49 protein-coding genes (1 of these 49 running past the window's edge) are annotated in these 56,950 nt (G+C 68.8%); 24 read left to right on the top strand and 25 right to left on the bottom strand.

From position 1 onward, the window contains the following. Window positions 1-60: 60 nt before the first annotated feature. Window positions 61-978 carry a glutamine-hydrolyzing GMP synthase gene (gene guaA, locus G9C85_RS07295; protein ID WP_166038384.1) on the bottom strand — a complete coding sequence of 306 codons (918 nt, stop codon included), beginning with the start codon at window positions 976-978 and terminating at the stop codon, window positions 61-63. Next, window positions 978-2,687: a CTP synthase gene (locus G9C85_RS07290; protein ID WP_166038382.1), complete on the bottom strand. Its 1,710-nt coding sequence runs from the start codon at window positions 2,685-2,687 to the stop codon at window positions 978-980. Before G9C85_RS07290 ends, guaA begins: the two co-directional genes overlap by 1 nt. 108 nt (window positions 2,688-2,795) lie before the next feature. Here G9C85_RS07290 and G9C85_RS07285 point away from each other — a divergent pair, with 108 nt between their 5' ends. Further along, window positions 2,796-3,368, top strand: coding sequence for an N-acetyltransferase (locus G9C85_RS07285; RefSeq protein WP_166038380.1), 573 nt, complete (start codon window positions 2,796-2,798; stop codon window positions 3,366-3,368). 45 nt (window positions 3,369-3,413) lie between these two features. Here G9C85_RS07285 and G9C85_RS07280 read toward each other — a convergent pair whose 3' ends face one another. The 5 genes from G9C85_RS07280 to G9C85_RS07260 form a co-directional block, all read right to left on the bottom strand. Then, window positions 3,414-4,487, bottom strand: a complete 1,074-nt coding sequence (locus G9C85_RS07280) for an ABC transporter ATP-binding protein (RefSeq protein ID WP_166038378.1) — start codon at window positions 4,485-4,487, stop codon at window positions 3,414-3,416. After that, window positions 4,480-5,751 carry an ABC transporter ATP-binding protein gene (locus G9C85_RS07275; protein WP_166038376.1) on the bottom strand — a complete coding sequence of 424 codons (1,272 nt, stop codon included), beginning with the start codon at window positions 5,749-5,751 and terminating at the stop codon, window positions 4,480-4,482. The genes G9C85_RS07280 and G9C85_RS07275 overlap by 8 nt, the downstream gene beginning before the upstream one ends. Beyond that, complete coding sequence (locus G9C85_RS07270) at window positions 5,748-6,815, bottom strand: ABC transporter permease (RefSeq protein WP_166038976.1); 1,068 nt, start codon at window positions 6,813-6,815, stop codon at window positions 5,748-5,750. The genes G9C85_RS07275 and G9C85_RS07270 overlap by 4 nt, the downstream gene beginning before the upstream one ends. Before the next feature lie 63 nt (window positions 6,816-6,878). After that, window positions 6,879-7,877 (bottom strand): ABC transporter permease, encoded by a 999-nt coding sequence (locus tag G9C85_RS07265; protein ID WP_166038373.1) that lies wholly within the window; start codon window positions 7,875-7,877, stop codon window positions 6,879-6,881. A 6-nt stretch (window positions 7,878-7,883) separates the two neighbouring features. Then, window positions 7,884-9,527: an ABC transporter substrate-binding protein gene (locus G9C85_RS07260; protein WP_166038371.1), complete on the bottom strand. Its 1,644-nt coding sequence runs from the start codon at window positions 9,525-9,527 to the stop codon at window positions 7,884-7,886. Between the two features lie 160 nt (window positions 9,528-9,687). Here G9C85_RS07260 and G9C85_RS07255 point away from each other — a divergent pair, with 160 nt between their 5' ends. Next, window positions 9,688-10,509, top strand: coding sequence for a succinylglutamate desuccinylase/aspartoacylase family protein (locus G9C85_RS07255; RefSeq protein WP_166038369.1), 822 nt, complete (start codon window positions 9,688-9,690; stop codon window positions 10,507-10,509). Window positions 10,510-10,561: 52 nt separating this feature from the next. On the opposite strand, the gene G9C85_RS07250 is transcribed toward G9C85_RS07255, so the two are convergent. Both G9C85_RS07250 and G9C85_RS07245 read right to left on the bottom strand, forming a co-directional pair. Next, window positions 10,562-10,792, bottom strand: coding sequence for a hypothetical protein (locus G9C85_RS07250; protein ID WP_166038367.1), 231 nt, complete (start codon window positions 10,790-10,792; stop codon window positions 10,562-10,564). Window positions 10,793-10,849: 57 nt separating this feature from the next. Next, window positions 10,850-11,491, bottom strand: coding sequence for a dienelactone hydrolase family protein (locus G9C85_RS07245; RefSeq protein WP_166038365.1), 642 nt, complete (start codon window positions 11,489-11,491; stop codon window positions 10,850-10,852). A 179-nt stretch (window positions 11,492-11,670) separates the two neighbouring features. On the opposite strand from G9C85_RS07245, the gene G9C85_RS07240 reads away from it, so the two are divergent. The 3 genes from G9C85_RS07240 to G9C85_RS07230 all read left to right on the top strand — a co-directional run bounded on the left by G9C85_RS07240 (window position 11,671) and on the right by G9C85_RS07230 (window position 15,971). Further along, the gene (locus G9C85_RS07240; RefSeq protein ID WP_166038363.1) at window positions 11,671-12,513 is read left to right on the top strand and encodes a PspA/IM30 family protein; all 843 of its coding nucleotides are present in this window, start codon (window positions 11,671-11,673) and stop codon (window positions 12,511-12,513) included. Between the two features lie 153 nt (window positions 12,514-12,666). Then, window positions 12,667-13,734 carry a hypothetical protein gene (locus tag G9C85_RS07235; RefSeq protein WP_166038361.1) on the top strand — a complete coding sequence of 356 codons (1,068 nt, stop codon included), beginning with the start codon at window positions 12,667-12,669 and terminating at the stop codon, window positions 13,732-13,734. Window positions 13,735-13,781: 47 nt separating this feature from the next. Continuing rightward, window positions 13,782-15,971 carry a threonyl-tRNA synthetase editing domain-containing protein gene (locus G9C85_RS07230; RefSeq protein WP_166038359.1) on the top strand — a complete coding sequence of 730 codons (2,190 nt, stop codon included), beginning with the start codon at window positions 13,782-13,784 and terminating at the stop codon, window positions 15,969-15,971. A 9-nt stretch (window positions 15,972-15,980) separates the two neighbouring features. On the opposite strand, the gene G9C85_RS07225 is transcribed toward G9C85_RS07230, so the two are convergent. Both G9C85_RS07225 and G9C85_RS07220 read right to left on the bottom strand, forming a co-directional pair. Further along, window positions 15,981-17,084, bottom strand: coding sequence for a dipeptide epimerase (locus tag G9C85_RS07225; protein WP_166038357.1), 1,104 nt, complete (start codon window positions 17,082-17,084; stop codon window positions 15,981-15,983). Next, window positions 17,081-18,100, bottom strand: a complete 1,020-nt coding sequence (locus G9C85_RS07220) for a DUF1611 domain-containing protein (RefSeq protein ID WP_166038355.1) — start codon at window positions 18,098-18,100, stop codon at window positions 17,081-17,083. Before G9C85_RS07220 ends, G9C85_RS07225 begins: the two co-directional genes overlap by 4 nt. Before the next feature lie 198 nt (window positions 18,101-18,298). Here G9C85_RS07220 and G9C85_RS07215 point away from each other — a divergent pair, with 198 nt between their 5' ends. Further along, window positions 18,299-20,074 (top strand): histidine kinase N-terminal 7TM domain-containing protein, encoded by a 1,776-nt coding sequence (locus G9C85_RS07215; RefSeq protein WP_166038353.1) that lies wholly within the window; start codon window positions 18,299-18,301, stop codon window positions 20,072-20,074. 25 nt (window positions 20,075-20,099) lie between these two features. On the opposite strand, the gene G9C85_RS07210 is transcribed toward G9C85_RS07215, so the two are convergent. Together G9C85_RS07210 and G9C85_RS07205 are read right to left on the bottom strand one after the other, a co-directional pair. After that, complete coding sequence (locus G9C85_RS07210) at window positions 20,100-20,996, bottom strand: Vms1/Ankzf1 family peptidyl-tRNA hydrolase (protein ID WP_166038351.1); 897 nt, start codon at window positions 20,994-20,996, stop codon at window positions 20,100-20,102. 105 nt (window positions 20,997-21,101) lie between these two features. Next, window positions 21,102-21,527: a DUF5802 family protein gene (locus G9C85_RS07205; RefSeq protein WP_166038349.1), complete on the bottom strand. Its 426-nt coding sequence runs from the start codon at window positions 21,525-21,527 to the stop codon at window positions 21,102-21,104. 289 nt (window positions 21,528-21,816) lie between these two features. Here G9C85_RS07205 and G9C85_RS07200 point away from each other — a divergent pair, with 289 nt between their 5' ends. After that, on the top strand, window positions 21,817-22,755 hold the full coding sequence (locus tag G9C85_RS07200; protein WP_166038347.1) for a hypothetical protein: 939 nt from the start codon (window positions 21,817-21,819) through the stop codon (window positions 22,753-22,755). 60 nt (window positions 22,756-22,815) lie between these two features. Then, the gene (locus G9C85_RS07195; RefSeq protein WP_166038345.1) at window positions 22,816-23,478 is read left to right on the top strand and encodes an ArsR family transcriptional regulator; all 663 of its coding nucleotides are present in this window, start codon (window positions 22,816-22,818) and stop codon (window positions 23,476-23,478) included. 83 nt (window positions 23,479-23,561) lie between these two features. Here G9C85_RS07195 and G9C85_RS07190 read toward each other — a convergent pair whose 3' ends face one another. Then, window positions 23,562-24,227: a hypothetical protein gene (locus G9C85_RS07190; RefSeq protein WP_166038343.1), complete on the bottom strand. Its 666-nt coding sequence runs from the start codon at window positions 24,225-24,227 to the stop codon at window positions 23,562-23,564. A gap of 689 nt (window positions 24,228-24,916) precedes the next feature. Between G9C85_RS07190 and gatD the strand changes: the two genes are divergently transcribed. The 4 genes from gatD to deoC all read left to right on the top strand — a co-directional run bounded on the left by gatD (window position 24,917) and on the right by deoC (window position 28,733). Next, window positions 24,917-26,182, top strand: coding sequence for a Glu-tRNA(Gln) amidotransferase subunit GatD (gene gatD / locus G9C85_RS07185; RefSeq protein WP_166038341.1), 1,266 nt, complete (start codon window positions 24,917-24,919; stop codon window positions 26,180-26,182). Between the two features lie 2 nt (window positions 26,183-26,184). After that, a complete protein-coding gene (locus tag G9C85_RS07180) occupies window positions 26,185-27,225 on the top strand; it encodes a GNAT family N-acetyltransferase (protein ID WP_166038340.1) in 1,041 nt (346 codons plus the stop codon). 93 nt (window positions 27,226-27,318) lie between these two features. Next, a complete protein-coding gene (locus tag G9C85_RS07175) occupies window positions 27,319-28,023 on the top strand; it encodes a rhomboid family intramembrane serine protease (RefSeq protein WP_166038338.1) in 705 nt (234 codons plus the stop codon). 68 nt (window positions 28,024-28,091) lie between these two features. Continuing rightward, the gene (gene deoC / locus G9C85_RS07170) at window positions 28,092-28,733 is read left to right on the top strand and encodes a deoxyribose-phosphate aldolase (protein ID WP_166038335.1); all 642 of its coding nucleotides are present in this window, start codon (window positions 28,092-28,094) and stop codon (window positions 28,731-28,733) included. Between the two features lie 122 nt (window positions 28,734-28,855). Here deoC and G9C85_RS07165 read toward each other — a convergent pair whose 3' ends face one another. Then, window positions 28,856-30,928, bottom strand: a complete 2,073-nt coding sequence (locus G9C85_RS07165) for a hypothetical protein (RefSeq protein ID WP_166038334.1) — start codon at window positions 30,926-30,928, stop codon at window positions 28,856-28,858. A gap of 331 nt (window positions 30,929-31,259) precedes the next feature. Between G9C85_RS07165 and G9C85_RS07160 the strand changes: the two genes are divergently transcribed. Together G9C85_RS07160 and G9C85_RS07155 are read left to right on the top strand one after the other, a co-directional pair. Beyond that, entirely contained in the window at window positions 31,260-32,537 is a 1,278-nt protein-coding gene (locus G9C85_RS07160) for a tRNA (N(6)-L-threonylcarbamoyladenosine(37)-C(2))-methylthiotransferase (RefSeq protein WP_166038332.1), read from the top strand. A 100-nt stretch (window positions 32,538-32,637) separates the two neighbouring features. Next, window positions 32,638-33,348 (top strand): helix-turn-helix domain-containing protein, encoded by a 711-nt coding sequence (locus G9C85_RS07155; protein ID WP_166038330.1) that lies wholly within the window; start codon window positions 32,638-32,640, stop codon window positions 33,346-33,348. Between the two features lie 153 nt (window positions 33,349-33,501). On the opposite strand, the gene hmgB is transcribed toward G9C85_RS07155, so the two are convergent. From hmgB to G9C85_RS07135, 4 genes are all read right to left on the bottom strand, one after another. After that, window positions 33,502-34,839 (bottom strand): hydroxymethylglutaryl-CoA synthase, encoded by a 1,338-nt coding sequence (gene hmgB / locus G9C85_RS07150; RefSeq protein ID WP_166038328.1) that lies wholly within the window; start codon window positions 34,837-34,839, stop codon window positions 33,502-33,504. Between the two features lie 155 nt (window positions 34,840-34,994). Beyond that, on the bottom strand, window positions 34,995-37,307 hold the full coding sequence (locus tag G9C85_RS19215) for a CARDB domain-containing protein (RefSeq protein WP_166038326.1): 2,313 nt from the start codon (window positions 37,305-37,307) through the stop codon (window positions 34,995-34,997). 1,050 nt (window positions 37,308-38,357) lie between these two features. Continuing rightward, the gene (locus tag G9C85_RS07140) at window positions 38,358-38,945 is read right to left on the bottom strand and encodes a DUF2150 family protein (protein WP_166038324.1); all 588 of its coding nucleotides are present in this window, start codon (window positions 38,943-38,945) and stop codon (window positions 38,358-38,360) included. A gap of 143 nt (window positions 38,946-39,088) precedes the next feature. Then, the gene (locus tag G9C85_RS07135) at window positions 39,089-39,943 is read right to left on the bottom strand and encodes a TatD family hydrolase (RefSeq protein WP_166038322.1); all 855 of its coding nucleotides are present in this window, start codon (window positions 39,941-39,943) and stop codon (window positions 39,089-39,091) included. A 174-nt stretch (window positions 39,944-40,117) separates the two neighbouring features. On the opposite strand from G9C85_RS07135, the gene G9C85_RS07130 reads away from it, so the two are divergent. Beyond that, entirely contained in the window at window positions 40,118-42,001 is a 1,884-nt protein-coding gene (locus tag G9C85_RS07130) for a S8 family serine peptidase (RefSeq protein ID WP_166038320.1), read from the top strand. Window positions 42,002-42,570: 569 nt separating this feature from the next. Continuing rightward, window positions 42,571-44,679 carry a S8 family serine peptidase gene (locus G9C85_RS07125; RefSeq protein ID WP_166038318.1) on the top strand — a complete coding sequence of 703 codons (2,109 nt, stop codon included), beginning with the start codon at window positions 42,571-42,573 and terminating at the stop codon, window positions 44,677-44,679. Window positions 44,680-44,856: 177 nt separating this feature from the next. On the opposite strand, the gene G9C85_RS07120 is transcribed toward G9C85_RS07125, so the two are convergent. Beyond that, the gene (locus G9C85_RS07120) at window positions 44,857-45,312 is read right to left on the bottom strand and encodes an NYN domain-containing protein (RefSeq protein WP_166038316.1); all 456 of its coding nucleotides are present in this window, start codon (window positions 45,310-45,312) and stop codon (window positions 44,857-44,859) included. Between the two features lie 60 nt (window positions 45,313-45,372). Between G9C85_RS07120 and G9C85_RS07115 the strand changes: the two genes are divergently transcribed. The 6 genes from G9C85_RS07115 to G9C85_RS07090 all read left to right on the top strand — a co-directional run bounded on the left by G9C85_RS07115 (window position 45,373) and on the right by G9C85_RS07090 (window position 50,576). Beyond that, window positions 45,373-46,035, top strand: a complete 663-nt coding sequence (locus G9C85_RS07115) for a PKD domain-containing protein (protein WP_166038314.1) — start codon at window positions 45,373-45,375, stop codon at window positions 46,033-46,035. Between the two features lie 249 nt (window positions 46,036-46,284). After that, window positions 46,285-47,871, top strand: a complete 1,587-nt coding sequence (locus G9C85_RS07110) for a S8 family serine peptidase (protein WP_166038311.1) — start codon at window positions 46,285-46,287, stop codon at window positions 47,869-47,871. 144 nt (window positions 47,872-48,015) lie between these two features. Next, a complete protein-coding gene (locus tag G9C85_RS07105; protein WP_166038309.1) occupies window positions 48,016-48,624 on the top strand; it encodes an undecaprenyl diphosphate synthase family protein in 609 nt (202 codons plus the stop codon). A 145-nt stretch (window positions 48,625-48,769) separates the two neighbouring features. Beyond that, window positions 48,770-49,396, top strand: coding sequence for an NADPH-dependent F420 reductase (locus G9C85_RS07100; protein ID WP_166038307.1), 627 nt, complete (start codon window positions 48,770-48,772; stop codon window positions 49,394-49,396). An 80-nt stretch (window positions 49,397-49,476) separates the two neighbouring features. Next, window positions 49,477-50,298, top strand: coding sequence for an orotidine-5'-phosphate decarboxylase (gene pyrF / locus G9C85_RS07095; protein ID WP_166038305.1), 822 nt, complete (start codon window positions 49,477-49,479; stop codon window positions 50,296-50,298). Window positions 50,299-50,402: 104 nt separating this feature from the next. Further along, the gene (locus G9C85_RS07090) at window positions 50,403-50,576 is read left to right on the top strand and encodes a hypothetical protein (RefSeq protein WP_166038303.1); all 174 of its coding nucleotides are present in this window, start codon (window positions 50,403-50,405) and stop codon (window positions 50,574-50,576) included. Between the two features lie 54 nt (window positions 50,577-50,630). Here the strand turns inward: G9C85_RS07090 and G9C85_RS07085 are convergent, their stop codons facing one another. The 4 genes from G9C85_RS07085 to G9C85_RS07070 all read right to left on the bottom strand — a co-directional run bounded on the left by G9C85_RS07085 (window position 50,631) and on the right by G9C85_RS07070 (window position 54,685). Next, on the bottom strand, window positions 50,631-51,506 hold the full coding sequence (locus G9C85_RS07085) for a PfkB family carbohydrate kinase (protein WP_166038300.1): 876 nt from the start codon (window positions 51,504-51,506) through the stop codon (window positions 50,631-50,633). Window positions 51,507-51,509: 3 nt separating this feature from the next. Next, window positions 51,510-52,373 (bottom strand): DUF63 family protein, encoded by an 864-nt coding sequence (locus G9C85_RS07080; protein ID WP_166038298.1) that lies wholly within the window; start codon window positions 52,371-52,373, stop codon window positions 51,510-51,512. A 106-nt stretch (window positions 52,374-52,479) separates the two neighbouring features. After that, entirely contained in the window at window positions 52,480-53,460 is a 981-nt protein-coding gene (locus tag G9C85_RS07075; protein WP_166038296.1) for a ribose 1,5-bisphosphate isomerase, read from the bottom strand. A 229-nt stretch (window positions 53,461-53,689) separates the two neighbouring features. Next, entirely contained in the window at window positions 53,690-54,685 is a 996-nt protein-coding gene (locus tag G9C85_RS07070; RefSeq protein ID WP_166038294.1) for a phosphate uptake regulator PhoU, read from the bottom strand. 276 nt (window positions 54,686-54,961) lie between these two features. Here G9C85_RS07070 and phoU point away from each other — a divergent pair, with 276 nt between their 5' ends. Further along, window positions 54,962-55,630 carry a phosphate signaling complex protein PhoU gene (phoU, locus tag G9C85_RS07065; RefSeq protein ID WP_166038291.1) on the top strand — a complete coding sequence of 223 codons (669 nt, stop codon included), beginning with the start codon at window positions 54,962-54,964 and terminating at the stop codon, window positions 55,628-55,630. 46 nt (window positions 55,631-55,676) lie between these two features. On the opposite strand, the gene G9C85_RS07060 is transcribed toward phoU, so the two are convergent. Beyond that, complete coding sequence (locus tag G9C85_RS07060) at window positions 55,677-56,216, bottom strand: hypothetical protein (RefSeq protein ID WP_166038289.1); 540 nt, start codon at window positions 56,214-56,216, stop codon at window positions 55,677-55,679. A gap of 141 nt (window positions 56,217-56,357) precedes the next feature. Here G9C85_RS07060 and G9C85_RS07055 point away from each other — a divergent pair, with 141 nt between their 5' ends. After that, window positions 56,358-56,950, top strand: the 5' portion of a protein-coding gene (locus G9C85_RS07055) for a hypothetical protein (protein WP_166038287.1). It continues 280 nt past the right edge of the window; the window shows 593 of its 873 coding nt (coding positions 1-593); its start codon is at window positions 56,358-56,360; its stop codon lies beyond the right edge, outside the window.

Genomic DNA, 56,950 nt, shown 5'->3' with positions numbered 1-56,950 from the left:
CCTCACGTGACACGACGTGGCAAGCGACGAGCGTCGAGGCGGCGAGCGGCGTCGACGGCGCTACTCGTACTCGATGGTCGCAGGCGGCTTGTGCGTGACGTCGTAGACGACGCGCGCGACGTTGTCGTGGCCGCCCGTGATGCGGGACTGGATGCGCTGGAGGGTCTCCCAGTCGATCTCCTGAGCGCGAGCGGTCATTCCATCCCTCGATTCGACGGAGCGTACGCTGACGACCCAGCCGTGCACGCGGTTGTCGCCCTTCACGCCCGTGGCCTTCCCGATCACCGCAGCGAGCGCCTGCCAGGGCTCGTACTCCTCGAGCTCGTCCTCGACGACGTGGTTCGCCATGCGGGCGACGTCGAGCTTCTCCTCGGTCACTTCGCCGATGATGCGGACGGCGAGTCCGGGGCCGGGGAACGGCATGCGTTCGGCGATGATCTCCTCGAGGTCGAGTTCGCGCGCGACCTCCCGCACCTCGTCCTTGTAGAGGTCCCGCATCGGTTCGACGATGCCCTCGAAGTCCACGACGTCGGGGAGCCCGCCGACGTTGTGGTGGGACTTGATGGTGCCCTCGCTCTCGATGCGGTCCGGGTAGATGGTGCCCTGGACGAGGTAGTCCGCGTCCACCTCGGTCGCGACCGTCTCGAACTCGCGGATGAACTGCTCGCCGATGACGTGCCGCTTCGCCTCGGGATCGGTGACGCCGGCAAGCTCGTCGAGGAACCGCTCCTTCGCGTCGACGATGCGGAGCGAGTCCATGTAGTCGAAGACCTCGCGTATTTGGTCGGTCTCGCCCTCGCGCATCAACCCGGTGTCGACGTAGACGGGCGTGAGCTGGTCGCCGATCGCCTCGTACGCGAGCGCGGCCGCGGTCGAGGAGTCCACGCCACCCGATAGGGCGATGACGGCGTTCGCGTCGCCGACTTCGTCGGCGATCTCCTCGATCTTCTCGTCGATGAAGGAGTCGACGTCCACCATCAGACCTCCACCTCCTCTCGGTCCGCGGCGTCCGCACGGTCGGCCTCGTCGCCGTTGTCCGCGCCGTCGACGCCCGCGCGCTCCATCACTGCATCGAGGAGCGCGACGAACGGCGGACTCGGCCGTCCGGGCCGCGACCGGAACTCTGGGTGGAACTGCGTCCCGAAGAAGTACGGGTGGGCCTCGTGTTCGAGGATCTCCATGCGGTTGCCCGCACGGCCCGAGAACACCAGCGGCGTCTCCTCGAAGTCCTCGAAGTACTCGGGGTTGACCTCGTAGCGGTGCCGGTGGCGTTCCGTGCAGACGTTCGCGTCGTAGACGTCCGCGGCGAGCGTCCCCGGCGAGATGTCAGTCTGGTGTGCGCCCAGACGCATCGTGCCGCCCATGTCCTCGACCTCGTACTGCTCGGGGAGGATGTCGATGACGGGATCTGGCGTGTCCGGGTCCATCTCCGCGGAGTGCGCGTTGGGGTAGTCCATGACGTTCCGGGCGTGCTCGACGACCGCCATCTGGAAGCCGAGACAGAGTCCGAGGAACGGGACGTCGTTCTCGCGGGCGTGCCGAATCGCTTCGATCTTCCCCTCGGTGCCCCGAGAGCCGAAGCCGCCGGGGACGACGACGCCGTCGCAGGACTCGAGACGCTCGCGGTTCGCACCGTCGTCGTCGCCGTCGACCATCTCGTCGGAGTCCACCCACTGCACGTTCACGTCGACGCCCGCGTGCAGGCCGGCGTGCTTGAGCGCCTCGTTCACGCTCATGTACGCGTCCTCGAGGTCGTACTTCCCGACGAGCGCGACGTCCACGCTACCCTCGCGCTCGCGCGTGACGAGTTCCCGCCACGTGTTGTCGCGCTCGGGAACGGGGAGCGCCTGCCCGAGCAGGTCCAGTTCCTGCATGACGTACTCGTCGAGGCCCTCCTCCTCGACCATCAGGGGGACGTGGTAGATGTCCTCGACGTCCGGATTCGAGAACACGGCCTCGGTCGGGACGTCGCAGAACAGCGCGATCTTCTCCTTCGTGTTCGCGTCGAGCTTGTCCTCGCAGCGCCCGACGAGGATGTCCGGCTGGAGTCCGATGGACCGGAGTTCCTTCACGGAGTGCTGGGTCGGCTTCGTCTTCTGCTCGCCGTTCTTCGAGTACGGCACGAGCGTGACGTGGGTGAGGAGGAAGTCCTCCTCGTCCTCCTCGTGCGCGAACTGCCGCAAGGCCTCGAGGTACGGCATCCCCTCGATGTCGCCGACGGTCCCGCCGATCTCGACGAGGCAGACGTCGGTGCCTTCGGCAGCCTCGCGGATGCGGCGCTTGATGTCGTCAGTGATGTGCGGGATGACCTGCACGGTCTTCCCGAGGTAGTCGCCCGCGCGCTCCTTCTCGATGACGTGCTTGTACGTCTTCCCCGTCGTGACGTTGTGGTCGAACGTCATGTCCTCGTCGAGGAAGCGCTCGTAGTTCCCGAGGTCGAGGTCGACCTCGCCACCGTCCTTGAGGACGTACACTTCGCCGTGCTGGTAGGGGTTCATGGTGCCCGCGTCGACGTTCAGGTAGGGGTCTACCTTCACGGCGGTCACGTCGAACCCGGCGTTCTTCAGGAGGCGGCCGGTGCTCGCGGCGGTGATCCCCTTCCCGAGCCCGGACATCACCCCGCCTGTCACGAAAATGAACTTGTTCCCGAGCGTCGGATCGTACTCGGTTTCGGACTCCTTCGGCATACCGAGTGTCCGCGAGGACGACCCAAAACCATTTCGGAGCGCGCGCACCCTGCCGGACCGTCCCACGGTGGAGAAACGACTACGAACCGGGCGTACGTCGCCTCGAACATGGACGTTCGTCCACTCCGCGACGGCGAGGTCGCCGCGCTCCACGACGACTGCTGGCTCCCCTTCGGGCTGGAGATGCAGGAGCTCGACGCGCACGACGCGCTCGCCGCGGACCTCGACGCGGTCCGCGACGCGAACGTCGCGTACCGCCGCGACCGTCACGCGAGCGACGACACGCACACCGGGGTCGCGGTCCCCGGCGACGACGAGCGACGACCGCCGGTGCGAGCCGACGCGCTCGCGGACCCGACGATCGGTGACGCGGCCGCGGTCGCCGCGGGCACGCTCGACGACTCCGCGCGGTTCGCGGGGTACGCGTACGCGGAACTCGGCGACTCCCCGCCGGTGTTCGCGCGCGGCGACCCCGTGACCGTCCTGGAACTGTACGTGCGCCCCGAGTACCGCGGCGACGGACTCGCAACCGACCTCCTCGATACGGTCGAATCGTGGGGTCGAGAGCACGGCCGCGAGCGCGTGGAACTACACGTGCACGCGCGCAACGACGCCGCGAACGGCCTCTACGAGGTGCGCGGCTACGAGACGTTCATGCACAAGCGGCGAAAGTCGCTCTGAGCGTCGAAGCGACCGGGACCGCGAGCCGCGGTCGTTGCGGCGCGGTCAGTCGTCGTCCGCGACGCCGCCGCCCATCGAGTCCTCCGCGTCGCCGGCGTGCTCGAGCGGGTCGCTGTCCCAGTACTCGTGGGTCGCGTCCGCGCGGAAGCACGCCGCCTCGTGGTCGGCGCCGACGTCGTAGTCCGGCGGGAGCTCGCGCTTGCAGGCCTCCCTGGCGTGCGGGCAGCGCGTGTGGAACCGACAGCCGGTCGGCGGGTTCCGCGGCGAGGGGACGTCGCCCTCCAGTCGACCGCCGCGGCGACCGTACTCTTCGACCGACGCTCTGGGGACGCTGTCCAGGAGCGCCTGCGTGTAGGGGTGCTGGGGGTCTTCGAAGATCTCGTCGACCGGCCCGGTCTCGACTATCTTCCCGAGGTACATCACGGCGACGCGGTCGGAGATGTGCCGGACGACGCTCAGGTCGTGTGCGACGAACAGGTACGTGAGGCCGAACTCGTCCTGGAGGTCCTCGAGGAGGTTCAGCACCTGTGCCTGCACGCTCACGTCCAGCGCCGACACCGGTTCGTCGAGGACGACGAACTCGGGGTCGAGCGCGAGCGCGCGAGCGATCCCGACGCGCTGGCGCTGCCCGCCGGAGAACTCGTGGGGGTAGCGGTCGACCTGTCGCGCGGACAGTCCGACGCGCTCGAGCAACTCCCTCGCACGCGACTCGCGCTCAGCGCTCCCGGCGAGTCCGTGAATTCTGAGGCCCTCGGTGACGATCTCGCCGACGGTCATCCGCGGGTCGAGGCTCGAGAACGGGTCCTGAAAGACGATCTGGGCCTGCTGCCGGAACGCCTTGCGTTCGTCCGTAGTCATCTCGAAGACGTCGTCGCCGTCGAAGCGAACTGAGCCACCGGTCGCCTCCCGGAGCCCGAGGAGCGTCTCGCTCGTCGTCGACTTCCCGCAGCCGGATTCGCCGACGAGCCCGAGCGTCTCGCCGCGCTCCACGTCGAAGCTCACGCCGTCGACCGCCCGCACCGCGGTCGGTTCCCGCCCGAGCACGCGGTCGATCAGGGTGTCGTTCTCGTAGTAGTGCTTCTCCAGGTCCTCGACCGCCACGAGTGGTCGGTCAGTCATCGGCTTGCACCTCCTCCGCTTCCTCGAAGTGGTCGTCGTCGAGCGCGGTCGCGGGGTCGTACTCGCCGTCGGCGAGCACGCAGCGAGCGGTGTGGTCGGGGTCGCCGTCGACGGGTCGTTCCGCGGGGTGCTCGAGGCAGGCCTCCATCGCCTTCGGACAGCGGTCGGCGAAGTAGCAGCGGTCGCCCATCTCCTCGGCGTTGAGGTTCGGGACGTTCCCCTCGATCGGCTGGAGTCGCGGTGCCGGGTCCTCCACGTCCGGGATCGACCCGAGCAACCCCTGCGTGTACGGATGCGTTGGGGCCTCGAAGACGTCCTCGAGCGAGCCGCGTTCGACGACCTCGCCGGCGTACATCACGGCGACGCGGTCGCACATGCGAGCGATGACGCCGAGGTCGTGCGTGATGAGTACGACGCTCATCCCTCGATCCTGCTGGATGTCCCGGAGCAGATCCAGTATCTGGGCCTGGATGGTGACGTCCAGCGCCGTCGTGGGCTCGTCGGCGAACAGCACGTCGGGTTCGCCGGCGAGCGCCTGCGCGACCATCGCGCGCTGGAGCATCCCGCCCGAGAACTGATGGGGGTACTCGTCGGCGCGCTCGACGGGGTCGGGGATGCCGACCTGCTCGAGCAGTTCGATTGCGCGCGCCTTGCTCTCGGGACTCGTGTACTCGCGTCCCGGGACGAGCGTGTCGACGATGAGGTTCCCGAGCCCGTACCCCTGCGTCCGCGAGCGCGTGCTCCGCGGGTTCGCCGAGGCCCGACGCTGCACCTCGACGGCCTCGGCGATCTGCTCGCCGACGGTCAGCGACGGATTGAAGCTACTCATCGGATCCTGGAAGATCATGCTGAACTTCGGGCCGCGGAGCGACCGCCGGACGCCTTTCGGGAGTCGCCTGAGGTCGACGAAGTCGCCGTCGACCGCCGCCGGCGTCTTCTCGCGGAACTCCTCGGCGAGGTCGGGCTCGCGGAACCACACCTCGCCGTCCGTGATCCGTCCCGGCGAGTCGACGAGGTCGATGGTCGACAGCGCCGTCACGGACTTGCCCGACCCGGACTCGCCGACGATGCCGAGAATCTCGTCCTCGCGCACGTCGAAGGACACCGACTCGACGGCGTTGACCTGGCCCTCCTCGGTGAAGAACCGCGTGCTGAGGTCCTCGACGCGGAGGCGGTCGGCCTTGCGCGCAGGCTCCCGGCCGGCTTCCTGGGCGGGTTCGCGGCCCTGCCCGCGAGCGGTCTCGCGGTCGGGTTCGCGGGTCATACCCCTCCCTCCCCCTCGATACCGGGGTCGAGGGCGTCCCGGAGCCAGTCACCGACGAGGTTCAGGCCGACGACCGTGACGACGATCGCCAGTCCCGGCATCGCCGCGATCCACCACGCGGTCGACTGGTACTGGCGGCCGAGCGCGATGTCGAAGCCCCAGGAGACGTTCGCCGACGAGAACCCGAGGAAGGAGAGCGCGCTCTCCAGCAGGATGATCGCGGCGATCTGGATCGTGCCGAGGACGAGGATGGGCGTGATGGCGTTCGGGAGGACGTGCCGGAGCAGTATCGTCCCGTCGTTCGCCCCGAGTGCTCGCGCGGCCTTGACGTACGACTGCTCGCGCAGGTTCAGGGCTTCGCCGCGTGCGACGCGCGCGAACCACACCCAGTTGACGAGTGCGACGACGACGATGATCGTCCCCGGAACGACGGTGCTCTCGGGCATCCCCGTCGGGAGTCCGACCGCAGACCGGAACGCCTCGGACAGGCCGCTCTGGACGAACGGGTCCGGGATGGACCGCTCGAGCGCGTCCCCGAGCACGCCGATGAGCGCGATCGCGAGGACGATCGAGGGGAACGCGAGCATCACGTCCGCGCTCCGCATCAGGACGTCGTCGACCGTCCCGCGGTAGTAGCCGGCGACGAGGCCGACGCTGACGCCGACGAGCATCGCCAGGCCCGTTCCGAGGAAGCCGACGAGCAGCGACACCCGGGCGCCGTAGACGAGTCGCGAGAGGATGTCGCGACCGTTCCCGTCGGTCCCGAGCGGGTGCGTCGTCGTCGCGTTCTCGTACACGGTCTGGTTCTCAGTGACGATCTCGCCGTCCTCGAAGACGACGCTCCCGTTGTCCTGGACCGGCACCTCCTCGGTCGTCGCCTTCGTGAAGCCCAGCGGCGGCGAGCGAGCGTTGTCCAGGTTCTGCGTCCCCGGCTTGTGCGGCGCGATCAGTGGCGCGAACACCGCCACGAGCAGCACGACGACCACGACGACGATGCCGATCTTCGCGAGGACGTTCCGATCCAATCCGCGCCGCAGGCTTCTGAGCGTGCGTGGCGAGACCAGCCCACGGTTGATGCTCCCCAGGGGGAACCTGGCGGCCAGCCACGAGAGTAGTTCGGAGATCATTCAGTCGAATCCCACCCGCGGGTTCACGTACGTGTACAGCGTGTCGACGACGATGTTCACCACGACGAATCCGATGGAGATGACGATGAGCGACCCCTGCACCATCGGCCAGTCGCGCGAGTTGATGCTACTGATGAGGACCTGCCCCAGTCCCGGCCAGTCGAAGACGAACTCAGTGATGACCGCACCGCCGATGAGCGTCCCGAGCTGGAGGCCGACGACGGTGATGATCGGGATGAGGGTGTTCCGGAGGACGTGCCTGTAACGCACGAGCGACTCCGGGAGGCCCTTCGCTCGCGACGCCCGGACGTACGTCTTCCCGAGTTCGTCGAGCATCCCGCTCCGCGTCAGTCGCGTGATGAGCGCCGTGAAGTACGTCCCGAGCGTGATCGCCGGGAGCGTGATGTACCACAGCCACGTCCTGAGTCCCTCGAGGGCGGCCGCGAACTGCATGGACGCCACGAGGTCGAAGATGGCGGGGATACCGATGGCGCGCTGGCTCGTCGGGAACAGGTTCAACTGGACAGAGAGCACGATGATGAGCATGACGCCGAGCCAGAAGTTCGGCGTGCTGATGCCGGCGAGCGAGAACAGCGTCGCCCCGTAGTCGGGAGCGGTGTGCCTGTTCGTCGCACTGACGACCCCGAGCGGGATGGCGATGACGACCGCGACGACCGTCGCGGCGATCGCGAGCTCGAGCGTCGCCGGGATGCTCCGGGCGACGCGCGCAGTGACCTCGGTACCGGTCGTCAACGACGTTCCCAGGTCTCCGGTCGGGACGCCCGTGATGAACTTCCAGTACTGGACGTGCAGCGGCTGATCCAGTCCGAGTTCCGCGACGACCTGCCGGCGGACCTCGGGATCGACGTCCGGTGGCAACAGGACGTTCGCCGGATCGCCCGGTGCGATGACGCGCAGCCCGAAGACGATGGTCACGACGCCCCAGACGACGAACGCGCCCTGGAGGAGTCGCTTCGCCAGGAACCGAGCGAGGGACATCTGGCGTTACTCGGCGGGACTCATCGCGTACGCGTCGATGCGCTCGTCCGAGCGAGGCTCCCACTCGACGCGGTTACTGACGCCGTAGACGCTGTACTGCTGGTTGAGGAAGATCCACGGTGCTTCCTCGTTCGCGAGCGCGTTCGCGTCCTCCAGCGCGGAGACGCGTTCGTCGCCCGTGCTGTTCGCGGCCGTCTCGAGCAGCGAGTCGAACTCGTCGTTGCTCCAGGACGTCAGCGCGCCGTTCGTCGAGAGGAGCGCGGTCATGACGAGCGCCCCCTCGAACGTCGCCTCGCCCCACCCGATGAGGTACCACGGCGGCTTGTCCTCGATGTTCCCGGTCAGGAGCTCGTCGGTCAGCGACCCGAAGTCCCGCTGGTTGACGGAGGCGGAGACGTTCGGGAGTTCGTCGATGTAGCCCGCGACCGCCTGCGCGATCTCGAGGTCCTTCAGGTACCGGCCGACGGGCGTGTTCAGTTCGATCTCGACGCCGGCGTGTCCGGACTCCTCGACGAGGCGCTCGGCCTCGTCGGGGTCGTAGGGATAGGGGTCGACGTCGTCGTTGTGGCCGACGAACTCCGGGAGCGTCGGCTGGCCGGTCTGCGCGCCGAACCCGCCGAGGACGTTCGAGACGATGCTCTCCAGGTCGACCGCGTAGTTCATCGCTTGCCGGAACTGCTTCGAGGAGAACGGCTCCACGTCGTACCGCATCCCGTTGTAGAGGATGCGCGTACTCGGCGCGGCGGAGACGCTGCCCGCGTCGCTGTTGTTGATGCGGTTGACCTCCTGGGGCGGGACGTTGACGATGATGTCGGTCTCGCCCTGGAGCATCTGGTTGACGCGCGTGCTGGACTCCGTGGCGCTACGGAACGTGAGTTCGGACACCTCCGCGGGGTCGTCCCAGTAGTCGTCGTAGCGCGTGAAGACGACCTCCTCGTCCTGCGTGTAGGAGTCGAGCTGGAACGGGCCGGTGCCGTTCATCTCCTGGCCGATCTCGGACTTCGAGCGGTCCTCGACCCACGACTTCTGCACGATGTCGCAGTACGTCGCGAACTCGGAGAACACGATCGGGTTGAGTCCGTCGAGTTCGACGCGGACCGTCGTCTCGTCGACGGCGCTCGCGCCGCTGACGCCCGCGAGCTGGTCGCGCTGCGGGCTCGCGAACCCGACGTCTTCGTCGACGATGCGGTTGATGCTGTACGCCGCGTCCTCGGCGACGAACGTATCGCCGTTGTGGAACGTGACGTCTTCGCGGAGCTGGAACTCCGCGGCGTTCTCGCCCTCGACGCGCGACCAGTCGGTCGCGAGCGCGGCCTGCGTCGATCCCGCCGCGTCGCGCGTGATGAGGCCCTCGTAGGCGTGGAGCATCACGACGTCAGTCGGCGTCTCGCGGTGGTCGTGGGGGTCGAGTCCAGAGGGCATGTTCCCCTGGGTGATGGTGACCTCGAACTCGCCCACTTCCGTCTCGCCGTCGTCGGTGGTCTCGGTATCGTCGCCGCCGTCGGTGCCGTCGCCGCCGTCGGTGTCGTCGCCGTCGCCGGCGTCGGTCTCGGTCGTCTCGTCGCCGCCCATGCAGCCGGCGAGCGATGCCGCCGTCGCAGCGCCCGCGTACTTCAGGAACCCGCGTCTGTCAGGACTATCCTCTAGCATGGTCCGTAGTAGTTAATATGAGCATATAAAACCATTCGTAGGACGACCCGGTTCTGCTTCGATTTCGAGCCCGAAGTCGGTTCGATCGTCCATCCCGAAACTGTCGGTCGGTGCGCGTCTGGCAGAAGGGATTATGGTGTGGGGGCCTGGAGTTCCGTCGATGCGAACGCACGTGCTCGGGGAAGGCCGACCGGAGCTGGCCGTCGTCGTCGGCCAGCACGGCGACGAACCGTGCGGCGAGCGGGCGATGGAGCGATTGCTCGCGGACGAGTCCCTCCGGCTCTCGGGAGCGGTCCTGTTCGTGGTGGCGAACGAGCGAGCGCGCGACGCCGGCGAGCGCTTCGTGGACGTGGACCTGAATCGCGCGTACCCCGGCGACCCGGACGCGGACGCGCACGAGGCGCGGCTCGCGAGCCGACTCCTCGAGGTCGTCGACGGACTCCCCGTGCTCGACCTCCACTCGACCGTCTCGACGGCCGAGCCGTTCGCGCTCTACCAGCGACTCACGCCCCGGACGCGCCGACTGCTCGAGTGGACGGGGCTCGACCGCGCCGTCGACGTCCGGACCGAAGCCGGCGGGCTGGCGTCCCACGTCGACGGCGTCGCGGTCGAGTGCGGTCGGAAGGGGAGCGAGGCCGCCGTCGACACCGCCGAGCGAGTGCTGCGGAACGTGCTCGCAGCCGCCGGCCTGACTGCGGTGGGAGACGGAGAGCTCGCGGGCGAGCGCGCTGGCACCGTCGATCCGACCGTCTTCGAAGTGTTTGATCGCGTCGACGGGAGGGGGTACGAGTTCCTCGGGGAGAACTTCCACGAGGTGCCGGCCGGGACGGCGTTCGCCCGTCGCGGCGACGAGGAACTCGTCGCCGACGAACCGTTCTACCCGGTCCTGATGTCGACCGACGGGTACGAGGCGAGCGTCGGCTTCCGCGCTCGCCGACTCGGCCCGCTCTCGTCGCTCCCGGACGACGACCGACTGCGGTAGAACCGACTGCGGTAGAACCGGCCCGACAGCCGCTCTCCGGGGCGGACGTGGACTACTCGCGACCGGCGCGGAGGCGAGCGACGCCGGCGAGCGCGACGCCGACGACGAGCAGCGCGAGGCCGGCGACGGCGAGCGTCGGTTCGACCGTGCCGACGCAGTCGGGATAACAGCCCTGCGTCGGGGCGCCGCCGGCGAGGATGGGGCTCGCGCCGGCGACGACGACGCCGACGTAGATCGCGGTCCAGCCGAGTTCGGCAGACGCCGTGGTGGTGGTCGACGGCATCGGTTCGGGGTTCGCGACCGGGGCTTGTGGTCGTTGCGGTCGGACCCCGTGGTCTCGCTACTCGCCGACGCCGAGGTGCGTGCCGAGGAAGTCGGCGGCGTCGCGGCCGGCCTGCTGGTGCTGGCCGACGAAGTGGTGGTCGGAGGCGTACGCGATCACTCGCTGCTGGCAGCGTTCGGCGGCCTCGACGACGGGCGTCGAGTCGGCGGTCTCGTCGCGTTCGCCGTAGCCGACCTGGAGCGGGCAGGGGAGGTCGTCGACGGCCGCGGCGGCGTCTAATTCCTCGTTCAGGCGGCTCGCTGGTGCGAGCACGGCGCAGGCGTGGACTGGGACCTCGACGCTGGCGGCGGCGAGGATGGCGATCGCGCCGCCGAAGCTGTAGCCGTAGACGCCGACGGCGTCGTAGCGGTCGGTCGCCCAGCGGAGGGCGTTCCGGGCGTCCTCGCGTTCGCCGCGGCCGTCGTCCCAGTCGCCGTAGTCGAACCGGAGGCAGTCGACGCCCGCGTCGGTGAGCGCGTCGCTGGTGGCGGTGAGTCGACGGTCGCTCCGAACGCCCCCCATCTGTGGGTGCGGTGGGCAGGCGACGACGCACGCGGTCGCGTCGGCGTCGGCGCGCGCGTCGTCGCCGCTCGCTGTCGCGTCGAGGCTGGCGCGGACGTCCCGGGCGCCCGGGACGAGGACGGCATCGCTCTCGGTCATGTGCAAGACGTAGGGCGGGTCGTCCCTTCAACGTCCCGGGGGTCGCCCGTGGACGCACGACTCACCGCCACCTGCAGCCCTCCAATTCGTGCTAACGTGTATCGTGCTGGTGCTTTGTGACCAACTCCTACCCATTCGAAACCTGACGCTTTTAAGGCGCTGGATGCTAGGAACTTGGTATGGGAATCCTGTCGCGGGCATCGTACGTCATCCGCTCGAAGCTGAACTCGATCCTCAATCGAGCGGAGGACCCTGGGGAGACGCTCGACTACTCCTACGAGCAGATGCGTGACCAGCTCCAGCAGGTCAAGAAGGGCATCGCGGACCTGACGACCCAGAAGAAGCGCCTGGAGATGCAGAAGAAGCGACTCGAGGAGAACGTCGAGAAGCACAACGAGCAGGCGCGGGAGGCGGTCAGCCAGGACCGCGAGGACCTCGCGCGCAAGGCCCTCGAGAAGAAGAAGTCGAAGATGAACCAGATCGAGGAGCTCGAAGCGCAGATCCAGGACTTACAGAACACGCAGGACCAGCTCGTCGAGAAGAAGGAGACCTTGCAGCAGCGCATCGAGGAGTTCAAGACGAAGAAGGAGTCGATGAAGGCGCGCTACGAGGCCGCCGAAGCGAGCGCGCGCGTCAGCGAAGCGATGACGGGTGCGGGCGACGAGATGGAGGACGTCGGTCGCTCGATCGAGCGCGCCGAGGAGCGCACGAACGACATGGAGGCCCGCGCCGCGGCGATGGACGAACTCCACGACTCGGGCGCGTTCGACGACGTCCTCAGCGACAAGGACTCGATCGACCGCGAGCTCGACAAGATGTCGACGGACTCGAGCGTGGACGCCGAACTGGACACGCTCAAGGCCGAGATGGGGAAGAGCGAGCCCGCGGAGACGGATGCCGATACGGAGACCGAGAGCGCGGACGTGGAGACGGAGGCGGCCGACGGCGGCGATGCCGCGACCGACGTCGAGGACAGCGAGGTCGAGGCGGAGCTAGAGGAGCTACAGGACGAAGAGCAGTAGCTGACTGAGCGGCACGACCCGATCGGCACGACCCGATCGGCGCGATTCGATCGGCGCGAATCGATCAGCAGGATTCGATCGGCGCGGACGGAACTGGCTCGCTGTCGATGGTTCGGACGTACTGTTTTCACGGCGGGCATCGAAGCATGATGCATGAGCGAGGGCAGCGACGCGTCGGGCGGCGACGAGGACTCGATGCGCGAGCGGGCGGCGGTGAGTTCGGCGAAGCTCTGGCTGCTCGTGGCCGCGGACCGACTGGTGGTCGCGGTCGTGATCGCGGCGTTCGTGTTCGCGAGCATGCTGGCGGTCGACGCCGTCCCGGGCGTCGACTCCGTCGGGTTCTTGCGGACGGGCGACCCCGTGGAGACGCTGTTCCAGGCGTTCGTCGGCGCGATCATTACGGGCGTGACGCTCGTCGTGACGTTGAACCAGCTCGTGCTCTCGCAGGAGCTGGGTGCGGTCGGCGACCAGCGCGAGCGCATGGAGGGCGCGCTGTCGTTCCGCCGGGACGCGGAAGAGGTCCTGGAGCCGGCGGTGGCGCCGACGGAGCCGTCGGCGTTCCTGCGCGCGCTCGTCGAGGCGTCCGCGGACCGGGCGGACGCGCTCGTCGCGGCGGTCGAGGACGCGAACGCGAGCGCGGCGTTCGACGACGCCGTCTCCGAGTACGCGTCGTCGGTGACGGAGAACGCGAACGCGGTCGCGTCCGACCTCGAGGACGCGGAGTTCGGGACGTTCGACGTCCTGTCCGCGGCGCTGGACTACGACTATTCGCGGAAGATATACGCCGCGCGACGGTTCCGGGTGGAGTACGCCGAGGAGTGCACGGACGACGTCGAGGCGGCGTTCGACGACCTGGAGCGGGCGCTGGGGTTGTTCGCGCCGGCTCGCGAGCACTTCAAGACGCTGTACTTCCAGTGGGAGCTCGTGAACCTGTCGCGGACGATCCTGTACGCGGCGGTGCCGGCGCTCGTGACGGCGGCGTCGATGATCGTGTTCTTCGAGTCGGGCGCCTCCTTCGTCGCCGGTGAGGCACTCGGCGTGTCGACGGGTGTAACCCTGGTCGCGGCGGCGTCGGCGGTGTCGGTGTTCCCGTTCGCGTTACTGGTGTCGTACATCCTCCGCATCGCGACGGTCACGAAGCGCACGCTCGCGATCGGGCCGTTCGTCCTCCGGGAGACGAACCGGTCGGCGGAGTTCGAGTTCGAGGACGCACCCGAGTAGCGGCGCGCGCTCGCGTCGCTTTTGTCGCGCCGGCCGCAATTCGAGGTATGCGACTGGTGTTCGTGCACGTCGACGAGGCGACTGCTACCCCGACGGAGCGGGCGCTGTCGGCGGACGAGGCGACTGTCGAGCCGACGGAGCGGGCGCTGTCGGCGGACGAGGCGACTGTCGAGCCGACGGAGCGGGCGCTGTCGGGTGCGGACGGGGTGGACGGCGACGGTCCGGCCGCGCTGGAGGTGACGGACGGGCTCGTGGCGTTCGTGGCGGTGGAGTCGGGCGACGGGACCGACGTGGGGGGCGTGGTGGTGGCGGCTGCGGACGCGGTCCGCGAGGTCGCCGAGCGGTTGCGGGTCGACGACGTGCTCCTGTACCCGGATGCGGCGGCGAGTCCGCGGGCGGCGGCGCCGGCGTCGGCGGCCCCGGTGTTCGGGGCGTTCGTGGACGCGCTCGGCGACGAGGCGTTCGACGTGCGGGCGTCGCCGTTCGGGTGGCGGGCGCGTCTCGAGGTGGAGACGAAGGCGCACCCGTTCGCGACGACCGTGCGGTCGGTCGGGCCGGGGGACGCTGCGGAGCCGCCGTCGACCGACTGGCGACTCGTCGGCTCGGGCGGCGACGGACGCGACCCGGCTCGCGTCCTCGACGACGACGAGGGCTCGGGCGAAGAGGGCTCGGACGACGACGGCTCGAGCGGCGACGACCTCCTCGCCCTCTCGCCGGGCGCGGAGCGCGTCGTGCGCGCCGTCGTCGACGACCTCGAGTCGCCGGGGCCGGCGCTGGCGTCGTCGGGAGGCGACGCGCCGCCGGACCGCGGGGACCGGGCGCGCGCGCTCGCCGTCGCGGACCGCGACCCGCTCGATGCTGCGGCGACGCGTCGGCCGGTCGGCGCGTTCCTGCGGGACGCGCTCGCCGACGCCGTCGCCGACCTCGGGTCGACCACCGCGGACGCGACGATGCCCGTCGGCGGCCCGCGCGCGCTCGACCTCGCCGACGACGGCGTCCGCGGGTACGCCGCGACGCTCGGTACTCGCAGTCGTGGGGTCCCCGCTGGCGACCGCCGCGTCCTGCTCTCCGACCGCGACGCGGCGACCGCGCTCGCGACGCTCGCCGCCGCCGACGTCCCCGCCGACGCGTACCCGCTCGCACTCTCGACGCCCGACGCACCCGCGGCGCTCGCGAACGAGTGGGTGGAGAACGTCTATGGCAGGGACGGTCAGGGTGATGCGGACGGCGTCGACGCACTGGCCGCTGGATCGCGTGCACCGACGGTCCACGAGGCGTTCGCCCCTGACGGTGCGAACGATGCGGACGGTCCAGCGGACGCGAACGCGGCGGACGCCGTGGACGCCGCTGCCCGCGACGCGGTCGTCGAACACGCTGGCCGCTCGCTCGCGCTCGCGGCGGACTGCGGCCTCGACGCTCTCGCCGTCGTCCGCGTTACGCCCGCGTTCGCGACCGCGAACGCGGGCTGGCTCGACGACCTCGGACGCGCGCTCGACGCGCCGGTGCTCGTCGGCGTCGTCGACGGCGGCCCGACCGCGTGGCCCGTCCGCGTCGACGTCCTCGCGCCGACGGCCGACGGCGGCGCGCTCCCGACTGGCACCGTCCGCCTCGACGACGACGGCGTCGCGCACTTCGAGGAGGACGACGACCCGGTGCCGAGCGTCGTCCACGCATCGCCCGCCGGCGCGCTCGACGCGACGCTCGCCGCGATACTCGACGCGCCCGCCGTCGCCGCGGCGGAAGCCGCCGACGGAGCCGGGCGCGGCGCGGTAGACCCCACCGAGGTGCCGGCGACGCCGCTCCCGGATTGGCTCGCGGCCACGCAGCTCCGGCTCGTCCCGGTCGCCGACGACCACGTCGCGCGCGCCGCCGACGCCGCCGACGCGCTCTCGGCGGCGGGCGTGCGGGTCGACGTCGACGACCGCGAACTATCGGTCGGTGCGCGCATCGCCGCCGTCGAGCGCGAGCGCGTCCCCCGCTACGTCGTCGTCGGCGACGACGAACGCGCGGGCGCAGAACTGCCCGTGACTGACGCCGCGACTGGCCGCACGCGAGCGCGGTCCGTCGAGGAGATCGCCGAGGCGGTCGACGCGGTCCGGGACGCGGTGCGGGAGGCAGTCGACGCGGTGCCGGAGGCAATCGACGCGGCCGTCGATGCCGAGACCGCGGACCGTCCGCGGCGTCCGCGTCCGCTCGCTCGACGGCTCGCTCGTCGCCCGCGTTTCGACGTCGATTGAGAGCGCCGGTCAGTTCCGTCCCGCGCCGGTGCCCGGTTCCTCGCCGAGTGCGATTGCGCCGCCGGCCTGGACGGGGCCGTCGTAGGGGTCGTCCGCGAGGAGGAGCGAGCCGTCGAGGTCGACGTGGTCGCACAGCGGCGCGAGGTGTGCGCCCGCGGCGATGGCGGCGCTTGACTCGACCATGCACCCGAGCATCGTCTCCATCTCGTGCGCGCGAGCGGCGGCGAACAGGTCGCGAGCGGCCTGCACGCCCCCGCACTTCATCAGCTTGCACGTCACTATGTCCGCGCGGTCCGCGACCTGCGGGACGTCAGTGGGGTCGATGCAGGACTCGTCGACCGCGATCGGGAGCGGCGACCGCTCGTAGACGTACCGGAGTCCCTCGGGGTCGCTCGCCGGAACCGGTTGTTCGACGAACTCGACGGCCGCGTCGTGGCCGGCGAGCCACTCGGTCTTGCGGACGGCTTCCTTTGCGCTCCACGCCTCGTTCGCGTCCACGCGGAGGACGGCGTCCGGCGCGCCCTCGCGGACCGCGTCGACGACTGCGCGGTCGCGCCCGCCGCCGAGTTTGACCTTCAGGATTCCGTAGCCAGCGTCAGCGGCCGCCGCGGCCTTCTCCCGGATGCGCTCGGTGGTGTCGAGGCCGATGGTGAACGACGTGTTCGGCGCCGCCTCGGGGTCGAGGCCCAGGTACCGGTAGAGTGGGACGTCGAGGCGCTTCGCGACGAAGTCGTGGACCGCGATGGAGACCGCGGCCCGCGCCGCCGGGTTCCCGCCGACCGCCGTCCGGCACGCCGCCTCGACCGCGCGGGTCTGGAACGGGTCGACGTCCGCGATCGCGGCCTCGAGGTCGGGCAGCACCGCTTCGACCGTCGCCGCCGTCTCCCCGTAGTGTCGCGACGGCGCGGCCGCGCCCACGCCGACCGCGCCGGCCGCGCCAGCGCCGCCAGCACCGCTACCGCCGCCACGTCCGTCGGAACCGTCGGTGTGGTCGGCATCGTCGACGCTGGCGCGGACGACGACGTTCTCCGCGACGTCCGTGGAGCCGCGGGAGATGGTGAACGTGTCCGCGAGCGGGAGGTCGACGCGCTCCCAGTCCAGTTGGAGGGTCACAGGACCGCCTCCAGGACGCGCTCGCGGTCGTCGGCGAACCGAACGAGGTCGCCCGCGGGGGCGTCGAGCGCGGTCTCGTAGTCCGCGACCGCGCCGCGTGCGTCGCCGTCGCCGTCCACGTTCACCGTGTTGAGTGCGCCCGCGACGACGCTCGCCTCGTGGACGGGCGCGGCGAGGGACTCGTAGAGGTCGACGTACGTCTCCGGGTCGGGGAGGGCGTACTCCTCGTAGCCGTGGACGCGGTCGCGGCCGGCGGCGTGACAGAGCACGAGCGAGTCCGGCTGCGCGCCGTGGAGGATGCCGCACGTGACCGCGGAGTACGCGGGATGCGCGATTGAGCCCTGGCCCTCGACGAACAGGACGTCGTGGTCGTCGCCGACCTCGAGGATCATGTCCTCGACCGCACCGGCGGTGAAGTCGCTGACGACGCGGTCGACGCACGTCCCCCAGCCCTCGATCATGATGCCCGTCTGGCCGGTCGGGACGACCGCCGCGTCCACGCCGCGGTCGCGCGCGGCGCGTGCGAGTTCCTCGGTGACGGTCATCTTCCCGACCGAGCAGTCCGTGCCGACGGTGAGGACGACCTCGGCTGTGACGTCGCTCGCCACGCCATCCGCGACGCCGAGGTCCGCGGGTGGTCGTCGGACGTCGTCGATCTCGCCGCCGTGTTCGGCGGCGAGCGCCACGAACTCGTCGTCGTCGGCGAGGAAGTGGTGGAGGCCGGAGACGACGTCCATGCCGCTCTCGAGCGCCGCGCGGACGTCCGGTCGCCAGGATTCCTCGAACCCGCCGCCGATCGGTGCGATGCCGATTATCAGGACGTCCGCGTCCGGCGCGTCCGCCATCGACGCCACGACCGGCGCGTCCTGCACGTCCCTGACGTGGTCGGCGACGCGGTCGCCGGCTCGGTCGCGGTCCAGGACGGCGACGACGTCGTGGTCGCCGTACCGGAGCACGCCGAGTGCCGTCTTCGCCCTGTCGGGGAACTGCTCGTGCGCGAGGATGACCGCCTTCATACCACTCCAGTCGGCACCCCGTCGCTTGAACCTTGCCGGAACGCTGCAGGGACACCCTTGCGGCGACGTGACAGGAAATCGAACTGTCGGCCGGTGGCTATCGCCGTCGACCAGACCACTGCCGGCTGCGCGCACGAATCGACAGACGAGTCCGCAAGAGGCTTTATATTTACAGCAAGCGAATGGGATTCCTGTCCAATGCTCGCCGTCCTCGCGTCGCCGTACGTCCTCGGCCTCGTCCTCGCGACGGCGGCCACGCTGGCGCTCGGCGTCGCAGCGATCCGGTACCGCGACCGGCCCGCCGCGTTCCCCTTCGGCGCACTCTGCGTCCTCCTCTCGCTGTGGTCCGCGACGACCGCGGTCGGGCTCGTCGTCGAATCCCAGAGCATGCGCTTGTTCCTCGAACGTATGCACTGGGTGTACGCCGCAATCGTCCCCGTGTTCTGGCTGACGTTCGCTCTCGAGTACGCGGGGTACGGCGCGGAACTCACGCCTCGACGCGTCGCCGCACTCACCGTCCCGTCGGTCGCGTTCGTCGCCGTCCTCTTCTTCGACCCCGGAACGCTCGTCTGGTCGTCCTACGAGTTCGTCGAGTCCGGCGACCTCTACCTCGTCGACCACAATCTCGGCCCCGCCACGATCGCACTCAGCCTCTACCTGTTCGCCGTCACGTTCGCGGGCGCCGCCGTCATCGTCCGATTCGGCCTCACCGCCGGCCACCTCTACCGCGACCAGACGCTCGCGCTCCTCGTCGGCGTCGCCACCCCGATCGTCGTCTCGCTGTTCTCGATGGTGGACGTGACGCCCATCCGCGGCCTGAACGTCACGCCGTACGCGCTCGCCGTGTCCGCCGTCGCGTTCGGGAACGCGATGTTCCGGTACGACTTCCTCGAGAACGCGCCGTCGACGCGCCGGTTCGGCCAGCACGTCGTCACGAGGAGTCTGCGCGACGGCGTCGTCGTCGTCGACGACCGGAACCGCATCGTCGAGTGCAACCCCGTCGCCGGCCGCGTCCTCGACGTCGACCCGAACGCCGCGCTCGGCGAACTCGTCCAGGACGTCGTCGACGAGTCCGCGCTCGTCGACGGGACGTTCGACCAGAACGCACAGGTCTGGAACGCCGCCGGCACGCGCCGGTACGCGATCGAGCAGTCCCCGGTCGTCGACCAGCACGACCACGAGGTCGGGCGCGTGTTCGTGCTCCGGGACGTCACGGAAACCGAGCGCCGCGAGGAACGTCTCGCCGTCCTCAACCGCGTCCTCCGGCACAACCTCCGGAACGACATGAACGTCGTCACCGGTCGCGCTCGCGAACTCGCCGCCCGCCTCGACGGCGACGACGCCGCCATCGCGACCGAGATCGCGGACGTCGGCGACGAACTCGTCGACCTCTCGCACAAGGCGCGGACGGTCGAGACCATCATGGCGACCGAGGACGCCGAAGCGCGGTCGCTCGCGGCGCTCGTCGACGACCTCGTCGACACGATGGGCCACGAGAACCCCGACGTGACGTTCGACGTGGACGTCCCGGACGTCGCCGTCGCCCGCGGCACCGTCGTGTACGCCGTCGTCTCGAACCTCGTCGAAAATGCAATCGAGCACGGCTATCGAGAGCGGCGCGAGGGCGGGACCACGAGCGACGACGGCTCCGAGCGAGACGACGCCCCCGGCCGCACCGTCACCATCACCGGGACCGTCGAGGACTCGATCGTGGAGCTCGTCGTCGCCGACGACGGCCCCGGCATCCCCGAGGTCGAACTCCGCGCGCTCCAGCAGGACGAGGAGTCCGCGCTCGAGCACGGCAGCGGCCTCGGGCTCTGGATCGTCGCGTGGGGCGTCGAACGCCTCGGCGGCGACGTGGACGTGACCGTCGACGACGGCACCACCGTCACGCTCGGCCTCCCCATCGCCGGCAAGCGCCGCGACCCGGACGCGGAGACCGAACGCTGGCGCGGCGACGACGGCACGCTGTGAGCGGGCAAGCGACTGTCGCGTCGATTCAGACCGTGCGGAGCGTCGCGGTGAAGAACTCGTGGAACGCTTCGTCGAGTGCGTCCTCGGGGTCGCCGCTCGCGTCGACGGCGGCGGTCGCGGTCGCGTCGACGTCGAGCGCGTCGACGAGACGGGCGTCGCCGGCGACGTAGAGCCGGTCGGGGTCGCGGTCGCGGAGCGCGGCCTCGCAGTCTTCGAGGTGCTCGTCGATCTGGGCGTCGCGCCGGCGCTCGAACCGGCCCTGGGAGAACCCGCCCTTCGAGTGGTCGCCTTTGACGTCGCTCGCGAACCCGCGGTAGCTCGTGCGGTCGCGGCCGTCGTACTCGCCGACGGCGAACACGCCGGCGCGGACGAGCGCGAACGCGAACCGGCCGGTCGGCTTGCACCATTCGTCGTCGACGCGGAACGTCTCGCGCCACTCGCAGAACGGCTCCGGGGGCGCGGGCACCGACAGCGTCGCGCTCACGAGGCCGGCGTCGTCGACGTACGCGAGACACGGCGCCGCGCGACGCACGAGCGCGCTCCGGTCGCCGAACGCCTCCCGGACGGCGTCGGGGACGTCGCCGTCTGCGACGTACGCCGACAGCGCGCCCTCCGCGCCCGCGTCCACGCTCCGCAGTCGGTCGAGGATCGCGTCCAACCGGCCGCCGCGGAGGGACTCGACGCGCCGGAACGACAGCGACTCGGCGGCCGCGGCGTCGCGTTCGCGCTCGAGTTCGCCCTCGAGTTGCGCGATCTTGTCCTCGAGGCGGTTCACGCGCTCCTCGGCGTCCTGGCGCGCGCTCGCGGCCTCCGAGCGCCGGCGCTGTTCGGCCTCGAGTTGCTCGCGGAGCCGTCGCTTCTCGTCCTCTACCTCCTCGATTCGGTCCTTGAGCGCGGCGCGACCGAGCAACTCGTCGAGCATCACGTACCACGCCGACCCGCGGTCCCTTCACCGTTCCGGGAGCTCCCGAGCGCGAGCGGCCGAGGCCGCGCCGGTTCCCGTCCGGTCCGGCTGCGGGTTCGGCCGTCAGGTTCCGGTCGGGCCGCCCGGTCCGCGCGGGCCCCGTGGGCCGCCCGGACCGAACGGGCCGGTATCGTCCGTCGCGTCGTCGTCGCCGGGTGGTCGCGCGAACTGGAGGAGCTGTTCGGCGCGGTCGGCCTTCGCGAGGAACACCTCCGTGAGCGTCGGCGGGTTCGACACGTCGAGCGAGTCGAGTAGTTCCGCGGGTACCGCGAGCGTCTCCGTCGGGACGCCGTCGTCGCCGTGGACGGGGAAGTGCGCGGTGTCGAGCTTCATGACGAGCGAGTCCGGTGTGGCCGCGTCGGACTCGGCCGCGTACAGTTGCTCGCTGACTCGGTCGTGCGTCGTGCGCTCGATGAGCGCACGCTCCTCGGGGGACGGCGTGACGTACAACCGCCCGAGGTAGTAGCCGCGTGAGAACTTCTCGAACATCCTCCACGCCTATCCATGATACTTGTTACCAAAAGCCTTCCGGGGGGTTCGAGCACCGAACCTCGGACGCGGTCACCACGCGAACGCCGGGCTACGATCGCGGACGGACGACTCCGACCGCGAACGCCCGCGTCGTCTCCATCTTCACATCGCGCCCTGTAACGACCCGAATCGCCGGCCGGGAACGAGGTGAACGCTCGTAAACGGTCCCGGGAAGGCGGCGAAATCGACGTGAACGGTCCGAAACGAACGACCTCCTTTTAGGGGGTGGCTGTCCTTCCACGAACTGATGAGAACGACCCTCGCCGTCTTCCTCGCGCTGGTCGCAGTCGTCGGCGCCGTCTCGGTCGCCGCCGCCGGCCCGCTCGGCCCGGCGGCCAGCCCCGAGCGAGCGTCGACCGTCGGCAGCGCCGACGGCGACGCCGACCCAGCAGCGACGGAGCCGAACGGAACGAACGCCAGCATGGGCGCGGAGGTCTCCGCGTTCATGCAGGCGAGCGCGTCGGACGCGAACGCCTCCGTCGACGAGGGGATGTTCGCCGCCGAGTGGAACCAGAGCAACGCCTCCGCGGAGTCGCTCGTGAACGCTCGGGCGAACGCCCTCGAGAACCGCATCCAGGCCCTCCAGGGCCAGAAGGAGCGCTTGCTCGCGAAGAAGGGACAGCTGAGTGACGTCGCGTACACCGCCCGAATGAGCGCGCTCGCTGCCCGCATCGGCGCGCTCCAGGACGCGATCAACGCCACGAGCACTCGCGCCACCACCGCTGGCGTGAACGCGACGAAGCTCGAGACGCTCCGCGGGAACGCGCGGAACCTCACCGGGCCCGAGGTCGCGGCCGTCGCACGGAACCTCAGCGTCGGCGTCCGCGGGCCGCCCGACGGCGTCCCCGGCAAGGGCAACGGCGGGCCGCCAGGCGACCGCGGCGCCGAAGCGAACGACTCCACGCGCGGCAACGGCGGGCCGGGAGCGGGCTCGGGGACCGGCTCGAACGGGACCGCGAACGGGACGCCCGTCGAGAACCCCGGGAACGACACCGTTCAGGGGCCGACGGTGGGGAACGGCACCGGCGGTGGTGACGGGAGCGGGAGCGGTGGCGACGGCGGACCGGGTACTGGCGGAAACGGCGGGAACGGCGGCGGCCCCGATAGCGGCAGCGACCTGACGGCGTCCACGGACGCGACCCGGCAGGCCTCGGTCTCCACCGGCGGAATCGCGGGCGGGCGCTGACGCGACGCGCGAATCGACAGCAGACATTCTTTTACGCACTCGCCGTCAACCTACAACCGAATGGACTCTGCGGCCCTCCTGGACCTCCTCGGGAACGAGAACCGACGGCGGATCCTCCGCCTGCTCGCCCGGAAACCGTGTTACGTCACGGAGATCAGCGAGTACCTCGGCGTCTCCCCGAAGGCGGTCATCGAGCACCTCCGGAAGCTCGAGGCCGCGGGCCTCATCGAGAGTCACACCGACGACCAGCGCCGGAAGTACTTCCACATCGCGCGGAACCTCCGATTGGAGGTGAACGTCTCGCCGTACGGGTTCGCGACGAAGAGCGCGTACCCGGCGTCGAAGTCCCTGAACTTGAACCGGTGCTCGCACCTCACGCTCGAGATCCAGGACGCGGACGACGACCACGACACGGACGAACTCCTCGGCGACCTCGCGCGTCTCGAGGAACTCGAGAACGAGCTCTCGCTCGCGCAGCGGTACGTGCAGGGCCGGATGACGGACGTCCTGGAGCGCATCACGGAAGCCGTGGGCGCGGGCCAGGATTCGGGGATGTACGCGGACGTCCTCTCGGCGGTCAAGCAAGAGCCCCGGAGCGTCGTCGAGCTCGCGAACGCCGTGGACGCGCCGCCGGGGATGGTCGAGGAAGTTTTGGTGGACCTCCAGGAGAACGGCCTCGTCACGCACGAGTCCGACGGCTGGACGCTCGCGACCGACGAGTAAGCGACGACGCGAATGCGGAGGAGAGCGAATCGTTCTCGGGAACCCACGCCCCGACAGCGACGCGGACCGTCGTCTTTCGGTCGTTACCAGCCGGGGGCGTCGTCTTCCTGACTGCCACCACTGCCGCCGACGTCGGCGGTGAGGCCGGCGCGGAGGTCGCGCCCGAAGTAGTGCCCGACGAGCGCGACGGCGACCGTGACGGCGGTGGAGATGGCGAGGATGGGGACGCCGACGTCAGAGAGCGCGACGAACATGCTCGTCGTCAGGAGCGTGAACACGAGGCCGACGACGCCGCTGGCGACGACCGTCTCCGCGTACCGCGAGTCGCTCGCGGTCGCGCCGTGGAGGAACGCACCGACGCCGACGCCGAGCAAGCGCGCGAGGCTCCCGACGACCGGGATCGGCACGAGGAATCCCAGGAGCGCGCCCACTGAGAGCACGATGCCCGAGATCGCGGCACTCGACGGGTCGAAGTACTTCCGGAACCCGCGGTCGTCCGCGACGGACTCGGAGCCAGCGGGCGCGTCGCCCGCCGACTGGCCGTGGCCGGTACCGGCGTCCGCATCGAGGTCGCTCATCGCGTCGTCGAGACCGCCAGCGGAGTCCTCGACATCGCCCCCCGCGGACGCATCGCCCGACCGACTCGCCGACCCACCGCCGTCGTCGATTTCGCTGAGGACGTCCTCCGTCTCGGACAACAACTCGTCCGTCGACTTCTCGACGGTCTCCTCCCTCGACCCGTCACTCATACACAATTCTTCCCCTCGAACTGACATGGGCCTTTCGACGAACAACCTTTTTTCTGCGGAGGGTCGCCTCGCGCCCTGCGGGCGCTTCGGCGACCCCCGCTTGAAAAAACGTTGATGAAAAAAGGCCGCTCGTGCGCCCGTTGGGCGCACTCGCGGTAGGTGCGCTGGACGGCACCGCTCCGCGACACCACCGCTACAGCGCCACGACCGCACCGTAGCCTCGTCCTCCCCAACCGATTCCTCCCTCACGGTGTTCGGTCGTCATCCCTCGCACGCGGTCGTCGCCGCACCGCCTGACGGCGGCGCGGCCGACGGCCCGCGCGCCAGCCGGCACTCGAACGCTCGATTCGGCCAACTCTCGGGCCGCGAGCAGCGCGCGCAGGACTGCGCGCGTGCTGCGAGCAGGGGAAGGGCAGGGCGCGGTGCGGTCGCGGTGGCGGATGCGGTGCGGTCGCGGTGGCGGATGCGGTGCGGTCGCGGTGGCGGATGCGGTGCGGTCGCGGTGGCGCATGCGGTGCGGTCGGCGTCCGGCGGCTTCGCCGCCGGTTCACCGCGAGCGCCGTCGGCGCTCGCGGCCTTTTTTCATCAACGTTTTTTCGAGGAGCGGTGCCCCGGAGGGGCACCCGACGAAGAAAAAAGGTTGTTGTGATTGAATAGGCTTTAGGGTAGCGCGGGGAGTAGCGGTGGGTATGAATCCGGGAGATCGCGTCCGCGTGGATCGCGCGGACCAGACGTACGAGGGCGTGCTGTTGCCGTCGAGCGACGCCGAACAGCTCGTCGTGAAGCTCGATGGTGGGTACAACGTGGGCGTGTCGCGCGCGGACGCCGACGTGGACGTCCTGGAGTCGAGCGTGTACGACGTCGGCGGGGACGACGCCGGGAGTGGCGAGTCGTCGACGATCGCGTTCGACGACGACCTCCCGACGATCAGTCTCATCTCGACGGGCGGGACGATCGCGTCGACCGTCGACTACCGGACCGGCGCCGTCACGGCGCAGTTCGACGCGGAGGACGTCCTGCGGGCGGTCCCGGACCTGGCGGGGCGAGCGAACTACCGCGGGCGCGTCGTCGCGAACATCCTCAGCGAGAACATGGAGCCGTCTATCTGGCGGGATCTCGCGGAGGCCGTCCACGAGGAGATCGAGGCGGGCGCGGACGGCGTGGTCGTGATGCACGGCACGGACACGATGCAGTACTCCGCGTCGGCGCTCGCGTTCATGCTCGACACGCCAGTGCCGGTCGTGTTCACGGGCAGTCAGCGCTCGGCGGACCGGCCGTCCTCGGACAACGTGATGAACGCGGTGTGTGCGGTCGAGGCCGCCAAGAGCGACTGTGCGGAGGTGCTCGTCTGCATGCACGCGAGCGAGAGCGACGACGACTGCGCGCTCCACCGCGGGACGCGAGTCAGGAAGAATCACACGTCGCGACGGGACGCGTTCGAGACCGTCGGCGCGAGGCCGCTCGGGGAAGTGGACTACGACGCCGCGGCCGACGAAGACCCAGAAGCCGTCTCGTTCCGCCGCGAGCACGCCGAACGCGACGGCGTCGACCTCGACCTCCGACCGGACCTCGAGAGCGACGTCGAACTCGTGAAGTTCACGCCCGGCATGGACCCCGCGTTCCTCGACGTCTGCGAGGGCACGGACGGGATCGTCGTCGAGGGAACCGGACTCGGGCACGTCCACACGGAGTTCATCCCGACGCTCGAGGACCTCGTCGACGACGGCACGACCGTCGTGATGACGAGCCAGTGCCTCGAGGGCCGCGTCTGCGACCGCGTGTACGACACCGGCCGCGACCTCCTCGACGCCGGCGTCGTCGAAGGCGAAGATATGCTGCCGGGGACGGCGAAGGTGAAGCTGATGTGGGTGCTCGCGAACCGCGACGACCCCGCGACGGCGATGGCCGAGGACCTCGCAGGGGAGATCACCGAACGGTCGGTGCCCTGGGAGTGACGATGACGGACGACGACGCTGCACGCGAAGACGCGGACGCGAACGACGACGCCGCCGCGAACGACGACGCCGCCGCGAACGACGCGACTGCAGCCGACGCGACGTACCGGCGGGCGACCCACGACGACTACGCGGACGTCGAAGCGTTCACGCAGGAGACGTGGAGCGACCGCGACGGCAGCGACTACATCCCGCGGATCTACCACGACTGGATCGAGGCCGACGACCCCGACGCGCAGGAGACCCAATTCACGTGCGTCGCCGAAGTCGACGGGACGGTGGTGTCGATCGCACAGGTCGTCCTGCTCTCCGCGCACGAGGCGTGGTGTCAGGGAATGCGGACCGACCCGGCGTACCGCGGCGAGGGCATCGGGAAGGTGCTCACGCACGAGATGTGGGACTGGGCGCGCGAACGCGGTGCGACCGTCGCCCGGAACATGGTGTTCTCGTGGAACATGGCCGGCCTCGGGCACTCCCGGGGCGTCGGGTTCGCGCCCGCGACCGAATTCCGGTGGATGCACCCCGACCCGGACGCCGACGCGAGCCCGCCGGAGGGGTTCTCGCTCGCGGCGGACGTGAACGCGGCGTGGTCGTACTGGTCGGCGAGCGACGCCCGCGAGCACCTCCGCGGGCTCGGGCTCACCGCGGACGAGTCCTGGGCGGTGAGCGAACTCGACCGCGAGACGTTCGCGGACGCGGCCGACGAGCGCGCGCTCCTCGCGGTCCAGAGCGACCGCGGCACGCACGCCGTCACGTATCGCGTCCGCGAGTACGAGCGCGAGGACGACGACGGCGTGGAGCGGAGGCACGCCGAGTACGGCGCGGCCGCGTGGGACTCGATGGACGCGCTCCGTGCGCTCGTCGCCGGCATCCAGCGCGACGCTGCCGCTGTCGACGCCGACGAGACGCGCGTGCTCGTCCCCGAGACGGCGCGGCACGTCTCCGACGCGAGCCTCGCTCGCGCCGGCATCAGCGACGAACCCGACTTCGTCATGGCCGCCGACCTCACCGCCGACTACCGGAACGACGCGCACCTGCGCTGACGGCACCCGGTCTCTCTCGCGACGACTGCTCGCTCCTCCTGTCCGACCACACCGCCCCGTGAGATTAACGGCGTGCGACTCCTGGCCTCGAGTATGAGCGACGGCGACGTCTCCTCGACGACGGCGCTCGCGCGCCGGAACCTGTCGGCGTTCGCCGCCGACCTCCGGAGTCGCGAGTCGCCGCTGACCGGGGTCGTCGTCGCGTCCGTCCTCGCCGTCTTCGTCGTCCAGGCGGTGACTGCGACGCGACTGGGCGCCCCCATCGGCGTCGTCACCGCCGTGGTCTTCGTCGAAGAACCCGTGCTCGCGTGGCTGCTGTCGCCGTTCCTCCACCGCGACCTCGCGCACTTGCTCGCGAACGTCGCCGTCGTCGGGTTCGTCGGTCGCGTCGTCGAACGCGAGTTCTCGACGCGGGACTACGCCGCGTTCCTCGTCGCCGCCGCCGTCCTCGCCGGCCTCGGCGGGTACCTCTCGAAGGCCGCGTTCACGCCCGACCCCGTGACCGCCTACGGCGCCAGCGGGATCGCGTACGCCGTCGCCGGGTACGCGCTCCGGCTGCCGTTCCGCGACCACCCCGTTCGTCCAGACGCGCTCGCACCCGAGCGCGTGCTCGCGACCACCACGCCCGCCGAGCGCGTCGCCGCCGTGTTCGGCGTCGCCGCCGTCGCGACCGTCGCCGTCGACGTCGCCACCGGCCCGTACCTCGCGCTCGACTGGCTGAACGGCGCACACTTCGTCGGTCTGCTCGTCGGCGCGTGGACCGCGGGCACGCACCGACGCCACCGCGCGAACCGGTAGTCTCCCGGCGGCCTCGGGGCTCCCCGCGTCCGACCGCTTTTTGTAGCGCACGGGCGAACCACTGCTGCATGAACCGCGAGGAACTCGCCGCCAGCATCGACCACACCGTCCTCGGCCCCGAGACGACGTGGCGGGACGTCGAGACCGTGCTCGACACCGCCAGCGAGTACGGGATGAACGCGTGCATCCCGCCGTGGGCCGTCGCCGACGCGAGCGAGCACGCGCCGGACGTGACGCTCGCGACCGTGATCGGGTTCCCGCACGGCCAGCACGCCCCCGGCGCGAAGGAGGACGAGGCCGTTCGCGCGTGGCACGACGGCGCGGACGAACTGGACGCCGTGATCAACGTCGGCCGACTCAAAGCCGGTGACGTCGACGCCGTCGAGTCCGAGCTCGCCGACCTCGTCGCCGCCGTCCCCGTCCCCGTGAAGGTCATCGTCGAGACCGCGCTCCTCACCGAGGACGAGACGCACGCCGCCTGCCAGGCTGCCGTCGACGCCGACGCCGACATGGTCAAGACCAGCACCGGGTTCGCCGACGGCGGCGCCGAAGTCGACGACGTCGCCCTCATGAGCGAGTACCTCCCCGTCAAGGCCAGCGGCGGCGTCGGCGACTACGCGACTGCGAAGGCGATGTTCGACGCGGGCGCGGTCCGCATCGGCGCGTCCAGCGGCGCCGCCATCGTGGACGATTACGACAGTCAGCAGTAGGCAAGCGGTAGCGTGGACGATTACGACAGCCAGCAGTAGGCGGGCGGGTGCGTCGACGACGATAGTTTCGACGACGTGATCGCTACGGACTCGGTCGCGAAAGAAGAATCGCTGTCGCGTCGTCAGTCGTCGCGGCGGTTCACGCGAGCGAGCAGGAGCGCCGAGACGACGGCGACCGCGGCGAACGCCGCGGGCATCCCGAAGCCGGGCAGCCCGCTACTGTCGCCGTCGTCGGCGTTCGTGCCGTTGGTCGTCTCATCGTCGGGATCCTCGATGTCCAGGTAGTCGCGCGCCTCCTCCTGGTCCATCTTCGGGAACTCCGTCGTCGACGAATTCCAGTCGCCCGGCATGATCACTCGCGTCTCCTCGTCGACGGCCTCGTGCTCGCGGACAGCGCTCTCGGACGCGTTCTCGTCGAACGCACCCGTCACGTGCACGTACGCCTTCGAGTCGTCGTCGAGGTCGGCGTACATCGACGCGACGTCACCGCCGAACTCGTCCTCCATCACGTCACGGAACGAGGACATGTTCTCGAAGCTCGCTCCGGCCTGGAACTGGACTTCCTCCTCGGCGACGTCCACGTTCATCTTCGCCTTCTCGAAGTCAGAGCGCTGGAACGCCCGCACGAACCGCTGGACGTTCTGCGTGTCAGCGCCCGTGCCAGTGGACTGCGCGGACTGCAGGAGGTTCCCGAGCGTCTGGTCGACGAGGTCCTCCTGCTCCATGCTGTACTCCATCTCCGCGACGACTTGCTCGCCCTCGGTCTGCGCGCTCGCCGAGAACGACATCGTTCCCTGCACGGGCTCGCCGCGAGCCTCGAGTTCGCTCGCGTACGCCTCGTAATTCTGCGTCCCGTAGTCGACGGTCCCCTGCGCGCGGACCGCGTTCTCGCTCGGCGACGACATCGAGCCGTCCCACGAGACCGTCTGCACGAGCCCCGAGGCCTGCATCGCCTCGTAGTTCGTCCGCGCCGTCTCGACCTGCTCGGTGACGTTCTCGTCCTCGCTCGCCTCCGCTGCGAGGTCGAGGCCCGCCATCACGAGGGGCTCGTAGTTCGAGAGTTCGACGTCCCAGGACGCCTGCATCGACTTGCCTTCCGCGTCGACCGACGCGTGCACGCGGTCGACCTCGAGGTCGGCGACGCCGTCACCGACCGCTTGCGCCGTCTCGGTGGAGACGTCGACGTCCTCCGCGTTCGTGACCTGAGCGGCGACCTGCTGGCCGAGCGCGTCGTCGACGTTCGAGTACATGATCGTGTACTCGATGTCGAGCTTCTGGCGGCCGCTCTCGGTCGTCGCGAAGTCGTAGGACTCGACGGTCACGTCCGCGCTCCCGCCGAGCGAGCTCGCGATGCTCGCGTACTGCCGTTCGATCGTCTCGGTGGCGTTCTCGCGGGAGTTCCACTGTTCGGCGAAGTACGAGGAGACGTAGTACTCCTCGGAGGCCTGCAGTCGGTACTGGTTCGTGCCTTCCTCGAGCGTGTACTCGCGGTGCTGGAGCGTGCCGAGGTCCTGCGCGTACTCGGCGCTCGCGCTCCCGCTCGTCGTGAACTCGTTCGCGCTCACGGACAGCTCGCCGCTCGTCGACGCCGACTCGACGCTCGACGTCGTCGAGTACTCGCTGTCGTCGACGTACGTCGCGTCGAACGTCGCTCGCGCGGACGCGTCGCTGGGCGTGCGCTCGGCGGTGACGTCCACGTCGAGGTTCTCGAGGGTCTCCGGGCGCGGCGCCTGGAACGAGCCGTTCCCGGCGAGCGAGGACGGCTCGAGGACGACCTGGGCGTCGCCGGTGACGTTCGTCTCGTCCTCGACGTCGTCGCGGACGAGCACGTGCATGAGGCCTTCGGTCACGTTCAGGCCGAGGTGTCCGGTCGCGGTCGACGTATCGGTCGACTCGCTGGATTGGTTGTAGACGAGGACGGCGTCGCCGTTCTCGTGGACGTACACTTCGTCGGCCTGTTCGACGGTGTCGTTCGGCGCGTTCGTCGTCTGCGTTGCGTCGGTCGAATCGGCCATCGTCGACTCCGCGTCGGTCGAATCGGCCATCGTCGACTCCGCGTCGGTCGACGCGGTCTCGGGGGCGGGGGCCGTGGCCGTCGCTCCGGCCAACGCGGTGACGCTCGCGGCGCTCGAGCACACCACGAGGAGCGCCACCAGCACGGCCATGGACGGCGTCAGTCGGTCGGGGAGATGCATACACTACCTCCCTGGAACTGGCCGCCTATAATCGTTTTCCGTTTGACATTCCTTGCGGGCTGGTCCCACATTACGCGGCTACTGGACGTGAAACGTACCCCTTGGGCGGCGTTTTCGCGACGTCTGGTCGCGTGCGTGGACACGTCGGAACGCCGAGATACCACGTCTCGTGTCTGCACGACTGCTCGTGTCTGCACGACTGCCCGTGTCTGCATGACTACACGATCTATCGGGCGCGGACACGAGCGCTCTCTCGAAGCGGGTGTGGTGGGACGGGACCGGCCGTATCGTCGCGCTTTTGGTCGCGCGACGGCAATCACGGTGTACTCGCATGGCCCGGTACCACATCGAGACGTACGGGTGTACCTCGAACCGCGGCGAGAGCCGTCAGATCGAGAGTGCGCTCCGCGACGCCGGCCACTACAAGGTCGACTCCCCGGAGGCGGCCGACGTCGCCATCATGAACTCCTGTACGGTCGTGGAGAAGACGGAGCGGAACATGCTCCGTCGGGCCAAGGAACTCGAAGACGAGATCGCGGACCTCATCGTCACCGGCTGCATGGCGCTCGCGCAGGGCGAGGAGTTCGAAGCGCACGACGTCGACGCGCAGATACTGCACTGGGACGACGTCCCGCAGGCGGTCACGAACGGCGAGTGCCCGACGCCCGGCCCGGGAACCGAGCCCGTGCTCGACGGCGTCGTCGGCATCCTCCCGATCGCGCGGGGCTGCATGAGCGACTGCTCGTACTGCATCACGAAGCAGGCGACCGGGAAGATCGACAGTCCGCCAGTCGAGGAGAACGTCGAGAAGGCGCGCGCGCTCGTCCACGCCGGCGCGAAGGAACTCCGCATCACGGGGCAGGACACGGGCGTCTACGGCTGGGACGACGGCGAGCGCAAACTCCACGTCCTCCTCGACCGCATCTGCACCGAGATCGAGGGCGACTTCCGCGTGCGCGTCGGGATGGCGAACCCGAAGGGCGTCCACGGCATCCGCGACGAACTCGCCGCCACCTTCGCCGAGCACGACGAACTGTACAACTTCCTGCACGCGCCCGTCCAGTCGGGGAGCGACGACGTCCTCGGCGACATGCGCCGCCAGCACCAGGTCTCCGAGTACGTCGAGGTCGTCGAGACGTTCGACGACGCACTCGGGGAGTGGACGCTGTCGACGGACTTCATCGTCGGCTTCCCCACCGAAACGGACGCGGACTTCCAGCAGACGATGGCGCTCCTCCGCGAGACGCGACCGGAGAAGATCAACGTCACGCGGTTCTCGAAGCGCCCCGGCACCGACGCCGCCGACATGAAGGGCCTCGGTGGGACGAAGAAGAAGGAGCGCTCGAAGGCGATGAGCGACCTGAAGATGGAGGTCGTCGGCGACGCCTACGACGCGATGGTCGGCACGACGCGCGAGGACTGCCTCGTCGTCGAACACGGGACCGGGGACTCCGTGAAGTGCCGCGACCACGCGTACCGCCAGATCATCGTCCAGAACGCGAGCGACCACGGCCTCGAACCCGGCGACTTCGTCGACCTCGAGGTCACCGGCCACTCGACCGTGTACGCGTTCGCGGAGCCGGTCCGCACCCCTCAGCTCGCGGACTGAACCGGCGCCCGCACCACCACCTTCCTCCCCTCGACGTCTTCGACGGCCGTCGACACGTCGTTTCGACGCGCTTTTGGCGGCGAGTTGCGTCGCGGTACCCATGACCGACACGAACCCGCGCCAGCAGCTCGCGCGCCGCATCGGCGGCGAGATCACGCTATCTGACGATCCCGGCGCCACCATCCGCAAGTGGCGGACCGACTTCGACGTCAGCCAGACCGAACTCGCCGACGACCTCGACGTCTCCTCCTCCGTCATCTCCGACTACGAGAGCGGCCGACGCGAGAGCCCCGGAATCGGGTTCGTCCGCCGCGTCGTCACCGGCTTGCTGGACATCGACGAGGCCCGCGGCGGCGACCGCATCCGCCAGTACGCCCGCGTCGTCTCCGCCGGCTTCGAGTCGGACATCGTCTCCGACCTCCGCGAGTACCCCCGGACCGTCGACCTCGACCGCTTCTACGACGTCATCGACGCCACCGAAGTCCAATCCGGCGACGCCGACCGCGTCTCCGGCCACACCGTCATCAACTCCATCGCCGCAATCACGCGCCTCTCCAGCGAGGAGTTCTACCGGCTCTACGGCCAATCCACGAGCCGCGCGCTCGTGTTCACGGGCATCACGCGCGGCGAGAGCCCGCTCGTCGCTCAGCGCGTCGTCACCCCCACCCCGAACGCCGTCGTCCTCCACGGCCTCACCGAAGACGACCTCTGGGAGCACGCCCCCAAACTCGCCCGCGCCGACGGCTTCAGCCTCGCCGTCACCGACCAGGACCCCGACGAGATGCTCGACGCACTCGCCGCACTTCCCTGACGTATCACCCTCCCTCCCGAAGAACCCTCACTGCGCTCGGAACGACGAACGTACCCGCGACCGACGCTCCGCCACGCTCCGACCGACGATAGAAACGGGCCGCGACGCCTCGCGGCGCGCTTCGCGGAACGTCGCCTACGGCGACGCCCCGCGTTACTCCACGTACGTATACTTCCGTTCGCCCATGCGGCCCCAGCCGTCGAACACGAACTCGCCGCTCGGGGCGGTGAACTCCTCGAGTTCCGTGTCCTTCTCGTGATTGTGGCGGTCGTGGACCTCCTCGTACTCGCTCCAGGAGAGGTCGTAGCGGCTCTCGAGCTGTTCGTCGACGTTCAGCGCCGCGACCTCCTCGCGCCAGCCGTCCTGGACCGTCTCCCCGTGGATCTCCGCCTGCGCGCCGGAGCCATAGGATGCGACGAGCAAGTTCTCGCCAGCGAGGTCCCGGTCGTCGTCGTACGCGTCCTTCAGCGCCGCGATGCGCGCGACGTGCACGGACGCCGTGTACCAGTTCCCTACGTCCCGCGAGATCGAGAGCGTCGGCTCGACGGTCGCCGCGTACCACGACTTGTACTGGTCGGTGTCCTTCAGCGCGTCCATGTATTCGCGGACCGCGTCCTGGTACGCGCTGTCGTCGTCGAACGTCTCCCGGCGCGGCTGCCGACCGATCGTCTCCGCGAGTTCGTCCTCGACCTCGGTGTCGCGAGTGACGTGTCGGTACGCGAGCGCCGCGGCCTTCCGAACCATCCCCGGGTACGGCGTGTGGTACGGCGCGTACGCGAAGTCCGCCAACCGCACGTCACCGGCCACGCTCTCGTAGTCCTCGAGCGCTTCCCGCATCCGCGCGAGGTACACCTGCACGGAGCGCTTCCCGTCGACGCTCGGGAACTGCTGCTGGGGCTTCAGGAAGTCCGTCTCGTCCGCACTCCCGTACCCCTGCTCGGTCGAGAGCTCCACGAGGTCGGGGTCCTCGTCGATCAGCAGTGCGACCGCGCCCGCACCCTGCGTCGCCTCCCCGGAGTCGTCGCGCTCGTACAGCGCCGTGTCCGTCGCCACCACGATCGCCTTCCGACCGCGGTTCCGGCCCGCGCGAATCCAGTTGTACGCGTCGTCGACCGACTGCGTCCCCGCGATGCACGCGAACTTCCGCTCGCCCTTGTTCGCGTGATGGAAGTCGCCGTCGTAAACCTGCTCGAGACACCCCGCGATGTACGTCGAGAGCGGCTTCGAGTTGTCGAACGACGACTCCGTCGCCACGTCGATCCGCCCGATATCTTCGGGTTCCAGGCCCTTCCGATCCATCAGGCGCTTCGCCGCGTTCGCGCCCATCGTCACGATGTCCTCGTACGAATCCGGGAACGACGACGCCCGCAACCCGAGTCCCTCCGTGAAGTACGCCGGATCCTTGCCCTTCTCCACCGCGAACGTCTCCGCGAGATCGAGCTTCAGGTTACCGGTCCACAGCTCGACCGCATCGATACCGACGCTTGTCATACCCCGTACTGGCAGCGGGCGCTATATGGACGTGTCGATGAATAGTTCGACGGTCGTCGAATTCCTTTCGAAGGGTTTCGTTCAACCGCGAGGTGAACGAGACCGCAAGCGGCCTGAGCACGATACGAACCCACAACGACAACCGAATCACTCACTTAATTGTCGAGATCGGCGTCGATGTATATCGTCTTTGACGACCCGTCCTCGAAGGTTATCGTGATCTTGAGCGTGTACGAACTCTCACTTCCGTCCTGAACGCTATTCCAGCTAACCGCGTCACCGCCGGACGTACGGAACTGTTCGAATGTGAACGTGGCCACGGCATCGACTCCCACTTGTGGCTCCGAGCCGTAATCCGCGAACCCGTAGAACGCCCCGAAGGCGAACGCATCCCCGGTATCTGCAGTCCCGTCAGTACCGGACCCAAACACGTCCACTACGACTTCGGGACGGCTTCCCGGGGCCCCGCCACCTTGCTTATCGATCTCTACTGGCTCCCCTTCGACGCCACCGAAGTTACCTTCGACGCGGAAATCAGTAACGACGACGTCGTACTCGCCATCGTTCCGCAGATCAAAGATGACTGCCTCGTCATCGCCCCCAGTATCTGCGCTTCCGGACATGTACGTGACTCTATCAGCCATGTCCTCGCGAACCTCGACCGTGGTCGTCCCGACGTCGTCCTCGGTCGAGACTTCCACGTCTCGGTCACCCTTGTCGCCCTGTTGGGCGTCGTACGTCAGGGTCACGGTGTCGGTTGCACCGGCACCGAGCGTTAGGTCGACGGTGTCCTCGACCGACCCGTCGTCATCGAAGTCGAGGGCCACCGTTTGCGTTCCCTCCACCTCGCCCGTGTTCTGGATCTCGGCCGTTACCTCAAGCGTCTCCGCCTCGGTGATCGGCGAGTTCGTCGAGAGGCTCGTCACCTGGAAGTTCGGGTCTTCCAGTATCGTCAGGCTGGTCCCGTCGGAGTCCGACTCGGCAGAGACCGCGGGCGAGTAACTGCCCGCATCCCCGTCCTTGCTGGCGTAGGTCAGCGTGATGGTCCTCGACTCGCCGCTGTCGAGCGTCACGTCTCTCGTCTCGCCGCCGAGAACCCCGACGTCGAGATCGACCGTCTCAGTCCCGGAGCCACCACCGTTCGAGACGGTGACGACGACGTCGTACTCTTCGCCTTCGACGATCTCGGACGGCGTGTTCTCGGTGTCGATGGAGACGCTGAAGTCCGTCGGCTGCTGGACGCTGACGGTCTCGGTATCACTGGTGTCGGGACTTGCGGCTTCGACCGTGTAATCGCCCGTGGACTGATCGCTCGGCACGTCGTACTGGAGCGTGATCTGTTTCTCCTCACCGGGATCGAGTTTGACGAACTGTTGATCGTCGATATTCCCGTCCTGATCGAAGTCGAGAGTGACCTTCTTTTCGCCCGCTCCATTCCCGGTGTTCTTCACGTCGATCACGACGTCGAGCGTCTCACCCGCTGCAACGGGCTCGTTCGTGTCCCGGACGAACACGTCGTACTCCGCTTGCGTCTCTTCGACGGTCACCTCCCCGTTCGCTTTCGTGTCCTCACTGGCAAGCACGATCCCGACGTCGTTCCCTGCATCCCCCATCACCGTGCCATACGTTAGCGTGATAGTCCGTTGCTCACCAGGGTTGAGGTTCACGGACCGCGAGTCGACCTGTTTCCCGTCGAAGTCGAGCGTGATCGACTGAGTGTCCTCAGTATCGCCGGCGTTCTCTATGACGGTGTCGACTTTGAGAGTATCTCCTTCGAGAACCGGGTCGTTCGTCGAATCTATCTTGACGTTGAAGTACGGCGTGTCCGGAGGCTCTTCGATCGTGACCGTCCTCGATTCGGTATCGTCCTCGCTCTCCAGAGTGATTCCATAGTCTCCCGCCACCGTTCCCGCAGAGTCGTACGAGAGCGTAACCGTCTTCGTCTCACCGGGGGCAAGCGTCACGGGCTTACTATCGACTTCCGAGCCATCGAAAGAGAGCGAAATTATCTGTGTGCCCTCCGCAGCATCCGTATTCGTCACGCTCGTCTCGACGGACAACACCTCTCCTTCCACGATTGGGCTGTTCGTCGACGTCCCACTGAACTCGAAGGTATCCGAGCCACTTCCGCCGCCACCACCGGTCCCACTACTGTCCGTGTTCTTCACCGTCACCGTCGTCTTGACGTCCTCTGGCGTGCTCTCGTCGAACCCACTGCTCGGGTCGCTATCGAGACTCACGCGCACGGTGTCCGTCTTCGCGTCCCCGTCCACGTTCTCCGTCGTGTCGTACGTGAACGTCACCCGGCCGTCCTCGTCGGTGGTACGTTCGGTCTCCACGAGACTCCCCTGAATCCCGTCGTCATCACCGACGACGGCCGCGTTCACGCGTACGTCGCTCTTCGGATTGTTGTACTCGTCGCGGACCTCGACTGTGACGGTCGCGTCCACGTTCTCGTCGGTCGTCACGCTCTCTGTCCGCATGATGGCGTAAGACGCGTTCGTCATTCGCTCTCCCGACGAGAGCTGGCCGACCCCGACGCCCGCCACCTGCAGTCTGTAGGACTCGTCGGCCTCCATCTGGAACTCGATGACGTTCGCGGTCTCTCCGTCGACGGTTACCGTATCGACCTGCTGGACGCTCGCAACGTGTCCGCCACTGCTCTGACTGGAGAACTCGCGGTTGTCCTCGAGGATCTTCCGCCACTTCTGGGGCCCCAGTCGGGACACGATCCTTATCGTCACCTGCTCGCCACTGGGGTTCGTGACCGTCGTCGTCTTCGATGACGCACTCACGGGTTTGACGCCGACCGACGCCGTTCCACCCTGTTCGCTGTAGGACCCACGCACCGCGATCAACGTGATGTCGTCGCCGTCGAACATCGACTGCGAGTTCACCGTCAGCCTCTCGCTGCCGAAGTCGTTGTACACGAGCGAGTTTTCGATGAACGTCCGCGGCGCTCGCGAGTACACGTTGTAGTTCGGCTCGTAGACGAGAGCACCCGTCGAGTAGTCCCGCATATCGCCGTTCCAGAAGTCAGCGACGTCGTCGTTCGTCGCGACCGCGTTCTCGACTTCGATGTCAACCGAGGGGTCGTCCGTTCCAAGCGTTCGAAGTCGACCGTTTGGCCGGGGTGGGTTGACGAACAGCGTTCGCGCGGGATAGGTCGTCCCCAGTTCGACGGTCGTCGTCCGGCGGTCGGCGACCGCGGGCATCGACCCGATCGTGCCCTCGACGTCCTCGAGCTGGCCCTGGACCTGCTGGTTGTGATTGAACTCGATCTCGTTGTTCTGGTCGGGGACGACCGTGGCCTGGTAGCCCGCGATCGCGAGGACGACGAACGCAAATAGGATTATCGCGCCTACTTGCACGGCTGCTGCGCGGTCGTCCGACCAGAGCGACATCAGGAATTGATAACCAGTGCGCAACTAAAACGCTTGTTGCAGTCACCCCCCGAGTCCGAACTCGCCCGATGGGCCCGTTCGCGCGGTCCGCGCCGCGCGGATCGCTGACCGGAGTCAGTCCTCGTCGTCCTCTTCCTCGACGACCTCGGGGTCCTCCATCGCGCTCTGGAGGCTCGCGAGGCCGTTCAGCCAGTCGGTGACGGGGCCGAATTCGAGGTCGTCGCCGACGTTCGGCGTGAGTTCGCCGCCGTCGATGATGCGCGTCCCGGCTTGCGCGAGGTAGCCGAGTGCGGCCTCCATCTCGTCCTGGCTCTCGGCGTCGATCGCGGCCTGCACGTACTCCTCGACGCTGGCGTCCTCGGCGGGGCCGCTGTGGACGTACTCTTCGGCGGCGTAGAACACGACGACGAGACTCGTCTGGACGCTGTTGACGAAGAACAGCTTCTCCTCGTCGTCGAACGCGGGTTCAGCGAGGACGATCTCGTGGATCTCCCCGATCTTCTCGAGGGCCTCTTCCTCCTCGAGTTCGCCGTCGTCGTACGCGGCGACGACCTTCGCGACCGCGATGGCGGCGTCGTCCTGCATGAGGTCGAGGACGCGCATCGAGTCCTCGTCCTCGGGGTCGAGTTCCTCGTCGGCGATGCGGTCGATCCAGTTCTGCCAGCGTTCGGCCGAGTAGAACTCGGTCGGGGGAGTGCTCATGTGAGAGACTACGCCGGGCGACTGAAAGACCTTTCTCTCGGCGGCGTCCGTGCCGGCGGACAGCACGCGACACTCGCCTGACGTGTCGCCCGAGGGCGGACGGGCGGTGCGGCGGCGGACGGGCGGTGCGGCGGTCGTGGTCCTCAGGCGCGGTCGAGCGTCGCTTCGGTGTCGACGTCGTAGACGAGCGCCGGCGTCTCGACGTGTGCGCGACGCACGGCCTCGTCGTGGCCGTTCTCGAGGAGCCAGCGGACGCGTCGTGGCACGGTCTTCGGGCCGAGGACCGCGCCCGGTCGGTCGGGGTCGTCGACGAAGTCGGTCTCCATCAGGAACGGGTCGTCGCGTTCGGCGGCGACCTCGAGGCGATCCGTCTCGCTCATCACGCTCGGGACGGGGCCGGCGAGTTCGCCGAGCGCGTAGTGCTTGACGACGCGCGTGCGGTCGAGGCCCTCGGCTTCGGCCCACTCGGCGACCTCGGTCAGGTCGGTCGAGCCCTCCGTGTGGAGTTGTACCGCGCAGTCGAGGTCGGCGCCGTGTGCGAACGCCGACCGCATCACGTCGTTCGACGCGTCCCAGACGGCGTCGGTGACGTCGTAGTGCGGGCGGCCGGACTTCAGGGCGAGCGCGCGCCCATCGGCGACGTACTCGGCGGCGACGTCGATTCCGGCCTGCATCAGGTCGCGTGCGCCATCGGGGTCGCGGCCGTCGTCGACGAGGTGGGAGACGAGGCCGGGGTGGACGCCGAGGACGGGCCACGCGCGGCCGTCGAGGACGTCGGTCGCGCGGTCGACGACGTCGACGGTGGTCTCGAACACTCGTCTGAAGTCGTCCTCGTCGGCGGGGAGGCCGTCGAGGACGTGCCAGGAGGGCTTGTTCACGACCATGAGGTGCGTGCCGCCGAGGCGGTGGAAGTCCTCCACGGCGTCGATGCCGCGACCGCGGTCGGGGTCGAGGTGCATGTGGTCGTCGAGGACGGGGGTGTCGAGGGGGTCGGTCATCGGCAATGGTACGTGCGTGAGCGCAAATCAAAAATAGTATGGGTTCGAGACCGGATCGGCCCCTGGCTTGCGGTTTCCATACGACAGAGAACGATGAGTTAATGTTAATTCGTTATTAGTTTTCGACAGTCTAGGAAAGATATAAATGCAATCGGTCGTTCGTTGCTGGTGGGCATGGCAGATCGTAGCAACCACAAGCCTGACCGACGTACCTTCCTGCAAGCAACTGGCGTCGCCGCGAGCGCCGCCGCCTTCACGGCCATCACCCAAGCCACCCCCGGCCGCGAACCCGGGCCGAAGACGGGCGAATGGGTCGTGCTCACCGGCGCCACGACGAGCATGTCGACGGCCGAAGCCGAAGTGCAGGCGACGGTACCGGACGAGGCGAACGTCACGCATCGCAACGAAACACTCGGGTACCTGACCGTCGAGGACCCGAGCCCCGGCGCCGCGTCGATGGACTCCCCGATCGTCGAGGACCTGCGCGAGCTCTCGTTCGTGGAGACCGTCGAGCGAAACGTCACGTACCACGCATTCGCCGCGCCGAACGACTCGCTGTACGACCAGCAGTACGCGCCCCAGCAGGTGCGTGCGCCCCAGGCGTACGACACGACCGACGGCAGCAGCGACGTCACCGTCGCGATCGTCGATCAGGGCGTCTACTACGACCACCCCGACCTCCAGGGCCGCTTCGGCGCGAACAAGGGGTACGATCACGTCGACGGCGACGGCGACCCGGCGCCGGAGTCGATGAGCGAGGAGTACCACGGCACGCACGTCGCGGGCATCGCGTCGGCGACCACCGACAACAGTACGGGTATCGCGGGCATCTCGGACTCGACGCTCCTGTCCGGGCGCGCGCTCGGCACGGGCGGCGGCGGGTCGCTCACCGACATCGCCGACGCCATCCAGTGGGCGGCCGACGAGGGCGCGGACATCATCAACCTCAGCCTCGGCGGCGGCGGCTACAGGGAAACGATGAAGAACGCGGTGTCTCACGCCGTCAACAACGGCGCACTCCCGATCTGTGCCGCGGGGAACAACGGGGAATCGTCCGTGAGTTACCCCGCGGCGTACAGCGAGTGCGTCGCGGTGTCCGCGGTCGACTCGAACGAGGACCTCGCGGACTTCAGCCAGTACGGTGACAAGTGCGACGTCGCCGCGCCCGGCGTGGACGTCCTCTCGACGTGGACGGAGGACCAGTCCCAGTTCGGCGGCAAGTACAACAAGATCAGCGGGACGTCGATGGCGTGTCCGGCCGCGTCCGGCGTCGCCGCACTCGGCCTCGCGGCCGACCCCGACCTGAGTCCCACGCAGTTGCGTGCGCGACTGAAGAACACGGCGGTCGACATCGGGCTCGACGACGACGAGCAGGGTGCGGGTCGCGTGGACGCCCTGAACATCGTCGAGGCGGGCGACGATGACGACGACGATGACGACGATGACGACAACACCGCCCCGACGGTGTCGATCAACGCGTCCTCGACGACGGTCGACGTCGGTACCGCCGTCGAGTTCGACGGCTCCGGTTCGAGCGACCCGGACGGGTCGGTCGCGTCCTACGACTGGGACTTCGACAACGGCGAGACCGCGACCGGTGCGAGCGCGACGGTCACGTTCGAGAACGCGGGAACGTACGACGTGCAGCTCACGGTCACGGACGACGACGGTGCGTCCTCGACGGACGCCGTCGCGGTGACCGCCGAGTCCGGCGGTGGCGGCGGGTCCTGTGGTGACGTCACGGAGACCGAGAGCGTCTCCGGGTCGCTCTCGGGCTACTGGGACTCCGCGTCGATCACGTACGAGACCCTGACGAGCGACCCGTGCCAGGTGTCGTTCGTCCTCGACGGTCCCTACAGCGCTGACTTCGACCTGTACGTGACGTACGACGGACGGACGCCGACGACGTACGACTACGACGCGCGCGCAGCGACGTACGGCGCCGACGAGACGCTCGTTGTCGACGACGTCGACGCCGGCCAGACGTTCGGCATCCTCGTGGACTCCTACGACGGCAGCGGGAGCTTCACGCTCAGCGCCGAGGAAGTCGGGAAGTAAACGCCGCTCCCTCGCTGTCCGTTCGTCCCCACCACGGCACCCCGCTTTCTTCGCCTCGGTGGTGTCACGCTCGGTTCGCGTCCGTGCGCCCCGACACCGGCCGGTTCGCCGACGATCGGGTTCCTTCGCGTGCGTGCACTCACGCGCGCAAGTACCAACTGATGCGTGCTGCGTCGGGTCGACCGTCGGAGTGGTTCTGTGTCGTCGTGTGTCCGTGCGGATCGGTCGTTGGGTCTGCTTCCGGGTCGGATTCCAGGCGCGCGCGAGTCGTTCACACGCTGCTGGGGCTCCCAGTCGGTGCCGAACGCCCGAGTTTCCCGTAACTCTATTCACATTTCTGCTGACGCGGTTCGTCTCGACTTCGTGTCAGTATCTCCCGTGGTTCGTTCCAGCACGACGGTCCAGCCCAGTCACGTCCTCGAAAACACCTTGGAAGTTCCGTTTAGTTTTACGAACGGCGTTCATATAATTTGTCGCCATTGTCGGTTACGGATTGTTTCAGATTACTATTGATTTAGGGCCAGATGAACAAAATATAAATACGTGGGTGGCAAGTGCTGCGTTGTGTCATGACAGGCGATGACAGTCACTCTTGGGCGCGACGAACGTTCCTGAAGACGACCGGTGCGGCGGGCGCTGCGGCAGCGGTCACCACGACCGTCTCCGCGGACACCGGACAGGAGAAAGTGCGACTGAACTTCGGGACCGCGAACTCGGCCTCGATGTCCACGGCCGAAGCCGAGCTCCAGTCGGAGACCCCCGGTAACGCGGAGGTCTACCGCCGCTCGAACGACCTCGGCTTCATCTCGATGGACGTCCCGAAACAGGCGGCGGAGAACGTCAAGGAGGCCTTCGCGAAGAAGGACAAGTTCCGCTACGTCGAGTACGACCAGCAGCTCCACGCGATGGAGACACCGAACGACGAACTGCTCGACGAACAGTACGCACCCCAGCAGGTGCGTGCACCGACGGCCTACGACACGACCAGCGGGAGCAGCGACGTCACGATCTCGGTCGTCGACCAGGGCGTCTACTACGACCACCCCGACCTCCAGAGTCGCTTCGGGTCCGTGAAGGGCAAGGACTTCGTCGACTCGGACTCCGACCCGGCGCCGGATTCGATGGCCGACGAGTACCACGGCACGCACGTCGCGGGCATCGCGTCGGCGACCACCGACAACACCACGGGAATCGCGGGCATCTCGGACTCGACGCTCCTCTCCGGGCGCGCGCTCTCCGAGGAAGGCAGCGGTTCCACCGCCGACATCGCGGAGGCGGTCCGCTGGTCGGCCGACCAGGGCGCGGACGTCATCAACCTCAGCCTCGGCGGTGGCGGCTACACGGACACCATGAAGAACGCCGTGAGCTACGCCGTCTCGAACGGCGCACTCCCGATCTGTGCCGCTGGGAACGACGGCTCGTCGTCCGTGAGCTATCCCGCCGCGTACAGCGAGTGCGTCGCGGTGTCCGCGGTCGACTCGAACGAGCAACTCGCGAGCTTCAGCCAGTACGGCGACAAGTGCGACGTCGCCGCGCCCGGCGTGGACGTCCTGTCGTGCTGGACGGAGGACCAGTCGACGTACGGCGGCAAGTACAACAAGATCAGCGGGACGTCGATGGCGTGTCCGGCCGCGTCCGGCGTCGCCGCACTCGGCCTCGCGGCCGAACCGGGCCTGAGCCCGAACGAACTCCGGAACCGCCTGAAGAACACGGCCGTCGACATCGGCCTCAGCGAGCAGGAGCAGGGCGCGGGTCGCGTCGACGCCGCGAACATCGTCGACGCCGGCACCGGTGGCGGGAACGACGGACCGAGCGCGTCGTTCACCGTCAACCCGTCCTCGCCCACCGCGGGCGAGTCCGCGACGTTCGACGCGAGCGGCTCCAGCGACCCCGACGGCTCCATCAGCTCCTACGAGTGGGACTTCGGCGACGGCTCGACCGACGGCGGAGAGTCCGTCAGTCACACGTACGGCTCGGCGGGCGACTACAGCGTCTCGCTGACCGTCACGGACGACGACGGTGCGACGGACACCGCGACCGAGACCGTCTCCGTGCAGAGCGACGGCGGTGGCAACGGTGCGCCGACGGCGTCGTTCTCCGTGTCGCCGACCGCGCCCGTCGAGGGCGAGACCGTCTCCGTGGACGCGAGCGCGTCCTCGGACGGCGACGGCTCCATCGATTCCTACGAGTGGGACTTCGGCGACGGGTCGACCGCGAGCGGCGTGACGGCGTCGAACGCGTACGCGTCCGCCGGCGACTACGCGATCACGCTGACGGTGACCGACGACGACGGCGCGTCGGACACGGCCAGCCAGAGCGTCACCGTCGAGAGCGAGAGCGGCGGGTCGTGTGGCGACACGTCGACGTCGGAGTCCGCCGACGGCTACCTCTACGGCTACTACGACGACCAGTCGTTCACGTACGGCATCGAGCTCGCGGACCCGTGCCAGGCGACGGTGTCGCTCGAGGGCCCGTCCGGGACCGACTTCGACCTGTACGTGACGTTCGACGGTCGGACGCCGTCGACGTACGACTACGACGCGCGGTCGATCACGTACGGCTCCGACGAGCAGATCGTGGTCGACGACGTCGACGCCGGGCAGGAGTTCGGTATCCTCGTCGACTCCTACGACGGCAGCGGGTCGTTCACGGTCACGGTCGACGAACTCGGGAAGTAACGACGACTGAAGCAGGCGGCTCCCCGACGTCGGTGCCTGCGTAGGGCACCGCCACTCTCCGTTCTCGACCCGATAGCGTCTCGCTTCGCAATCCCTTCGTTGACGCCTCGGTGCGCGCTTGCCTCGGCAGCGTCTCGCTTCGCGTTCGCGGTCCCGTTCGAGTCGGTTCGGTCGTCGCTACTCGAGGATGTGGGCTTCGTTCGCGGCGTTCGTGAGGGCGTCCGAGCGGCCGTGTTCGCCGGGGGCGATGGCGACCGTGCGGACGCCGCGGCGGCCGGCGGCCTCGAGGAGCGGCTTGAAGTCGGTGTCGCGCGAGAGGACGACGAGCGTGTCGATGGCGTCCTCGACGACGGCTTCGGTGGCGTCGATGGCGAGCTTCACGTCCACGTCGCCGCTGGTGACGACGACCTCGAACCCGCGGGCCTCGGCGGCCTGGATGAGGCCGGGGGTGGCGTGCTCGTTGAGGTAGATCCTGGAGATGACGAGGTCGCCGCTCTCGCGGCCGACGTCGCGGACGTCGTCGAGGTCGACGTCGAACTCGTCGCGGAACGTGTTCGGGCCGTCGACGAACACGCCGACGCGCCGCGGGTCGTGGCCGCCGGTGGACAGGAAGCGGTCGAGGAGGCCGGGCATCGACCGTCCGTTGGCGGGTCGCTCCCATAGGCGTAGCGATGTGCTGGCCTGGTGGCGTGAGTGACGACGTCGACCGCGCGTGGCGTGCTCGCGCGTTCGTTCTGGCCGGCGAACCGGTCTCGCCATTTCCTGGAAGCGATTCGCACCCGTCTTCCATCCCTCGCGGACATCCTCTCTAGACGAAGGTTCGACGGCTCCGGTTCGCGTGACTCCGACGGCTCGATCGCGTCCTACGGGTGGGACTTCGGTGACGGGGACACGGCGGCCAGTGCGACCGTGATGCACGCGTTCGAGAGCGTCGGCGAGTACACGGTGGCGCTCACGGTCACGGACGACGACGGTGCGTCGTCGTCGGATTCGATCGCGGTGACCGTCGAGGACACCGGCGGGTCGTGTGGCGATACGTCGGCGAACTCCACGGCGTCGGGGTACCTGCGTGGCTGGTACGACGACGAGTCGTTCACGTTCACGCCGGACCTCGAGGATCCGTGCCAGGCGACGTTCAATCTGGACGCTGGCAGTCGCGTGGACTTCGACCTGTACGTGACGTTCGACGGTCGGACGCCGTCGACGTACGACTACGACGCGCGGTCGATCACGTACGGTCCCGACGAGCAGATCGTGGTCGACGACGTCGACGCCGGGCAGGAGTTCGGCGTCCTCGTCGACTCCTACAGCGGCAGTGGGTCGTTCACGATCTCGGTCGACGAGATCGGGAAGTGAGGGCCTCGCTGACCGACGCGTCGTAGTTCCCCCTCGCGCTCGTCGCTGGCGTGTCGCGCGCCGCGACCGCGAGTATATTTCTCCAATGCGCAGATAAAATCAGTACGTTCTTCCATACTCGATAGTATCATTCTTCTCATCCGGACAAAACGCTTATATAACCATTGGGAATTTCCATTGACAATTTTACATTCTTTGGTCCATGTTCGAAAACGTTTAATATTACCTTGCATACCGGGAGCTTGCAGCATGGCAGATGATGACACTCGACACCACGGGCGTAGAACTTTCCTGAAAGCAACCGGTGCGGCAGGCGCGGCAGCGGCCCTCTCGGGCGTAACCGCAGCGACCCCCGGACGAGATCCCGGCCCGAAGGAGGACGAGGTCCTCGTCGGCGTCTCCGCCGGCGTCGACCTCCGCGGGACGGTCCAGCAGCACGTTCCCGGTAACGCCGAGATCGTCCACCAGAACGACGGCCTCCGGTACGTCGCCGTCAAGTTCCCGGGCAACGACACCGCTCGCGAGAACTTCAAGGACGCCGTGACGAAGCGCGACGCCGTCAAGTACGCCGAGGACAACGTCACCCACAGCGCGCTCGCGACACCGAACGACCCCGACTTCTCCCAGCAGTACGCGCCCCAGCAGGTCAACTCAGACCAGGCGTGGGACACGACGTTCGGCGACTCGAACGTCACGATCGCCGTCGTGGACACGGGCGCGCAGTACGACCACCCCGACCTCGAGGGGAACTACGCGTCGAACCCGGGCCGGGACTTCGCCGACGGCGACAGCGACCCGTACCCCGACGACACCCAGAACGAGTACCACGGCACGCACGTCTCGGGCTGTGCGGCCGCGGTCGTCGACAACGGCACGGGCGTCGCCGGCCAGGGCAACTCCTCGCTCATCAACGGGCGTGCGCTCGACGAGGGCGGCTCCGGTTCGACCGCCGACATCGCGGACGCCGTCGAGTGGGCGGCCGACCAGGGCGCGGACGTCATCAACCTCAGCCTCGGCGGCGGCGGCTACACGAGCACGATGAAGAACGCCGTGAGCTACGCGACGGACAACGGCGCGCTCGTCATCGCGGCCGCCGGCAACGACGGCACGCAGGGCGTCTCCTACCCCGCCGCGTACAGCGAGTGCGTCGCGATCTCGGCGGTGGACTCGAACGAGCAGCTCGCGAGCTTCAGCCAGTACGGCGACGACGTCGAACTCTGCGCGCCCGGCGTCGACGTCCTGTCGACGACGACGGAGGCCCGCGGGAGCTACGAGGAACTCTCGGGGACGTCGATGGCGACCCCCGTAACCTCGGGCGTCGCCGGCCTCACGCTCGCACAGTGGGACCTCGCGAACAACGAACTCCGCAGTCACCTGAAGAACACCGCCGCGGACATCGGTCTCTCCAGCCAGGAGCAGGGTAGCGGACAGGTCGACGCGTACGCCGCGGTCACCACCGACCCATCCGACGGCGGCGACGGCGGCGACGGCGGCGACGGCGGCGACGGCGGCGACGGGTCCACGAGTAGCTCCGTCTCCGGCAGCCTCAGCGGCTACTGGGACTACGACGACTACTCGTACGGCTGGAACTACGACGCGCCGAGCCAGGTCGTCGTCGAGCTCGACGGCCCGAGCGACGCCGACTTCGACCTCTACGTGAACACGGGGACGACGGCGAACGCCACCCCGAGCGACTACGACTACGCGTCGTACTCCACGGACAGCCAGGAGTCCATCACCATCGACAGTCCCGACGACTCCACGGACATGCAGATCGACGTCGACTCCTACAGCGGGAGTGGGAGCTACACGCTCACGATCACCGAGTACCAGTGAGGACTGCGCTCGGCCTCCCCTGACCGGACGCGGGCTTCCAAATCGGACGATACGCGACGGGCGCGTGACCGGTCGACCCCTCCTGTCTTCGCCACGTCGCGCGAACCCGAGCGTTTTACCGGCATCCGCTTGGTACGCGGAGGCGTGGGCCTGTACGACCGCTATCTCGCGCTCCGCGTTCGCACCGTCGACGCCGCCGTCCCCGAGCACGTCGCGCTCGTCATCACCGAACGCGACCTCCTGGAGCAGGGGGCGTACGACACGCTCACGGCGTTCTTCGGGTGGGCGTTCGAGTACGGGGCGACCGAGGTCACCGTCTACGTGAGCGTCCTCGACCGGGCGGCCGCGCCGACGCTCGCCCGTGAACTCGAGGACCTGGACGCGCCGCGCGAGGTCGCCGTCCGCGAGCCCGACGACCTCGAGCGTGCGGACGCCCCGATCACGGTCGGCATCGGCCTCGGCGGTCGGAGCGAGTTCACCGCCGCCATCCGCGACCTCGCGACCGCCGTCGACGACGGCGACCTCGAGCCAGCGGACGTCGACGAGAGCGCCGTCGAGGACCGCCTCGTGTTCCCGCGCGAACCCGACCTCGTCATCAAGACAGGCGCGGAACGCCTCAGCGACTTCATGATCTGGCAGAGCGTCTACAGCGAGCTCTACTTCACGGACGTCAACTGGCGGGACTTCCGGGAACGGGACTACCTGCGCGCCATCCGCGAGTACCAGGACCGGAACCGTCGGTTCGGCGAGTAGTCGGTTCGGCGAGCAGTCGGTTCGGCGAGCAGTCGGTTCGGCGAGCAGTCGGTTCGGCGAGCAGTCGGTTCGTGCGCTCGGCGACGTCGAACGCATCGCCGCTCCCGAGCGCGGACGTTATACGGCACGTGCCCCTACGTCGACCATGGACATCGGCATCATCGGGTCGGGGAATATCGGGAGTACTGCGGCCAGGCACTTCGTCGACGCCGGTCACGACGTCGCAATCAGCAACTCGCGCGGTCCGGGGTCGCTCGACGCGCTCGTCGACGACCTCGGACCGAACGCCCGTGCGGCGACCGTCGAGGACGCCGCCGCGTTCGGCGACGTCGTCCTCGAAGCGATTCCCTTCGCCGAGTACGAGAGCCTCCCCGCCGACGCGCTCGCGAACACGACCGTGATCAGCGCGTCGAACTACTATCCCGACCGCGACGGCGAGATCGACCTCGACGGACTCACGGAGACGGAGGCGGTCGCCGAGCACCTCCCCGACGCGCGCGTCATCAAGGCGTTCAACACGATGGACTACGAGACGCTCCGCGACGAGTCCCGTCCCGAGGCGGATCCCGCGGACCGACTCGTCCTGTTCGTCGCCGGCGACGACGCGCTCGCGAAGGCGACCGTCGTCGGCCTCATCGAGGACATCGGGTTCGCGGCCGTCGACCTCGGGCGACTCACGAACGGCCAGCTCATGGAGCCCGGGTCGCGCATCTACGGCGAACCGATGACGCTCACCGAGGCCGAATCCCTCCTCGAGAACCTCACGTTCTGACCCCCGCGGCGGACGCCGTCCCGCAGGAGACCCCGTGGCGAATGGAAAGACCGAACTACGCCGACGGCGCGGATGCAGGTATGACAGCCGGTTTCTTCGATCGCGTCGCCGACCGCATCGCGTCGACGGGGAGCGTCGTCTCCGTCGGCCTCGACCCCGACCCCGACCGCATCCCCGACTTTCTGGCCGACCACGACCTCCCGCGGTGGGCGTTCAACCGTCGCGTGATCGACGCCACGCACGAGCACGCCGCCGCCTTCAAGCCCAACGCCGCGTTCTACGAGGACCCCGACGGCTGGCGGGCGCTCGAGGAGACCGTCGCGTACGCGCACGGGAAGGGCGTCCCCGTGCTCCTCGACGCGAAGCGCGCGGACATCGGGAACACCACCCGCCAGTACGCGCAGGTGCTCGACGACGTCGACGCCATCACCGTCAACCCCTACATGGGTCGGGACAGCCTCCAGCCGTTCCTCGACCGCGCCGAGAAGGGCGTGTTCGTGCTCTGCCGGACGTCGAACGAGGGCGGCAAACACCTTCAGGATCACGAGCTCGCGGACGGCGGTACGGTCTACGAGCACGTCGCGCGCCTCGCGAGCACGTGGAACGAGCACGGGAACGTCGGGCTCGTGGTCGGCGCCACCACGCCCGACGAACTCGAGTCCGTCCGCGAACTCGTCCCCGACCTTCCCTTCCTGGTGCCGGGCGTCGGCGCGCAGGGCGGGGACGCCGAGGCCGCCGTCGCGCACGGCCTCGCGACGCGCGACGGTCGCGACGTCGGTCTCGTGAACTCCTCGCGCGGCATCATCTTCGCCGGCGAAGGCGCAAGTAACGAGGACGCGTACTTCCGCGCCGCCGGCGACGCCGCCAAACGACTCGAGCGCCGCCTCGACGAGCACCGCTAGGTTCGTCGCACCCGCGACGACCACGGCGGTCACGGCCGCGCTCGTCCCGCCACGCCCCGCGACCGCGCCGAACGCTTTTGTCGGTCGCCCAAGAGTACGCGAGTATGCAGGACGTAGCCGTCCACCTCTGGGTGGGTGACCAGGACGACGTCGTCACGTACACCGTCGCGGTCGAGGACGGCGTCTTCGACACGCAGGAGGCGATCGACAAGGCCAGCGCTCGCGCGCACGCCGACGGCCACCGGGACGTGAACCTCAAGGAGATCGAATCGGCGTAACCAGGTTCGGCGAGCGCGGCGACTCGGGGGAGCGCGGCGAACTGGACGAGCGCGTCACGTGCGCTCGGCGACGAACGCGTCGAGCGCCCGCGCCGTCGGCGCTTGCCGCGCGCCCTCCGTGCTCGCGGTGTACGCGCCGGCGGCGTTCGCGCGCTCCAGCGCTCGCTCGTAGCCGCCGCCGTCGAGTCGCGTCGCGACGAACGCCGCCGCGAACGCGTCCCCCGCACCCGTCGTGTCCACGGGCTCGATCCCGAACCCCGGATGCTCGAAGTGGCCCTCGGGCGCGTGCACCTCCGCGCCGGCCGCGCCGTGCTTCACGACCAGCACCTGGTCGGCGAACGCCTCCTTCGGCGGTGCGTCGAGTACCGCCTCCGCTTCCCGGTCGTTCACGAACACGACGTCCGCGTTCGCGAGCACGTCGCCGTAGTCCCGGTCCGCGAGCCGTCGCCCCGGGTCGACGCTCACCGTCGCCCCCGCGTCGCTCGCGACCCGCGCGACGTGCGCCGCCGTCTCGGGTTGCTGGCTCGTCAAGTGCACGTGCTCGGCGCTCGCGACGAACGCGTCGTCGACGTCGTCCGGTCCCACGGCCTCGTTCGCGCCGTCGTTCGCGAGCATCGACACCTCGCCGCCCTCCTCGACGAGCACGTACTTCACCGTCGTCTCGCCGTCGGGAACCCGCACCAGTCCCGAGAGGTCGACGCCGGCCTCCTCGAGTTCGCGCGTCGCGAGCAGGCCGTGCTCGTCGTCGCCGACGCTCCCGACCACGCCCGAGGAGACGTCCAGTAACGCGAGGTCGTACGCGACGTTCGCCGCACTCCCGCCGCCCGAGGACTGCTGGTCGAAGATCCGGGACTCGCCGTCGGGCTCCGGGAGCCGGTCGACGCGCAACGTCACGTCCCAGTTCACGTGGCCCGCGACGAGCACCCGCACGCCTCACGCACCTCCGAGTGCACGAGCGACCGCGAACACCGCCTGCTGCTCGGTGATCGTGAACTGGAGGAGGTTGTACACGCCCGGCCCGAACCCGACCGCCGCGACGAACGCGAGCACCAGTCGCGCCTGCCGCGGACTCTCCTCCAGGTACTCGCGGAACGCCGCCACGATGACGAGCGCGAGCAGCACTTTCACCAGGACGAACAGCCAGCCCGCACCCACGTACTCCGCGCTCGGCAGGCTCGCGGAGAACTCGAGGAGGATGCGCGACAGCGGCGTGCGTTCGCCCGCCCCGAGGAGGTCGTACCCGAGCGCCGTCGACACGCCGTCGAGCGAGTGCGCGAACACCACGAACGCACCCGTTCGGCCCGTGTACCGCGCGACGTCCGTGTACGTCAAACTCAGCGCGACCCACGCGAGCGCCGCGACGAGCGCCGCCACGATCGACCCGAACACCGGATAGACGGGATTGAACGTCTGCGCGTTGATGCCCGCGAGGAACAGGAACACGATCAGCATCAACGCCACTCCGCCCCCGAAGACGCCGACGCCGTAGTAGATGTCGAATCCCTTCCGTATCGACGCGACGAACGTCATTAGGATCCAGACGAAGCCCGCGAACACCGCGGTCGTCACGTACACCGTCACCGGCCCGAACAGTGGCGCGACGACCTCGGGGTACGCGCCCAGGCCGTCGAGGAGGAAGAGGACGGACCCGATCGCCATCCACGGCGCGAACGAGACGACCGTCCAGTCCGTCGTCGGCGGCCGGATCGCCCACAGGAGCGCGGCCACGCCCCCGAACGCGAGGAGGAGCGGCACCACGTACACCAACGACGGAATCGTATAGACGCCACCAGCCATGTCCTATTCTCCGTAGGGGAACCGGAAAGAAGGTTCCGGTCGGCCTCACCGCCGCACTCGACCGGTCACGTCCGGCGCTGGCCGACGGCCGCTCCGCTGCCAGCGGTCACTCCCAGGGCTGGCCGACGTCCGTCCCGAACAGCTCGCGCATCAGCGTCACGACGCTCTCGGGCGGGAACTGGCCGTGCTCGGTGACGATGGCGTCGACGTACCGCGGTGGCGTCACGTCGAACGCCGGGTTCTCGACGGCGAACTCGGGGTCGTCCGGATCGCCGCCCGTGATGCGTTCGCGCTCGGCGTCGGCCAGCACCTCCGTCTCGTCGCGGTTCTCGATCTCGACGGTGTGGCCCGTCAAGGTACCGGGGTGGAGCTTGATCGTCTGCGCGGCCACCATTATCGGGACGCCGCGGTCGCGCGCGTTCACCGCCAGGCCCGACGTCCCGATCTTGTTCACGACGCTCCCGTCCGCCGCGATCGAGTCCGCACCGACGAGCACGTGGTCGACGTCCTCCAGGTAGCGGCGCGCGGCGTTGTCGACGACGAGCGTCACCGGCACGCCCCACTCGCGGAGCTGCTCGGCCGTGATGTGGCCCTGCTTGCGCGGTCGCGTCTCCTTCACGACCGCCGAGACGTCCTTCCCCTGGTCGAGCGCCGCCTTCACGCACGACAGCGCGTCCGTCGAGTGACAGTGCGTCATGACGACGTCGCCGTCACGCAGGCGGTTCGCGCCGATCCGCCCCAGGCGATCCTGGGCGTCAGCGAGGTCCTCGCGGAACGACCGCGCGCTCTCCAGGACGCTCTCGCGGAGCGCGTCGACCGTCTCGCCCTCCATGTCCCAGAGCACGAACCGGAGCGCGTTCGGGAGCGACACCGCCGTCGGTCGCGTCTCGTACAGTCGCCGCGCCGCCGCCTTCAACTCCGCCTCGAACGCCGCCGGCTCCGACGCCGACGACGCCGCCGCTTGCGCCGCCAGCGCCCCGGCCGCGGCGTCCGCGATCGTCGCCGCGCCACGGATCTCCATCGACGCGATGTCCGCCGCCGTGTCGTCGACGGCCGCCACGACGCGCTCGCTCGAGTCCTCGGTCATGCCCAGGAACTCGACGCTACAGGGTGAAAACCCCTCGGTCCGTCGGCGGTTCGCGACCCGCGACCGCGTCGAAGAAACGCCTCCGGTCTCGTCTCGGGGACTGGGCGCGGCCTTCTGGAGCGCCGTTTGAGGGACTGGGCGCGGCCTTCTGGAGCGCCGTTTGAGGGACTGGGCGCGGCCTTCTGGAGCGCCGTTTGAGGGACTGAGCGCGGCCTTCTGGAGCGCCGTTTCAGGGACTCGGTGCGGCCTTCTGGAGCGCGGTCTCCGCGATGTTCCCGCCGTAGTCAGCGCTCCGCGAGAGCGAGTCGACGACCAATCCAAGGGACTGGGCGGTCTGTGGGTCGCGCTCGCGCAGGAGGTCGTCGATCCGGCGCGTGTGCTCGTCGATCCCGAGGATGCTCGCGCGAGCCTCGTTCGCGAGCCGCGTCGCCTCGTCCGCGTCCGCCTCGAACAGCGCGTCCATCGCCAGGTCGACGACGTGGGAGGCGTCCGCGTGCAGTTCCTCGAACGCGTCCCCGACCTCGCCGTCGATCTCGTCGAGGTCCAGCGCGAGGTTCCCGATCTTCGCCGCGTGGTCCGCGATCCGCTCCAGCTGGCGTGCACTCGAGTGGTAGTCGAAGCAGTCCTCGCGACTCACGCCCAGTTCTTCGGCCGCACGCGGCGACCGGAGCGTCGACCGGAAGATGCGGGAGACCACGAACCACAGGCGGTCCACGTCCTCGTCGCGCTCGACGACGTCCCGCGCCACGTCAGCGTCGTTCTCGACGAGCGCCGTCACCGCGTCCTGCAGCATCGACTGCGCGATCAACCGCATGCGCGTCACCGCGTTCGTGATGCTCAACTCCGAGGAGTCGAGCAGGTCCTGGATGACGACGCTGTCGCCCGTCTCCTCCAGGACTTCCACGCCGACGAGACCCTGGGTCGCCTCGCGGATCGCGCGACGCTGGTCGGTCGTGATCCGGTTGGCCTCCAGCTCGATGACGTCGAATCCCGAGACGTACATCGTCATGACCGCGCGCGTCAACTGCTCGCCCTCCAGGTTTGTCACGTCGAGCGTTCCCCGCGTGCGCTCGGTCTCGCTCTTCGGCGTCAACAGCAAGGAGTCCTCCTCCGGGTAGAACTCGACCGTCGTCCCCGCCGACACCCCGTTCTCGGTCGCCCAGTCCTTCGGCAACGATACGGTGAACGTCGACCCACCGGTCACCTGCACCTTGCGCGTCTCCATGTCGGTCGATACCCGACCTCCGACCATAAATCCGACTATTCTATATATCGGCGCCGCCCGGTGATGATAGCGGCACGACCGCTTGCGAGGAACCGGGAAAGGCGCCGTAAGAGGGCGCCGGAACCCGCAGAAATGCCGTCGAGAGCCAATCCGGTCCCCCTCGATACCGATCCGACGAACGTATCACTATATAGTATTTCGTACGACTACGCTCGACAGCCGACCTCGACCCCGGAGTGACGAACCTTTTTGAACTGTGCGGAGTCAGGTTCGAGCATGCCACGCGAGAGCTACCAGGACCAACTGGAGGACCTCCGCGAGGACATCCTCTACATGAGCGAACTCGTCCTCGACCGCCTCCAGGACGCGCTCGTCGCACTCGAATCGAAGGACGACGAGCAGGCCCGCGGCGTCATCGAGGGCGACGACGAGGTGAACCAGCGCTACCTCGACCTCGAGAAGCAATGCATCGACCTCATCGCGCTCCAGCAGCCCGTCGCGAGCGACCTCCGGTTCATCGCCGCGTCGTTCAAGATCATCACCGACCTCGAACGCGTCGGCGACCTCGCCGTCAACCTCGCCGAGTACACGCTCGACGCCGGCCGCGACGTCTTCCCCGAGGTGGACGTCCAGGCGATCGGTGACGTCACCGCCGAGATGGTCGCCGACGCGATGAGCGCGTACGACCGCGAGGACACGGCCGAGTGCCGCGCTATCGCCGCCCGCGACGACGAACTCGACGAACTCTGCCAGGACGCCAGCGAGATGGTCGTCCGCGACCTCATCGAGACGGAACTCGAGGACGGGAACGTCGAGCGGCTCATGGCGGACGTCTCCCGACTCCTCCTCACGATCCGCGACCTCGAACGCGTCGGCGACCACGCCGTCAACATCGCGGCGCGAACGCTCTACATGGTCGAGAACGACGACGAACTCATCTACTGACCACCGTCGGGAACTCGAGCGATTCACGCGTCGACGTCGAACGCTCTCAGGCGTCGGCGTCGTACCGCCACGCGTCGCCGTCGCCGCCCGCCGTCACGCCAGGGAGTCGCGCGAGTCGCGGCGCGACCATTCCCCACCACGCGTCCTCGGTGTCGAACCCGGCCTCGTGGGTCGGGTAGATGGCGTCGACGTTCGTCGACGCCTCCGCGACCGCTGCATCCTGAAGGTACTCGAACGCCTCGCGGACGGCGTTACGACGCCAGTCCTGCATCAGTTCGCTCGCGCCCGGCACGGCTAGCTCGGCGATGGCGTCGTCGACGCGCTCCTCGAGCGACGCCGTCGACGCCTCCCGGGGTCGGTACCAGACGTCGACGGCGCAGGAGCGACAACGGACCTGCCGGTGTGCGAGCGTACCGTCGGCGGCGAGCGCGCGAAGGGCATCCTGCGCCACGTCCTGCGCGACGTCCAGTTCCGCGGCAACCTCGCTCGCACTTACCGGGTCGTTCGACGGGACCGCGGCCAGCGCGGCCGCGGTCGGCCGCCGCGACAGCACGCCACTTGCCCCACCACCGTCGTGCTCGCTCATACCACACCCCACCGCTCCGTCTCACATTATTTTCACGCAATACAACTGACGCAACTATGATGCGGGGGAGGTGGTTCCGCGTCGGCCTCCCGACCGCGGCCGTGACAAGCTTTAGGTGGGGTGCGAGCGTCGACTTCCGCCATGGTCGACCTCTCCTCGTGCTACTTCTGTGGCGCAGCGATGGACGTCTCCCTCCGGGAATCCCCGATCGTCCCCGAGGCGCTCGCACCCACGAAAACCCAGCAGACGACCGTCGTCCTCTGCGGAACGTGCGAACGCAAACTCGGTCGGGTGCTCGACCCGGTCGTCGCAGCCGCGCAGGCAGACGCCCGCGAGAACGCCGGTATCGTCCACGAGAACCCCGACGCCGACGATCGCACGTCCGCCGAACCCGACCGCGACGTCGACGCGAACGCCGGCAGCGACGCGACCACCGGCACCGACCGAGCGTCCGGGTCCGACGACGCGGTCGTCCCACCGAGCATCCTCGACGACTCCAACGACGCCACGAACGACGACGCCGCCAACAACGCCGCCAGCGACGACGGCGAGACGCCGTTCGAGGTCGACGAGACCACGTCCGTCTTCGACGACACCACGAACGAACCCGGCCAGAACAGCGTCTTCGGCGACGCCAGCACCACCATCCCCGACGCCGAACCCGACGACGACGAGAACGAACCCACGAACGCGACCAGCGAGAACCGAACCCGCGACGACGCAACGGACCAGTC

Source organism: Halorubellus sp. JP-L1, from assembly GCF_011440375.1.
In the GTDB taxonomy this organism is placed as follows: Archaea; Halobacteriota; Halobacteria; order Halobacteriales; family Natrialbaceae; genus Halorubellus.
Note: the sequence above shows the minus strand (reverse complement) of the source record. Positions and strands in the feature narration are given on the sequence as shown.

Excerpts from the sequence above, each read along its gene's own strand:
- guaA (WP_166038384.1), bottom strand. The coding sequence starts at position 978 with ATGGTGGACGTCGACTCCTTCATCGACGAGAAGATCGAGGAGATCGCC.
- G9C85_RS07290 (WP_166038382.1), bottom strand. The coding sequence starts at position 2,687 with ATGCCGAAGGAGTCCGAAACCGAGTACGATCCGACGCTCGGGAACAAG.
- G9C85_RS07285 (WP_166038380.1), top strand. The coding sequence starts at position 2,796 with ATGGACGTTCGTCCACTCCGCGACGGCGAGGTCGCCGCGCTCCACGAC.
- G9C85_RS07280 (WP_166038378.1), bottom strand. The coding sequence starts at position 4,487 with ATGACTGACCGACCACTCGTGGCGGTCGAGGACCTGGAGAAGCACTAC.
- G9C85_RS07275 (WP_166038376.1), bottom strand. The coding sequence starts at position 5,751 with ATGACCCGCGAACCCGACCGCGAGACCGCTCGCGGGCAGGGCCGCGAA.
- G9C85_RS07265 (WP_166038373.1), bottom strand. The coding sequence starts at position 7,877 with ATGTCCCTCGCTCGGTTCCTGGCGAAGCGACTCCTCCAGGGCGCGTTC.
- G9C85_RS07260 (WP_166038371.1), bottom strand. The coding sequence starts at position 9,527 with ATGCTAGAGGATAGTCCTGACAGACGCGGGTTCCTGAAGTACGCGGGC.
- G9C85_RS07255 (WP_166038369.1), top strand. The coding sequence starts at position 9,688 with ATGCGAACGCACGTGCTCGGGGAAGGCCGACCGGAGCTGGCCGTCGTC.
- G9C85_RS07250 (WP_166038367.1), bottom strand. The coding sequence starts at position 10,792 with ATGCCGTCGACCACCACCACGGCGTCTGCCGAACTCGGCTGGACCGCG.
- G9C85_RS07245 (WP_166038365.1), bottom strand. The coding sequence starts at position 11,491 with ATGACCGAGAGCGATGCCGTCCTCGTCCCGGGCGCCCGGGACGTCCGC.
- G9C85_RS07240 (WP_166038363.1), top strand. The coding sequence starts at position 11,671 with ATGGGAATCCTGTCGCGGGCATCGTACGTCATCCGCTCGAAGCTGAAC.
- G9C85_RS07235 (WP_166038361.1), top strand. The coding sequence starts at position 12,667 with ATGAGCGAGGGCAGCGACGCGTCGGGCGGCGACGAGGACTCGATGCGC.
- G9C85_RS07230 (WP_166038359.1), top strand. The coding sequence starts at position 13,782 with ATGCGACTGGTGTTCGTGCACGTCGACGAGGCGACTGCTACCCCGACG.
- G9C85_RS07220 (WP_166038355.1), bottom strand. The coding sequence starts at position 18,100 with ATGAAGGCGGTCATCCTCGCGCACGAGCAGTTCCCCGACAGGGCGAAG.
- G9C85_RS07215 (WP_166038353.1), top strand. The coding sequence starts at position 18,299 with ATGCTCGCCGTCCTCGCGTCGCCGTACGTCCTCGGCCTCGTCCTCGCG.
- G9C85_RS07210 (WP_166038351.1), bottom strand. The coding sequence starts at position 20,996 with ATGCTCGACGAGTTGCTCGGTCGCGCCGCGCTCAAGGACCGAATCGAG.
- G9C85_RS07205 (WP_166038349.1), bottom strand. The coding sequence starts at position 21,527 with ATGTTCGAGAAGTTCTCACGCGGCTACTACCTCGGGCGGTTGTACGTC.
- G9C85_RS07200 (WP_166038347.1), top strand. The coding sequence starts at position 21,817 with ATGAGAACGACCCTCGCCGTCTTCCTCGCGCTGGTCGCAGTCGTCGGC.
- G9C85_RS07195 (WP_166038345.1), top strand. The coding sequence starts at position 22,816 with ATGGACTCTGCGGCCCTCCTGGACCTCCTCGGGAACGAGAACCGACGG.
- G9C85_RS07190 (WP_166038343.1), bottom strand. The coding sequence starts at position 24,227 with ATGAGTGACGGGTCGAGGGAGGAGACCGTCGAGAAGTCGACGGACGAG.
- gatD (WP_166038341.1), top strand. The coding sequence starts at position 24,917 with ATGAATCCGGGAGATCGCGTCCGCGTGGATCGCGCGGACCAGACGTAC.
- G9C85_RS07180 (WP_166038340.1), top strand. The coding sequence starts at position 26,185 with ATGACGGACGACGACGCTGCACGCGAAGACGCGGACGCGAACGACGAC.
- G9C85_RS07175 (WP_166038338.1), top strand. The coding sequence starts at position 27,319 with ATGAGCGACGGCGACGTCTCCTCGACGACGGCGCTCGCGCGCCGGAAC.
- deoC (WP_166038335.1), top strand. The coding sequence starts at position 28,092 with ATGAACCGCGAGGAACTCGCCGCCAGCATCGACCACACCGTCCTCGGC.
- G9C85_RS07165 (WP_166038334.1), bottom strand. The coding sequence starts at position 30,928 with ATGCATCTCCCCGACCGACTGACGCCGTCCATGGCCGTGCTGGTGGCG.
- G9C85_RS07160 (WP_166038332.1), top strand. The coding sequence starts at position 31,260 with ATGGCCCGGTACCACATCGAGACGTACGGGTGTACCTCGAACCGCGGC.
- G9C85_RS07155 (WP_166038330.1), top strand. The coding sequence starts at position 32,638 with ATGACCGACACGAACCCGCGCCAGCAGCTCGCGCGCCGCATCGGCGGC.
- hmgB (WP_166038328.1), bottom strand. The coding sequence starts at position 34,839 with ATGACAAGCGTCGGTATCGATGCGGTCGAGCTGTGGACCGGTAACCTG.
- G9C85_RS07140 (WP_166038324.1), bottom strand. The coding sequence starts at position 38,945 with ATGAGCACTCCCCCGACCGAGTTCTACTCGGCCGAACGCTGGCAGAAC.
- G9C85_RS07135 (WP_166038322.1), bottom strand. The coding sequence starts at position 39,943 with ATGACCGACCCCCTCGACACCCCCGTCCTCGACGACCACATGCACCTC.
- G9C85_RS07130 (WP_166038320.1), top strand. The coding sequence starts at position 40,118 with ATGGCAGATCGTAGCAACCACAAGCCTGACCGACGTACCTTCCTGCAA.
- G9C85_RS07125 (WP_166038318.1), top strand. The coding sequence starts at position 42,571 with ATGACAGGCGATGACAGTCACTCTTGGGCGCGACGAACGTTCCTGAAG.
- G9C85_RS07120 (WP_166038316.1), bottom strand. The coding sequence starts at position 45,312 with ATGCCCGGCCTCCTCGACCGCTTCCTGTCCACCGGCGGCCACGACCCG.
- G9C85_RS07110 (WP_166038311.1), top strand. The coding sequence starts at position 46,285 with ATGGCAGATGATGACACTCGACACCACGGGCGTAGAACTTTCCTGAAA.
- G9C85_RS07100 (WP_166038307.1), top strand. The coding sequence starts at position 48,770 with ATGGACATCGGCATCATCGGGTCGGGGAATATCGGGAGTACTGCGGCC.
- pyrF (WP_166038305.1), top strand. The coding sequence starts at position 49,477 with ATGACAGCCGGTTTCTTCGATCGCGTCGCCGACCGCATCGCGTCGACG.
- G9C85_RS07090 (WP_166038303.1), top strand. The coding sequence starts at position 50,403 with ATGCAGGACGTAGCCGTCCACCTCTGGGTGGGTGACCAGGACGACGTC.
- G9C85_RS07080 (WP_166038298.1), bottom strand. The coding sequence starts at position 52,373 with ATGGCTGGTGGCGTCTATACGATTCCGTCGTTGGTGTACGTGGTGCCG.
- G9C85_RS07075 (WP_166038296.1), bottom strand. The coding sequence starts at position 53,460 with ATGACCGAGGACTCGAGCGAGCGCGTCGTGGCGGCCGTCGACGACACG.
- G9C85_RS07070 (WP_166038294.1), bottom strand. The coding sequence starts at position 54,685 with ATGGAGACGCGCAAGGTGCAGGTGACCGGTGGGTCGACGTTCACCGTA.
- phoU (WP_166038291.1), top strand. The coding sequence starts at position 54,962 with ATGCCACGCGAGAGCTACCAGGACCAACTGGAGGACCTCCGCGAGGAC.
- G9C85_RS07060 (WP_166038289.1), bottom strand. The coding sequence starts at position 56,216 with ATGAGCGAGCACGACGGTGGTGGGGCAAGTGGCGTGCTGTCGCGGCGG.